Source organism: Streptomyces sp. NPDC002018 (genome assembly GCF_042890865.1).
Lineage (GTDB): Bacteria > Actinomycetota > Actinomycetes > Streptomycetales > Streptomycetaceae > Streptomyces.
In genome coordinates this window covers 57,672-114,651 of record NZ_JBIASO010000006.1, presented here as the reverse complement: position 1 = coordinate 114,651, position 56,980 = coordinate 57,672, and the positions used below count along the sequence as shown (strand labels likewise).

The following is a 56,980-nucleotide window of genomic DNA, read 5'->3' as shown; positions in this document are numbered from 1 at the left end:
GGCCCGGCACGGCTACCGCATTGAGGGACGAAAGGTAACGATCCAGTGACCGCCGAAGGTACGACGAAGGCCTCGCAGACCCGCCCCATTCGCAGGGCACTGGTCAGCGTCTACGACAAGACGGGCCTGGAGGAGCTGGCCCGCGGGCTGCACGAGGCGGGCGTCACCCTGGTCTCGACCGGCTCCACCGCCTCGAAGATCGCCGCGGCCGGGGTACCGGTCACCAAGGTCGAGGAGCTGACCGGCTTCCCCGAGTGTCTGGACGGCCGCGTCAAGACGCTGCACCCGCGCGTCCACGCCGGGATCCTCGCCGACCTCCGGCTCGATTCGCACCGCGCGCAGCTCGCCGAGCTGGACATCGAGCCGTTCGACCTGGTCGTCGTGAACCTCTACCCGTTCCGGGAGACCGTCGCGTCCGGCGCGGACGCCGACGCGTGCGTCGAGCAGATCGACATCGGCGGACCCTCGATGGTCCGCGCTGCCGCCAAGAACCACCCCTCGGTCGCGGTCGTCACCAGCCCCGAGCGGTACCCGGACGTCCTCGGGGCCGTACGGAACGGCGGTTTCGACCTGACGACCCGCAAGCGGCTGGCCGCGGAGGCGTTCCAGCACACCGCCGCCTACGACGTGGCCGTGGCCTCCTGGTTCGCGGAGGAGTACGCCGCTGCCGACGACTCGGGCTTCCCGGACTTCCTCGGCGCCACGTACAGCCGTACGAACGTGCTCCGCTACGGCGAGAACCCGCACCAGCCCGCCGCGCTCTACACCAGCGGCGAGGGCGGTCTGGCCGAGGCCGAGCAGCTCCACGGCAAGGAGATGTCGTACAACAACTACACGGACACGGACGCCGCGCGCCGGGCCGCGTACGACCACGCCGAGCCCTGTGTCGCGATCATCAAGCACGCCAATCCGTGCGGGATCGCGATCGGTGCCGATGTGGCCGAGGCGCACCGCAAGGCGCACGACTGCGACCCGCTGTCCGCGTTCGGCGGGGTGATCGCGGTCAACCGTCCGGTCTCCGTCGCGATGGCCGAGCAGGTCGCCGAGATCTTCACGGAGGTGATCGTCGCGCCGGACTACGAGGACGGCGCGGTCGAGGTGCTCGCCCGGAAGAAGAACATCCGGGTGCTGCGCTGCCCCGACGCCCCGGCCGCGGGCGCGGGCCGTTCCGTCCAGGTGGAGCGCAAGCCGATCGACGGCGGCGCGCTGCTCCAGGTCACCGACCGGCTCCAGGCCGACGGCGACGACCCGGCGCACTGGACCCTCGCGACCGGAGAGCCGCTGTCCGGGACCGAACTCGCGGAGCTGGCCTTCGCCTGGCGCGCGTGCCGCGCCGTCAAGTCCAACGCGATCCTGCTCGCCAAGGGCGGTGCGTCGGTGGGCGTGGGCATGGGCCAGGTCAACCGCGTCGACTCCGCGAAGCTCGCGGTGGAGCGCGCGGGCGAGGAGCGGGCGCGGGGCGCGTACGCGGCCTCGGACGCGTTCTTCCCGTTCCCCGACGGGCTGGAGATCCTGCTGGCCGCGGGCGTCAAGGCGGTGGTCCAGCCGGGCGGGTCCGTCCGTGACGAGCAGGTGGTCGAGGCGGCGCGGAAGGCCGGCGCGACGATGTACTTCACCGGGACGCGGCACTTCTTCCACTGACCGCTCCACCGGCCGGCCGGCGCTGACCGCTCCACCGGCCGGTCCGGTTTTCCGGACGCTCCACGGGTCGGCCCACGGGCCGGCCCTGGGGCCGGCCGGTCCTGGGGCCGACAATGCCGGAAGGCCGTCATGCCCGCTCGACGAGGGGGCATGACGGCCTTCGGACCACGTGCGGTGCGCGTAGGGAGACACACCGGCGGGGAGTCAGTAGCGGGGGCGCTGGAACCAGGCCGCGCCGTCCGACTTCGCGACGAATACGATGATCAGGATGCCGAGCGCCATCGTGACGATGCCCAGCGGCAGCGAGATCACACCGCCCAGCGTGGCGAACGCGCCGTAGACGATCGCGCAGACACGGGTGGCGTTGCCGCCGGTCTTCATCTTCAGCGCCAGCACGATCGAGAGCGCGGCGAAGATCAGCGTCAGAACGGCCACGAACGCCACGATGCCCTTGCCGAAGTCGGCGAAGGCCTCGGTGTCCGCGGTACTGGCGCCGGAATCGCTGACCGCTTCGTCGATGGTGCCCATCGCGGCGAAGGCGAGGATGCCGGAGAGGATCTGGAAGCCGGAGATGACCCAGAGCATCACACGGACCGCCTTGACACCGCCCGGCATCTCCATCTGGCCGCCGGGGCCGCCCGGGTAGCCGCCGTACGGCTGCTGGACCGGAGGGGCCTGGGGATAGCCGTAACCGGGCTGCTGGCCCTGCGGGTACCCGTAGCCGGGCTGGCCCTGCGGCTGGCCGTAACCCGGCTGCTGGCCCTGCGGCTGGCCGTAACCCGGCTGCTGGCCCGGCTGGCCCTGCTGGCCGTACGGATTGTTGGGGTCGCCGAAGCTCATAGCGGGTTTCCTCCGTTGGTGAAGCTGGGGACGTCACGGCCCGCGCTGGAGGAACTTCTCAAGACTGAGCGGTCTGCCCCCCGACGCTGGCCGCGCACTGCGCGGTAATCGTGGTATCAACGTCTTATTTTGTCCAGGGGGATTGCGCGGGCGTTGTGCAAGTGCAACCTCCTGTCCGGCGGCCGGGTACGTGCACGGCACACGTGTGACGCGGACCACCGGCGGGCCGCGAATTGGAACCGGAGAGGGGTCATCCGCGAGGATGGGGGCATGACCGCCCAGATTCTCGACGGCAAGGCCACCGCAGCCGCGATCAAGTCCGACCTGACCGCCCGCGTGGCGGTCCTCAAGGCGCGGGGTGTCACGCCCGGCCTGGGGACCCTGCTGGTCGGGGACGACCCGGGCAGCCGCTGGTACGTGAACGGCAAGCACCGCGACTGCGCGCAGGTCGGGATCGCCTCGATCCAGCGCGAACTGCCCGACACGGCCTCCCAGGAGGAGATCGAGTCGGTCGTCGCGGAGCTGAATGCCAACCCCGAGTGCACGGGCTACATCGTGCAGCTCCCGCTGCCCAAGGGCATCGACACCAACCGGGTCCTGGAGCTGATGGACCCGGCCAAGGACGCGGACGGACTGCATCCGATGAGCCTGGGGCGGCTGGTGCTGAACGAGACGGGGCCGCTGCCGTGCACCCCGTACGGCATCATCCAGCTTCTGCGGCACCACGGCGTCGCGATCGCGGGCGCGCATGTGGTGATCGTGGGCCGCGGCATCACCGTCGGCCGGTCGATCCCGCTGCTGCTGACCCGTAAGTCCGAGAACGCGACCGTGACGCAGTGCCACACCGGCACCCGCGATCTGTCGGCGCAGCTCAGGCAGGCGGACATCATCGTGGCGGCGGCGGGTGTGCCGCACATCGTCAAGCCGGAGGACGTCAAGCCGGGCGCGGCGGTCCTGGACGTGGGCGTGAGCCGCGACGAGAACGGGAAGATCGTCGGAGATGTCCACCCCGGTGTCGCGGAGGTGGCGGGCTGGATCTCGCCCAACCCGGGGGGTGTCGGCCCGATGACCCGGGCGCAGCTCCTGGTCAACGTGGTCGAGGCGGCCGAACGCGCCGCCGACGACGCGGGCTGAACCGAACGGTGACGCGGAAAGGGGCATCCATGGGTGCTGGTACGAGCACGGGCGACGCGGCCCTGCCGGGGCGTGACGCACGCGAGGCGCCGGAGCGCGCGGCGGCCGCTGCCGTGCCGGTTCCGGAGGTGTCCGAACCGGCGGCTCCGGTGCGGGCCGCCGCAGGGTCGGCGGAGGCGAAGCGCCCGTCCACCGCGACGCGTACGGCCGCCGGCGAACATACGGCTGCCGGGAAGGGTGCGTCCGGTGTGCAGCGCGCGTCCGGAGTGCAGCGCGCGTCCGGTGTGCGGCGCGGAGCCGCCGAGCCGGCCGCGCCGGCCGTACCGGAGGCGGACGGCGGGGAGACGGCGCCGGCCGCCGTACTGGACGTGCCGGACACGAAGGACGTGCCGGATGTGCGGGACGCGCCGGAGGTGTTGGACGTGCCGGATGTGCTGGACGCGCCGGAGGTCTCGGCTCCGGCGGAAGTGGCGGAAGTGGTGGACTCCGATTCGGCCCCTGTCACCGCCGAGGCGCCGGCCACGGCGGACGGCGACGAGGGGACCGACGCGGGCGCGCCCGAGGAGACGAGCCAGCGGTTCTCGGCGGTCACCCGGGACACCGCGCGGCCCGAGGGCGGTGGACGCGCCGCCTCGAGTGACGCGCCCGCCCCGGCCCGGCAGTGGCCCCTGCTCTCCGTACTCGGTACGACCGGTCTCGGGCTGCTGATCGTCGGCCTGCACCCGTTCGCCGAGGCGTTCCGTATCGGCACGATCCTGATCGGTCTGGCGCTCATCGGCGGTGCCGTGCTGCGCCGGGTGATGCCGTCCGTCGGCATGCTCGCCGTGCGCTCGCGCTTCACCGACATGGTCACGTACGGCCTGCTGGGCGTCGTGATCGTGATGCTTTCCCTGATGACGCAGCCCAAGCCATGGCTGGAGATCCCGTTCCTGGAGGACATCGTCCACTCGACCGTCCCCTAGGCCCTCTCCGGTCGTCCCCCTGGGCGACCGTTCCCCTGGGCGACCCTCGCCTGGATGACTGTTCCTGGACGACCGACCGATACGTAACGGTGGCCCGTACTCTCCCCCGAGGAGTACGGGCCACCGTCGTATCAGGGGCGGCCTCGGCTCCAGCCGCGCTGTGTTGTGAGACGTCAGGCCTCAGGCGTCAAGCCTCAGGCGTGAGACTGGGGCGTGAGCCATGGGGCGTGAAGGGCGGCGCGGGGTGGACCGCGCCGCCCGGTGTGCACCACAGACTGTTCCGCGTCATATCGGCCCGCCGCCAGACGGGCCCGCGGATCCGGGCGGTTGTGGGACGCGTACGGCGTCGACCTGCGGGGACGGTGGTTCCCGTGGGACGGCATGGGACGGGGCGGGGACGGCCGCCGCGGCGGGTGGCCTGTCCTGAAGCTGGTGGACGCCCGTCGCGCCTCGGAACCCTGTGTTCAGAGGTCGCCGTCCCGGGGAGAAACGGGCTGGAGTGTCGAAGCGACCCGATAGCGCATGAGGTGGACATGCCGCGTTGGAAAGAGCTTCCGTCGGAATTGCCCGAAAGGGAACAGCGACTGCTCGTTCAGCTACGGCGGTTGAAGGACCGCTCCGGCCTCGGGCTCGCCGCACTGGCGGCGAAGACCGGTTACAGCCGTTCCTCCTGGGAGCGGTATCTCAACGGCAAACAGCCGGTGCCGCGCGGGGCGGTGGAGGAACTGGCGCGGGTGTGCGGCGCGGACCCGACGCGGCTGCTCGTGCTGTACGAAGTGGCCATGGAACAGCCGGCCCGGGAAGCCGAGCGGGGCGAGCGGGCGGGGCGGACCTCGGGGCGGACGGCTCTGTCACCTTCGTCACTTCCGTCACTTCCGTCACCTCCGCCACCTGGCCCCGTCGATCCGCCCGATGACCGTCCCACGCCCGCCCGACGGCTCGTACCGCTGCGGTACGCGCTCGCCGCGGGGGCCGTCTCGGCGGTCGCCGCCTTCTGCGGGGGGCTGCTGGTGGCCCCGGCGGAGGAGCCGGAGGCCACGCCCGTACAGACCTATGGCCCCGGCCGTACGTACGACTGCGCCACGGGCCGTAAGGACGGCCTGGCCTACGCCGGGCACAGCCTCACCACCGACGCGCTGATCGACATCAACGGCAATGGGCGCGATGTCGTCGAGGCACAGTGCCTGCTGCGCCGCCACGGCTTCGACCCGGGGGAGATCGACGGGCTGTACGGGCCGGGCACCAAGGCGACCGTACGGACGTTCCAGGCCTCCCGGAAACTGGTCGACGACGGCATCGTCGGGCCCGACACCTGGGGAGAGTTACGGCGATGAGCGGGGCCGACGCGATGTCCGGGGCCATGGAGGGTGAGCGGCTGGCGGCCGAACTGAGCGCGCTGCGGGAGCGTACGGGGCTGAGTCTGGTGGGGCTCGCCGAACGCACGCCGTACAGCAAGTCGTCCTGGCAGCGGTATCTCAACGGAACGCAGCCCCTCCCGAGGCATGCGGTGGAGGCACTCTGCGCGCTGGCGGGCGAGCCCCCGGGGCGGCTGCTGGTGCTCTGGGAACTGGCGGACGCGGCATGGAGCGGCAGGGCGGGGACGAGAGGCACCACGGATGCGACAGACGCGACAGACACAACTGGTGTGACGGGCGCGGCTGGTGCCACTGGTACCACTGGCGCGACTGGTGCGGCGGCCTCGTCGGGCTCAACGGCGGTGCGTCCCCCGGACGGACCGTCCGGTGGACGCCGCCGCCGGGTTCTGGCGCTCGCCCTTGTCGCGGTGGTGACGGTCGCCGTCACGGCGGTGCTCCTCGGCGCCGGACTGTTGCGGGGCGGCGACGACGGGCGGCGGCAGAACGCCGCCGACGCGACCTGGATCCAGGTCTCGCCCCTTGTGCCCGGCTGTACGGGGTCGGCCTGCGACGGCAAGAACCCCGCGGCCCTGCACTGCGGCGGCCAGGGGATGGTCGCGACCGTCCACGCGTTCACGGCCAGGGGCGGCCAGCGGCTGGAGCTGCGGTACGGGGAGCACTGCCGTGCCGTCTGGGTGCGGGCGAGCCGGCTGCTCCTCGGGGACCGCGTCGTGCTGACCGTACCCGGCGCGGAGGCGGCCGAGTTGGTGGCGATCCAGCGCGATGTCGGCCGTTATGTCTCCACTCCGATGGCCGGGGCGGGCGATCCGGCCGACGCGCGGATCTGTCTGCGGCCCGGCGCGGGACGGAGCGGGAGCGAGGAGTGCTTCGGCGACCCGGAACAGCGCTGAGAGAGGCCGAGAGAGGCCGAGAGAGGCCAGGACAAGTGGACGGCGCCCGTCCCCTCCCCCGAGGCAGGACGGGCGCCGTCCGTCCGCGGTGCGTGCGCGCCGCGGTGTTCTTCGGTACGGATACCAGCGTCATGGACGCGCCAAAGGGGATCAAGGGTTGCCTGTCGCCTGATGCAAGGAGGTGACCATTCCGCCATGGTGTGATCAATCGGCAACGGATGCGAGACTTGAAGCGGGGTTCGGCACAGGGGGCGCGCAAGGGAGCGCGATACTTGCCCCCACTGCCTCCGTGCGCTGCCGACTCAGGAACTGCCATCCTGGCGCCACGCATCCCTGTGGGTGGTACGCGGCGAGGGGGGCCGGCGGCCGGGGGCGTCAGCGCGAGCACATTGGGCACGTCGCGGGGGGACAAGGGGAAGGCACATGCCTCGTTGGAAGGCGCTACCGGAGGAACTCGATCCGGAGGTCAAGGAGTTCGCCAGCCAGCTCCGCAGGCTGGTGGACCGCAGCGGTCTCAGCATCGCGGCGGTGGCTGACAGGACGGGCTACAGCAAGACGTCCTGGGAGCGCTATCTCAACGGGCGGCTGCTGGCGCCCAAGGGCGCGATCGTCGCGCTGGCCGATGTCACCGGCACGAATCCGATGCATCTCACCACGATGTGGGAGCTGGCGGAGCGTGCCTGGAGCCGCGCCGAGATGCGCCACGACATGACCATGGAAGCGATACGGATCTCGCAGGCGCGGGCGGCGTTGGCCGAGACCGGACAGAATCCGGTCGTCGGAGGACCCGGTACCCCGGGCGGGCCCGGAGGCCGGGGGAGTTCCGGCGGCCCCGGCCGTTCCGGACGGTCCGCCGGAACCGGGCGATCCGCCGGGGCCGGGCGATCCGCGGGATCCGATCCGTTCGACGGGTCCGGACGACCCGCTGGAGCGGGACAGTTCGCCGGAGGCGGGCGGTCCGGTGGGCCTGTCGGCTCCGGGGGGTACGACGGGCCCGGCGGCCGTGCCGGCGGAGCCACTCTCGACTTCGGCCGGGGCCGGGACGCCGACGCGGCCGGGCCCGGGGGACGTGCCGTACCGCCGCCGGGCGGCCCCGCCGCGCCGCCCCGGCAGCCGGGGCCGGGCTCCGGCCGGGGCGGGGGACGCGGACGGCGCAAGGCGACGATCCTCGTGGCCGGTCTCGTCGGCGCGCTGGTGGTGGTGGCCGCCGCGGTGCTGCTCACCGGCATCGGCGGTGACGACGGCGCCGGTGAGACCGTCGCGGCGTCCCCGTCGCCCTCGCCGTCCACCAGCAGGCCCGTCCTGCCGGCCGGTGTGAAGTGCGGTGGTGACGACTGCTCAGGGCAGGACCCGGAGACGATGGGCTGCGGCGGCGAGTTCGCCAAGACCGTGTCCAGCGCCACGGTGGGCACGGCCCTGATCGAGGTGCGCCACAGCCTGACGTGCGGGGCCGCCTGGGCCCGTATCACCCAGGCCGCCGCGGGTGACGAGGTACGGATCACCGCGGGCGGGAAGGACCAGAGCGGTGTGGTGGAGGCGACGGCCGACGCGTACACCCCGATGGTGGCCGTCCCGGACGGCGGGAGCGCGAAGGCGTGCGCGACCCTCGCGACGGGCGAGACGGGCTGCACCACGCCGCAGTGAGACCCCCGGGGAATGCCGTCCCGCGCCGCACGGGTGAACCCCGCCCCGCTGCCGCGCGTCGCTGAACCCCGCCCCGCTGCCGCGTCGGTGAAGCCCGCCCCGTGCCGCGTCGGTGAACGCGGCGCGCGCAGGCGCGTCACGGCCCGGCGTGGGCGCACGTTCCCGGCCGGCGCCGTGATGTCACCCGTACCGCACGCCGTACCGGTGGACTCGCGGCGCCGTGAGCCGTGCCACAAGGGGGCGGCGGCCCGGGGACGCGCGGGTCGGATAGCCTGATCGCCGGATATCTCTTCACGTCAAGATTCGCGCTGCGGAGATGTCCCGCACCAGGGGCAGGGACCCCCACCGCCAGCGTCTTACGGAGACCGCCATGACCCGCACTCCCGTGAATGTCACCGTCACCGGCGCGGCCGGCCAGATCGGCTACGCGCTGCTCTTCCGCATCGCCTCCGGCCATCTGCTCGGCGCGGATGTGCCGGTCAAGCTGCGTCTCCTCGAAATCCCCCAGGGGCTCAAGGCCGCCGAGGGCACCGCGATGGAGCTGGACGACTGCGCCTTCCCGCTGCTCGGCGGCATCGAGATCACGGACGACCCGAACGTCGCCTTCGACGGAGCGAACATCGCGCTGCTGGTCGGCGCCCGTCCCCGGACGAAGGGCATGGAGCGCGGCGACCTGCTCTCCGCCAACGGCGGCATCTTCAAGCCGCAGGGCAAGGCCATCAACGACCACGCCGCGGACGACATCAAGGTCCTTGTCGTCGGCAACCCGGCGAACACCAACGCGCTGATCGCGCAGGCCGCCGCCCCCGACGTACCGGCCGAGCGCTTCACCGCGATGACCCGCCTCGACCACAACCGCGCCATCTCGCAGCTCGCCGCGAAGACCGGCGCCGCCGTCTCCGACATCAAGCGTCTGACGATCTGGGGCAACCACTCCGCCACCCAGTACCCGGACATCTTCCACGCGGAGATCGCCGGCAAGAACGCCGCCGAGACCGTCAACGACGAGACGTGGCTGGCCGACACCTTCATCCCGACCGTCGCCAAGCGCGGCGCGGCCATCATCGAGGCCCGTGGCGCCTCCTCGGCCGCCTCCGCCGCCAACGCCGCCATCGACCACGTGCACACCTGGGTCAACGGCACCGCCGAGGGCGACTGGACCTCCATGGGCATCCCGTCGGACGGTTCCTACGGTGTGCCGGAGGGCCTGATCTCCTCCTTCCCGGTCACCGCCAAGGACGGCGCGTACGAGATCGTCCAGGGTCTGGACATCAACGCGTTCTCGCGCGCCCGGATCGACGCCTCGGTGCGCGAGCTCCAGGAGGAGCGCGACGCCGTGCGGGAGCTGGGCCTCATCTGACCGACGGGTCATCCGCCTCGGTACGTCGTGCACACCGGAACGCCCCCGACACCCGTCGGGGGCGTTCCGGTGTACAGAGGGTGAAAAGACATGTGCGCGGTGCCGCCCGGTTGCCCTACGATGCCCCTTCCACAGCCGCCAACTCGCCCTTCGTACAGGGGGAGTTGACCCGCACGGCATACGGGGGACCTTCGTTGACCGAGATCGCGATGCCCCGGTGGCCGGGCAGCACGGACGCCGAGACGCACGGCAGGCCCCCGGTGGAGCCCGCCGCGAGCGAGGCGTGCCGGCTGCTCTGCGCCGGGGTTCATCTGGACGGTGACTTCCGGGACGCGGTCCTCGATGAGCTGTACACCCACGAGGAGCGTTTCACCGCCCCCTCGACCGGCTTCGACGCGGCCCGGGTGCTCGCGCACGCCCTGCGCGCCCGCCGTATCGAACTGGCCTGGGGCGTGGGCATGCTGGTGCTCTGGACCGTGGCCGTTCCGCTCACCGGCGGACTTCTGCTGCTGCTCGTCCTTCCGTCCCTGCTGCTCGCGGTCGCCCCGTGGATCAGGGGGCGCGGGGCCGGCACCCCGTGGTACCGCAAGGCGGCGGCGCTCGTGGTGCGCTGGTACGGACGGCTCTCGCTGACCATGATCGTCGTGGGCCTGGTGGGCCTGGCGGCGGAGGGCCTCTCCGACGGGGACACACCGAGCGGGGTGGAGACGGTGCGCGACACCGGCGCCCTGGTCCCGGGAATCTCGGGCGTCTCGGGCGGCATCGGCACCTTCGCGGAGCCGGGCCGGGCCTGGGCGACCCTGATCCTGTTCGCGCTGCTCGCCGCCGGAGTGGGGCTGCGGCGGGCCCAGTTCGCCCGGGTGATGACGAACGAACTCTCCGAGCGCCGCTTTCCCGCGGTCTCCTCGGACCCGGCGGAACTGGCCACCGGCGGACGTCTCCAGCGGCTGAGCGCCCGTATCCGCGCCGAGCAGCACGCACCGCTGGTGATGTACCACTCGGCGAACCCCTTCCGGGGCGTCGGAGAGCCGTTCCGCCCCTGGACGCTCGCCGTCGAACTGCGCCCCCGCAAGGACCGGTCGGACGGTAACGACCGGCCGGACCGCGAGAACCCGCTCGGCGGCGAGAGTCCGCTCGACGGTGAGAGCCCGCGCGACGGCGAGAAGCGGCTCGGCGGTGAGAACCCGCTCGACGGGGACAAGCGGCTCGGCGGTGAGAACCGGAGCGACGGCGCCGACCACGGCGGGCACGACACCCGGGGCGGCGCCGGCGCCGCGTACGGCACGGGCGGCGGGCCGGTACCGATCGACAACGGCGAGGTCCTGCGCCGGATCGTGCCGCTGCTGGAGGCCCTGCGGGTGCCCTCCCCGCACGGATCCCCGGAGGCCGCGGCGGCCGTGCGCGACCGGCTGCGTGAACTGCGCGTCGACGAGTGCGTCTTCCTCCCGGTCGACGGCCTCACGCGGCGGGACGGGGCCCCGTACGACGCCGAGGGCTTCGCCCGGCACCGCGCCGACTCCCGTGAGGAGGGTGGCGAGGCCCGGCGCCACTTCCTCCGTATCAGGGTGGGTGGCTGGCACGAGGAACTGGTCGTCACCGTCTTCGTACGGGTGCACACCCAGGGCGGCATGCTGATGCTGGAGGTCGCGCCCCATGTGCTGCTGCCCGTACGCCGTCAGTTCCGTGAGGCGGACCGGCTGGCGCACCAGTATCTGAACAACTCCTGGCCCGGCAAGGCCGTCTGGGCCCTGGTGCACACCCCCGGCTCGATCGGGCAGACCCTGCTCACGCTGGGGCGGTACGCGGCCGTCGAGTGGCGGCGGCTGACCGGCGGATACGGCGGCGCGCTGCCCGCCGGACCCGCGGTCTCCATCCGTGAACTCGGCTCCGACAACGAGGTGTCGCTCTTCCAGGAGATGGATGTGAGCCGGTATCTCAAGAGCGTCGAGGACCGGGTGGCGGGCGGAGTGCGGCAGGCGCTGTACGAAGCGGGCTGGCAGACGGCCGAGTTCGAGCAGAAGATCGTCAACGTCGCCAGTGGCGGAGTCTTCATCGAGTCCGCGCAGGACAGCGCGATCGGCATCGGGGACCACAACACGATCGGCAACCGCAACGAGGCAGCGGGAGGCAGCAATGGCAGGAAGTGACGGGAGCCGTCAGGAGCGCCCGGCGGTCCACATCGGCTCGGTGAGCGGAAGCGCGATCGGCATCGGGGACCACAACACCATCACCCACCACGACACCGGCGGGGCGGGGCGGCCGGGCGACCCCGCCCAGGCGGAGCTGCTGGCGGCGGTGCGGGCGCTCCGCGCGGATCTGGCACGCTTCGTCGCCTCGGACAGCACCGTGGTGCTCGACGCCGAACTCGTCGCCGCCGAGGAGGAGATCACCACGGCCGGCGCGGCGGGTCCCGGCAGGCTGGCCGGACTCCGTGACGCGTTGGCGCTGGCCGGCGGTATCACCGGGACGCTCGCGTCCGGGGTCGCCGTCGGCGAGGCCGTCGCCGCGCTGCTGGGCGGCTGACGGATGGCAGGGGGAGCGGGGCAGGGGCAGGGGCAGCAGGCGCAGGGGCGGCGGCAGAGGCAGTGGCAGGAGCGGCCCGATGACGGGGGCGGGCCGATGACGGGGGACGGCCCACGACCGGGGGTGGAGCGATGACCGGGGACAGGCGGACGGCGGGGGACAGGCCGCGCTGGAATGCCGAAACCCAGCGGTGGGAGAGCGGGGAGGCGCCCTCGGCGTACACCCCGCCGCCCCCTCCGCTGCCGCTGTTCGCGCCGTACGAGGCGGGCGGTCGCGGTGCCGACGGTGTCCGCGCCGACGGGCGGGCCGGTGTCCGCCCGGAGGGCGCGGACGAGGGCACGGTCACGGGCGCGGGGCAGGGCGGCGATGGCGTGGCCGGCCCGTACGCCGGTCCCTGGGGGCGGAGTTCCCGCCGGACGCCCCTCGTGGTGATCACCGCGGCGGCCGTGCTGGGCGCGGGCGGTGTGGCCGCCTGGATCAGCTGGGACCGGGAGGGCGCGGCGGACGGGCCGGCCGCACGGCCGGGCGCCAGTGTCTCCGAGTCGTCCTTCCCCCCGGACACGGCGGTGCCGTCCGCCGACGCGGGCACGGACACACCGCCCATGGACGGTCTCGGCGGGACGGACGGGCCCGGCGGTACGGCGGGGGCGACGGAGACGGGCGGTCCTGCCGCGGCCGAGCTGCCGCCCGGATTCCGGGTGGCCGAGGACCCCAAGGGCTTCACCCTCGCCGTACCCGAAGGCTGGGAGCGGACCTCGCGCGACAACGGGGTCTTCTACACGACGTCCGACGAGAGCAGTCTGATCCAGGTCTTCACGATCGCGGAGGAGGACATGACGCCACTGGATCTGGTGCGCCGGTCGTCGGAGGACCTCGCGGCGAGGAACGAGGGCTATACGGAGGTCGGCGTCGGCACGGTCACGGGCGGGGACGAGAACCCGGCCGGTGACGCCGCCGAGCTGCTCTACTCGTACGACAGCGACCGGACCGGCGGGCGCCGCCAGTGCGTCGAGCGGGTCTTCACCGCGACCGACGGCGAGCAGTACGCGGTCCTGGTGGCCGCGCCGGCGGGACAGGTCGCGGACCTGCGGGATCTGCTGGAGACGGTCCTGGAGCCCTTCGAGCCCGGCTGGGACTGAGCCCAGGCCACCGGATCCGGACGCCGAGCCCCGCGTCAGCCGACCCCGGCGTCAGCCGAGCCCCGCGTCAGCCGGCCCCGGCGTCAGCCGAGCCCCGCGTCAGCCGGCCCCGGCGTCAGCCGAGCCCCGCGTCAGCCGGCCCCGGCGTCAGCCGACCCCGGCAGGGGCAGAGCCCTGATCCTTCGGGGCCCGCCGGTCGCCCGGAGCCGGCCACGGAGTACGTCCGGAATCCCGGGCGCATGCTTTCCGCTCGTCGGGGCAGGCGCCGGGATCACGGTTCTCGCAGGCGGAGAACTTTCCGGAAATGGAAGGCAACACCCGACGTGTCGGCACAGCAGACGATCCATGTGGGCGGGGAGTGGCGCAAAGCCGCCTCCGGCGCCACACGCGACATCCTCGACCCCGCCGACGCGACGCTTCTCGCCGTCGTGTCGGAGGGCGGGGCCGAGGACGCCGACGCCGCGATCGCCGCCGCGCGCGAGGCGTTCGACACGGGTCCCTGGCCCCGTACCCCGGTCGCCGAGCGGGCCGCGCTCCTGCGCACGACCGCCGAGCTGCTGATCCGCGACCGCGAGAAGATCGCGCTGCTGGAGTCCAGGGACTCGGGCAAGACCCTGGAGGAAGGGCGCGTCGACGTCGACTGTGTCGCCGACACCTTCCGCTACTTCGCCGATCTGGTGATGAACGAGAGCGGCGGACGGGTCGTTGACGCCGGCTCGGCCACCGTCCACAGCGTGGTCGTCCATGAGCCCGTCGGGGTCTGCGCGCTGATCACGCCCTGGAACTACCCGCTGCTCCAGGCGAGCTGGAAGATCGCCCCGGCGCTGGCCGCGGGCAACACCTTCGTCGTCAAGCCGAGCGAGATCACTCCGCTCACCACGGTCGAGCTCGTGGGTCTGCTGGCGGAGGCGGGCCTGCCGCCGGGCGTCGCGAACCTCGTCACCGGCGCGGGCGACCCCGTGGGCGCCCGGCTGTCCGAGCACCCCTCCGTGGACCTCGTCTCGTTCACCGGCGGCCTCAGCAGCGGTACGAAGGTGATGCGGGCCGCCGCGTCCGGGGTGAAGAAGGTCGCCCTCGAACTCGGCGGCAAGAACCCGAACGTCGTCTTCGCCGACGCCTGCGCCACCGACGAGGGCTTCGACACCGCGGTCGACCAGGCGCTCAACGCCGCCTTCATCCACAGCGGCCAGGTCTGTTCCGCCGGTGCGCGGCTGATCGTCGAGGAGTCCCTGCGCGAGCGCTTCGTCGGGGAACTCGCCCGCCGCGCGGAGCGGATACGCCTCGGCCGGGGCACCGAGCCGGGCGTGGAGTGCGGCCCGCTCGTCTCGGACCGGCAGCGGGCGAGGACCGAGGAGTACGTGGCCTCGGCGCTCGCGGAGGGCGCGGTGCTGCGCTGCGGCGGCAAGCGCCCCGAGCCCTCCGGCCTCCGGCCCGCCGGGGGCTACTTCTACGAGCCGACCGTCCTCGACCAGTGCCACCGCACGATGCGGGTGGTACGGGAGGAGGTGTTCGGGCCCGTGCTGACCGTGGAGACCTTCCGTACGGAGGACGAGGCCGTCGCCCTCGCCAACGACACCGAGTACGGCCTGGCGGGCGGCGTGTGGAGCGCGGACCCGGGGCGCGCGCGGCGCGTGGCGGGACGGCTGCGGCACGGCACCGTGTGGATCAACGACTTCCACCCCTATCTGCCGCAGGCGGAGTGGGGCGGGTTCGGCAAGTCCGGCGTCGGACGGGAACTGGGCCCGGCGGGGCTCGCCGAGTACCGCGAGGCCAAGCACATCTACCAGAACCTCGAACCGCGCCCGGTGCGCTGGTTCGCGGGCTGAGCGCCCGGGGACCGCCTCGCACAGGGACCGCCCCGCCCACGGCCGGGCCCCCGGGGAGCACCCCGCCCGGGACCACCGCGCCCGGGATCAGCGCGTCCGGGAAGGCGCGTGCGGGAGCGCCGCGGACGCGTGAGGACGGACCTGGCACCCGTCCGCCGTACGGACCTCGCACCCGCCCGCCGTACGGACCTGGCACCCGTCCGCCGTACGGACCTCGCGATGGACCGAGCGAGGCACCGAGCGAGGGACCTCGCGTCCGGAACCTCGTACCACCTCCAGCAGAGGAGCAGCAGACCCATGGGACCCATGGCCGCATACGACTATGTCGTGGTCGGGGGTGGCACCGCCGGTTCGGTGATCGCCTCCCGGCTCACCGAGAACCCGGACATCACCGTCGCCGTCATCGAGGGCGGCCCCTCCGACGTCGACCGCCCGGACGTGCTGACCCTGCGCCGCTGGATGGGGCTGCTCGGCGGTGAACTGGACTACGACTACCCGACGACCGAACAGCCCCGGGGCAATTCGCACATCCGCCACAGCAGGGCCCGGGTGCTCGGCGGCTGCTCCTCGCACAACACGCTCATCGCCTTCAAGCCGCTGCCCTCGGACTGGGACGAGTGGGCGGCGGCCGGGGCCGAGGGCTGGGACGCCGGCTCCATGGACCCGTACTTCGGCCGGCTGCGCAACAACATCGTGCCGGTGGACGAGCGGGACAGGAACGCCATCGCCCGTGACTTCGTGGACGCGGCGGGGGCGGCGCTGGGTGTGCCACGCGTGGAGGGCTTCAACCGGGAACCGTTCCACGAGGGCGTCGGCTTCTTCGATCTCGCGTACCACCCGGAGGACAACAGACGCTCCTCCGCGTCCGTCGCGTATCTGCACCCCTTCCTGGACCGGCCGAATCTCCATCTGCTGCTGGAGACCTGGGCGTTCCGGCTGGAGCTGACGGGCACGCGCGCGACGGGTGTACGGGTACGGGGCGCGGACGGCGAGGAGCGGCTGATCGGCGCGCGGCGTGAGGTCCTCGTCTGCGCCGGGGCGGTGGACACCCCCCGGCTGCTGCTGCACTCCGGTATCGGGCCCCGCGCGGACCTGGAGAAGCTGGGCATCCCGGTCGTCCACGACCTGCCCGGTGTCGGCGAGAACCTGCTCGACCATCCCGAGTCGGTGATCGTCTGGGAGACGGACGGGCCGATCCCGGAGAACTCGGCGATGGACTCCGACGCGGGCCTCTTCGTCCGGCGTGATCCCGAGTCCGAGGGGCCGGACCTGATGTTCCACTTCTACCAGATCCCGTTCACCGACCATCCGGAGCGGCTGGGGTACGAACGTCCCGCGCACGGCGTCTCGATGACCCCCAACATCCCCAAGCCGCGCAGCCGCGGCCGGCTCTTCCTGACCAGCGCGGACCCGTCCGTCAAACCGGCCCTGGACTTCCGCTACTTCACGGACGAGGACGACTACGACGGCCGGACCCTGGTCGACGGGATCAGGATCGCGCGCCGGATCGCCGCGTCGGAGCCGCTGGCGCACTGGCTCACGCGCGAGGTCTGTCCGGGGCCAGGGATCACCTCGGACGAGGAGCTGAGCGCGTACGCCCGTCAGTGCGCGCACACCGTCTACCACCCGGCGGGTACATGCCGGATGGGCGCCGCCGACGACGAACAGGCCGTGGTGGCACCGGATCTGAGGATCCGGGGGCTCGACGGCATTCGCGTCGCCGACGCGTCCGTCTTCCCGGCCATGCCCGCCGTGAACCCGATGATCGGGGTGCTGATGGTGGGCGAGAAGTGCGCCGACCTGATCACGGGCGCGGTCACGGGTGCGAGCGCGGGTGCGGGTGCGGGTGCGAGCGCGAGCGCGGGTGAGGGCGGCGCGGTCGCGGATCCGGACGTGGGTCTCGCGCCGGACGCCGCCACCATGACGGGGGTGACCCGATGACCGGCACTCCCGTCGGCGCTGTCCCTCCGAGCGGTGTTCTCCCGAGTGGCGTCCCCGGGGGCGGGGGTACGGGGCCGGGGGACGGACGGCCCCCCGTCTTCGCCGTACGCGAGCTGTGGAAGGTCTTCGGCCCCAAGGCGCACCGGATCCCCGCGGACCCGGAACTCGGCGCGCTGACCCCGGCCGAGCTGCGCGGACGCACCGGCTGCACCGCCGCCGTGCGCGATGTCTCCTTCGATGTCCGCCACGGCGAGGTTTTTGTCGTCATGGGCCTCTCGGGGTCCGGCAAGTCCACGCTCGTACGGTGTCTGACGCGGCTCATCGAGCCCACGGCGGGCGGGATCGCGATCGACGGCGAGGACGTCCTGTCGATGGACAAGGCGCGGCTGCGCGCACTGCGCCGCCACCGTGCCGCCATGGTCTTCCAGCACTTCGGTCTGCTGCCCCACCGTTCGGTCCTCGACAATGTCGCGTACGGCCTGGAGATCCAGGGCGTACGCCGGGCCGAGCGCCGCGAGAGGGCCGCCGAGATGGTCGGCAAGGTGGGGCTCGACGGGCTGGAGAACCGCCGTCCCGGCCAGCTCTCGGGCGGCCAGCAGCAGCGGGTCGGACTGGCCCGCGCACTCGCGGTCGACCCACAGGTGCTGCTCTTCGACGAGCCGTTCAGCGCGCTCGACCCGCTGATCCGCCGCGAGATGCAGGAGGAGGTCATCCGGCTGCACCGTGAGGAGCGGCGCACGATGGTCTTCATCACGCACGATCTGAACGAGGCGCTGCGGCTCGGCGACCGGATCGCGCTGATGCGCGACGGCCGGATCGTACAGCTCGGTACGCCGGAGGAGATCGTGGGCCGGCCCGCCGACGCGTACGTACGGGACTTCGTCCGTGACGTACCGCGCGAGCAGGTCATCACCGTGGGGGCCGCGATGCGGCGCGTGACGGCCGGGGACGCGGACTCCGGCCCCGCGCTGGCGCCGACGGCGACCGTCTCCGAGGCCATCGAGGCGGTGGCGCGCTCCGGTGACGCGGCGGCGCGCGTGGTCGACCGGGGCAGACTGCTCGGTGTCGTCGACCGGGAACGGCTGCTGGCGGTGGTGGCGGGGACCGGCATCGCGTCCGGCAGCGGCACCGCGCCCGGCACCGGCAGCGGCACCGCGCCCGGCGGCGGCACCGCGACCGCGACCGACGCCGGTGCCGGTGCCGGTGCCGGTATCGCGAAGGGGCCCGGCCCCGGCGCCGGGTCCCGGCGGGCGGGCCGCCGATGACCGCCGCCTCGCTCTCCACCTCGCCCACCCCGTCCGCACCGCCCCCGCCGCCCGCACGCACCACGTCCACCCCTCCCTCGGGTCCCCCGGGCGGTTCCCCCGCCTCGCTCGCACGGCGGCGAGGCCTCGGCAGGCTCCTGCTGTTCGCGGTGTTCGCCGCCGTGCTCGTACCGCTCGCCCTGACCCGCTGGCCCGGTACCGACTGGCCCGGCGCGCTGACCGTCGATCTGTCGGCCCCGCTCGCCGGCGCGGGCGACTGGATCATCGACAACCGTGACAGCCACCCGGTCTTCCTCTACTTCTTCGGGCACATCAGCAACGCCGTCGTCCTCTCCGTGCGCGCCGTCTATCTGGTGCTGCTCGGCGCCGGCTGGGCGGGAGTGGTCGCGGCGGCCGGGCTGATCGCCTGGCGGGTCGCGGGGGTACGGCTCGCTCTCACCGCGGCGGTGTCGTTCGCCGTCTGCGGACTGCTCGGCATGTGGGTGCCGACCATGCAGACCCTGGCGCTGATGGTCGTGGCGGTCACCGCCTCCGTGGTGCTCGGCGCGCTGCTCGGACTCGCCGCCGGGCTCTCGGACCGCCTGTTCCGTACGCTGCGCCCGCTGCTCGACACCATGCAGGTGCTGCCGGCCTTCGCGTATCTGCTGCCGGTGGTGCTGGTCTTCGGTATCGGCGTCCCGGCGGCGGTCCTGGCGACCGTCGTCTACGCGGCTCCGCCGATGGCCAGGCTCACCGCGCTCGGTCTGCGCGGCGCCGACGGCGGGGTGATGGAGGCCGTCTCCTCGCTCGGGGCGACCGCCCGCCAGCGACTGTTGACGGCGCGGCTGCCGCTCGCCCGCGCGGAACTGCTCCTCGGGCTCAACCAGACGATCATGATGGCGCTCTCGATGGCCGTGATCGCGTCCGTGATCGGCGCCGGAGGGCTGGGCGACCGGGTGTACCAGGCGCTGGCGTCGGTCGACGTGGGCGCCGCGCTGGCGGCGGGCCTGCCGATCGTCCTGCTCGCGGTGGTGCTGGACCGTACGACGGCCGCCGCGGGCGCGGAGTCCGCAGGCCCGGCCGGCGAAGCCAACGCCAACGGCAAGGACAGGAGCGAGGGAACGGCCACGGGCGGGCGGCCCGGTGCCGGACGGCGTCCGCGTACCGGCCCGCTCCGTACCGGCCCGCTCGGCTGGGCGGTCGTCGCCGTCGCCGCCGTGGTGGCCGCCGTCGCGGGACGGTTCGCCGGCCGGCTCTCCTGGCCCGGCACCTGGACCGTCGACCTCGCCGCCCCCGTCAACCGCGCCGTCGACTGGATGACCGGTCATCTCTACTCCGGTGTGCCGGTCGTCGGCGGCACCGCCGACTGGGCCGGCCGTTTCACCACCTGGGTCCTCGACCCGCTCAGGGGCGGGCTCCAGGCCCTGCCCTGGTGGGCCCTGCTGCTCACGGTGGCCGCGCTCGCCCTGCTCATCGGCACCTGGCGCACGGCGCTGACCGCCGTACTCGCCCTCGCCGCCATCGGTGTGCTCGGCGTGTGGGAGCCGTCGCTCGACACGCTCTCCCAGGTCCTCGCCGCCGTCGCGGTCACCCTTGTCATCGGCTTCGCGACGGGGATCGCCGCCGCGCGCAGCTCCAGGGTCGAGGCGCTGCTCCGTCCCGTACTGGACGTCTGCCAGACCCTTCCGCAGTTCGTCTATCTCATCCCGGTGGTCGCGCTCTTCGGGGTCGGGCGCGCTCCGGCGGTCGCCGCCGCCGTCGTGTACGCCCTGCCCGCCGTCGTACGCATCACCACCCAGGGGCTGCGCCAGGTCGACCCGGCCACGCTGGAGTCCGCCCGCTCGCTCGGTGCGACCGCCGGCCAGCAGATGCGTCAGGTCCAACTGCCGCTCGCGGGACCCGCGCTGCGTCTCGCGCTCAACCAGGGAGTCGTCCTGGTGCTCGCCGTCGTCATCATCGGCGGTCTGGTCGGCGGGGGAGCGCTGGGCTACGACATCGTCTTCGGCCTGGCCCAGGGCGACCTGGCGACCGGGCTGGTCGCGGGCGCGGCCATCGTCTGCCTCGGTCTGACACTCGACCGGGTGACCCAGCCCGTGGACCGCAGGAAGGGAGCCTGACATGCCCCGGATCCATCCGCGCGCCGCCGTCCGCGCGCGTGCCCGTCTCCGGGCTCGCGCACGTGTCACCGCCGGCACACGTATCACCGCCCCTGTCCGCGCGCATGCCCGTGCACATGCCCGTGCGCGTACGGCCATGGCCCTCGCCTCGGCGGTCGCCCTGCTGGCGGTCACCGGGTGCGGTGCCGCCGACATGACCCAGCAGGCTTCCCCGTACGCCAACGCCGAGGGCTCGAAGACCGTCACCCTCTCCGTCCAGTCCTGGGTCGGCGCCCAGGCCAATGTGGCCGTGGCGTCCTATCTGCTCGAACATGAACTGGGCTACCGCGTGGACACCGTCCAGGTCGACGAGGTCCCCGCCTGGGACGCCCTCAGCCAGGGCCGGGTCGACGCCATCCTGGAGGACTGGGGCCACCCGGACCAGGAACAGCGCTATGTCGAGGAGAAGGGGACCATCGAGCCCGGCGGCCGGCTGGGCGTCACCGGCCACATCGGCTGGTTCGTACCGACGTACTTCGCCGAGCGGCACCCGGACATCACCGACTGGCGCAACCTCGATCGCTACGCCGACCAGCTCCGCACCCCGGAGAGCGGCGGCAAGGGGCAGCTCCTCGACGGCTCGCCCTCCTATGTCACGAACGACAAGGCGCTGGTCGCCAATCTCGGTCTGGACTACCAGGTCGTCTTCGCGGGTTCGGAGGCGGCGCAGATCACGCAGATCAAGCAGTTCGCCAAGGAGAAGAAGCCCTTTCTCAGCTACTGGTACAAGCCGCAGTGGCTGTTCGAGCAGGTCCCGATGACCGAGGTGAAGCTCCCCGCCTACAAGGAGGGCTGCGACAGCGATCCCGAGAAGGTCGCGTGCGCCTATCCGCACACCCCGCTGCGGAAGTTCCTCAACGCGGACTTCGCGAGGAACGGCGGCGACGCGGCCGCGCTGCTGAAGAACCTCACCTGGACGACCGAGCAGCAGAACGAGGTCGCGCTGATGATCGCGGACCAGAAACTCTCCCCGGAGGAGGCGGCCGGGAAGTGGGTCCGGGCGAACGGTCCGACCTGGCGGAAGTGGCTGCCCTAGGACCTCCGGAGAACCCGGCTCCCCTCTCCGGGGGCTCGACTCCCTTGAGGGCGGGACGGGGCGGAGCAGGGCAGGCCGGGCGCGGCCCCGGCGCCGCCCCCGCGCGGTCAGTGGGCGAACTGGCCCGGTGTGTAGTGGCCGGGGACCATCCGGGTGGACACCCCGAACCGGTTCCAGGCGTTGATCACCGTGATCGCCGCGATGAGCTGGGCCAGCTCGGTGTCGTCGAAGTGCTCAGCGGCCTTCTCGTACACCTCGTCCGGTACGAAACCGTCGGTCAGCACGGTGATCGCCTCGGTCAGCTCGATCGCCGCGATCTCCTTGGGCGTGTAGAAGTGGCGCGACTCCTCCCAGGCGCCGAGCTGGATGACACGCTCCACCGACTCGCCGGCCGCCAGCGCGTCCTTGCTGTGCATGTCGAGGCAGAACGCGCAGTGGTTGAGCTGGGAGGCACGGATCTTGACCAGTTCGAGCAGCGTCGGGTCGACGCCGCGCCGGGCGGCGGCGTCCAGCCGGACCATGGCCTTGTAGACGTCGGGGACCAGCTTGGCCAGGTCCAGTCGCGGGGTGTGTTCGGGGGCGTACCGCTTCGTCTCGTTCTCCGTGTGCGTCTTCTCTGTGTGCGTCGTCATGTCTGCGACGCTACGCCCCGGGTGGCACAGGAGTATGGTCCATTTCCATGAGGGATTCGTGGGCCACTTCCCGGGCGGCTCCTCCGTCGGACGAGGACGGGCCTAGGGGTGTCCCCGGCGTCGATCTCCATCTTGAGCCGCACGGCTCCGGCCTGCGCGCCGGGCTCATGGACGCCCTGCGGGAAGCCGTCCGCACGGGCCGGCTCGCGCCCGGCACCCGGCTGCCGTCCTCCCGCTCGCTCGCCGTCGACCTGGGCGTCGCCCGTAACACCGTGGCCGACGCCTACGCCGAGCTGGTGGCGGAGGGGTGGCTCACCGCCCGGCAGGGCTCGGGGACCCGGGTGGCCCGGCGGGCCGAGCCCCGCAGGCCCGCGCCCGTACCGCCGAGGACCCGGCCGGCCCGTCGCGGGCCCGCCCACAGCCTGCTGCCCGGCTCCCCCGATCTCGCGGCCTTTCCCCGTGCGCGATGGCTCACGGCCGCCCGCCGGGCGCTGACGGCCGCGCCGCACGAGGCCTTCGCCTACACCGATCCCCTCGGCCGGATCGAACTGCGTACGGTCCTCGCCGACTATCTGGCGCGGAGCCGTGGCGTGTACGCGGCGCCGGAACGGATCGTCGTGTGCGCCGGCTTCATCCATGGGCTGATGCTGCTGGGGCGGCTGCTCAAGGCACGGCGGGTGCGGGCGGTGGCCGTCGAGTCCTACGGTCTCGATCTGCACCGGAACGTACTGACCGAGGCGGGGCTGCGGACGCCCGCGCTCGCGATGGACGCGCGCGGCGCCCGCACCGGGGAGCTGGGGGACCTGCCGGACGCGCGGGGCGTCGGCGCCGTACTGCTGACCGCGGCGCACCAGTTCCCCGCCGGGGTGGCGCTCCAGCCCGACCGGCGCGCGGCCGCCGTCGACTGGGCGCGCGCCACGGACGGCCTGATCCTGGAGGACGACTACGACGGCGAGTTCCGGTACGACAGACAACCCGTCGGGGCGCTCCAGGGGCTCGATCCCGAACGGGTGGTGTACCTCGGCACGGCGAGCAAGTCCCTGGCGCCCGGACTGCGGCTCGGCTGGCTGGTCCTGCCCGAGGAACTGGTCGGCGAGGTGAGCGCGGCGAAGGGCGGGGTGGACTGGGCGTCGAGCAGCCTCGATCAGCTCACGCTTGCGGAGTTCATCGCCTCGGGCGCGTACGACCGTCATGTCCGCTCGATGCGGCTGCGCTACCGGCGCCGCCGCGACCAGCTCGTGGCCGCGCTGGCGGACCGTGCCCCGGGGTGCAGGGTGACCGGGATCGCGGCCGGTCTCCACGCCGTCGTCGAACTGCCGCCGGGCACCGAGCGGTCGGTCGTCGAGGCCGCCGTCTGGCAGGGGCTGGCGGTGTACGGCATGGACCGCTTCCGGCATCCGTCCGTCCCGCCGGGCCCCGACGCCCTGGTGGTCGGTTACGCCACGCCGTCGGACAGCGCGTGGCCGGGCGCGCTGGACGCGCTGTGCCGGGTGCTGCCATGACCGTTGACAGCCCCCGGCCCCGGCCCCCCGGCCCCGGCCCCCCGGCCCCCGAGCCCCGGCCCCCGGCCCCCGGCCGCCGTGCGGTGGCGGTCGACAGCTTTCGGGGCCCGAATTAGGATGATCAGTACGGCATCGCGTGTCGGTCACCGTCCGGGTGAGGCATGGAGGTGCCCGTGAGTTTGCCTTACGGAGGCATTCCACAGTGTCGATCAAGCTGAATCACACCATCATCCACTCCCGGGACAACCGGGAGTCCGCCGAATTCCTGGCCCACATCCTGGACCTTCCGGTCGGGAGCGAGTGGGGCCCGTTCATCCCCGTCGAACTGAGCAACGGCGTGACCCTCGACTTCGCGGCCATACCGCCGGAGTCGATCGTCCCGCAGCACTACGCCTTCCTGGTCAGCGAGGAAGACTTCGACGGAATCTTCCGGCGCATCCAGGACAAGGGCGTCACGTTCTACGCCGATCCGCACCAGAAGCACCCGGGCGAGATCAACCACAACGACGGCGGGCGGGGCGTGTACTTCATCGACCCCGTCGGTCACGCCATGGAAGCCATCACCCGCCCCTACGGAGGCGGCGAAAGCTAGCCGAAAAGCCGGCAGCGGCTTTCCAGCGGCTTCCAGCAGCTTTCCAGCGGCTTCCAGCGGCCCCGGGGGCGGCGGTTCCACCGCCCCCGGGGCTCGCCGGGAAGGCACCACCCCTTCGATGAACACGAGTGGCCAATTACTGTGGAGGGGCGGTCGGAAACCGACCGCTCGGCACACAACCGGCTCACGCACCACGAGTTCAGGTCCACGGGGGAGGGCGGCGTATGTCCGCGCGGCAGCGAAGGCTGAGGTCGAGCACGGTCGTGCTCGGCGGTATGGGGCTTCTGGCGATCACGATCACATCCTGTGGCTCGGAGCCCGACAAACGGTGCGCCGACCGGAGCACCCGGGAGACGCTGCCCAGCTCCCGGTGCGAGAGCGGGGGCGGTTCGTACTACTACGGCGGGTCCAGCACGAAGGGCAAGGTCGAAGGAGGCAGCTTCGACAAGTCGGCCGTCGACCGCGGCGGCTTCGGCTGCTCCGGCTCCGGCGGTGGCTGAATGACCCGCGCGGCCCCGGTGATCCGCCGCTCCACCGCCCCGGTGATCTGCTGATGCAACGTCACACCATCGAACCACGCCCCGGCTGGCAGCAGACCGTCGAGGAACAGGGCGTGGTCTATCCGCTCACCCGCCACCCGGACGGAACCCTCCGTCCGTACTGGGACGAGAGCGCCTACTACACGTTCACCCTGCCCGAGGTGGAGGCCCTCGAAGAGGCCGTCGAGGAACTGCACGCCCTCTGTCTGGGCGCCGCCGCGCACATCGTGGAGCGGGGCCGGTTCGCCGAGCTGGGGATCACCGACCCCCGACTGGCCGAGCTGATAGCCGAGTCCTGGCGGCGCCGCGCCGAACTGCCCTCCATCTACGGCCGGTTCGATCTGCGCTACGACGGCACGGGCCCGGCCAAGATGCTGGAGTACAACGCCGACACCCCCACCTCACTGGTCGAGGCCGCGAGCGCGCAGTGGTTCTGGATGGAGGACCGGTTCCCCCACGGGGACCAGTGGAACTCCCTCCACGAACGCCTGGTCGCCGCCTGGAAACGGCAGGCCGGCCTGCTGCCGCCGGGCCCCGTCCACTTCGCCCACTCCGACGGGGACGAGCTGGGCGAGGATCTGATGACCGTGGCCTATCTGCGGGAGACCGCGGCACAGGCCGGTCTCGCCACGGAGGCGCTCTCGGTCGAGGAGATCGGCTGGGACCGGCTCGCCGGCCGTTTCGTCGACGACCGGCTGCGCTTCATCCGTAGCTGCTTCAAGCTCTATCCGTGGGAGTGGCTGACCACGGACCGGTTCGGGCCGTACGTACGGGACACCCTCGACAACGGCGGCGGCACCGGCACCACCTGCTGGATCGAGCCCGCCTGGAAGATGCTCCTGTCCAACAAGGCGCTGCTCGCGATCCTCTGGGAGCTCCACCCGGGTCATCCCCATCTGCTCCCCGCCTATCTCGACGGTCCCCGCGAACTCGCCTCGTCGCGCGGCTATGTCGCCAAGCCCCTGCTCGGCCGCGAGGGCGCCGGGGTCACCGTCCATGAGGCCGGCCGGACGCCGGTGACACGGGACGAGGCCTGCTGCTACCAGGAGCTGGCCCCGCTGCCGGACTTCGACGGCAACCGTGTGGTGCTCGGCGCGTGGGTCGTCGAGGACGAGGCGGCGGGGCTCGGTATCCGGGAGTCGTCGGGCCTCATCACGGACGAGTACGCCCGCTTCCTGCCCCATGTGATCCTCTAGACCGGACCCGGCCGGACCCGGCCGACCCGGGCCGCGTCACCGCCGTGCGGCCCGGCGCAGGTCGGGCCGGGCCGGACCGGGGGCGCGCCGGTCCAGGTCAGACCCGGGCCGGCCGGTCCAGGTCAGACCCGGGCCGGCCGGTCCAGGTCAGGCCCGGGGGTCAGGAGGCGGCCCCGGGCCGGTCGTCCGCCAGTACCGCCCGCAACTGGTCCAGGCCCCAGTCCAGGTCCTCCTTGCTGATCACCAGCGGCGGAGCGATCCGGATCGTGGATCCGTGGGTGTCCTTCACCAGCACCCCCCGCTCCATCAGCCGCTCCGAGATCTCCCGGCCCGTCCCGCGCGACGGCACGACATCCACCCCGGCCCACAGCCCGCGGCCCCGTACGGCCGCCACGGCCCCGCCGCCCACCAGCAGCCCCAGCTCATGGTGGAGATGGTCGCCCAGCTCCGCCGCCCGCTGCTGGAACTCACCGGTCCGCAGCATCTCGATGACCTCCAGCGCCACCGCGCAGGCGAGCGGATTGCCGCCGAACGTCGAACCGTGCTCACCCGGGTGGAACACCCCGAGCACCTCGGCCGAGGACACCACCGCCGACACCGGCACCACCCCGCCGCCCAGGGCCTTGCCGAGGACATACATGTCGGGGACCACGCCCTCGTGCTCGCACGCGAACGTCCTCCCCGTGCGGCCCAGGCCCGACTGGATCTCGTCCGCGACGAAGAGCACGTTCCGCGCCCGGGTCATCTCCCGCACCCCGGCCAGATAGCCCGCGGGCGGGACCAGCACCCCCGCCTCGCCCTGGATCGGCTCCAGCAGCACCGCCACGGTGTTCTCCGTCATCGCCGCGCCCAGCGCCGTGAGATCCCCGTACGGAACGATCTCGAACCCCGGTGTGTACGGTCCGTAGTCCGCGCGTGCCTCGCTGTCCGTGGAGAAGCTGACGATGGTGGTCGTACGCCCGTGGAAGTTGCCGGCCGCCACGATGATCTTCGCCATCCCGTCCGGCACGCCCTTGACGCGGTACCCCCACTTCCTTGCGGTCTTCACGGCGGTCTCCACCGCCTCCGCCCCCGTGTTCATCGGCAGCACCATCTCCATGCCGCACAGCTCGGCCAGCCGGGCGCAGAACTCGGCGAACCGGTCGTGGTGGAAGGCGCGGGACGTCAGGGTCACCCGCTCCAGTTGTGCCGTGGCGGCGTCGATGAGTCTTCTGTTGCCATGACCGAAGTTGAGAGCCGAGTACCCGGCGAGCATGTCGAGGTAGCGCCGCCCCTCGACATCCGTCATCCACGCGCCCTCGGCCGAGGCGACGACGACGGGCAGCGGGTGGTAATTGTGCGCACTGTGGGCCTCCGCCGAGGCGATGGCACTCTCCGTTGTCGACACGGTCTCTCCGATCGGTCAGGACAAGCTGTCCGGCGTGGGCGGGGCGACGCCCCACTTTCTATCGTCGCTCACCGGGTGGGGGAAGAAACCTTGCACCCGGCGTGCCCCGGCGGACAGTCCTCGCGGCGGGGGGCGCACGGTGGTACTCGTCCCGTCGGCCCCCCTGCGTACCGGCCGGGGCGCAAGGGTGAGCCCTCCACGGAGATCCGTTCCCCGGCTGTCGGTCGCACCTGAGAGAATGGTGGGCATGGCATCTGATCGTCCCCGCGCGCTCTCCGGGATCCAGCCCACCGCAGGCTCGTTCCATCTCGGGAACTACCTCGGTGCGGTGCGCCAGTACGTGGCGCTGCAAGAGACCCACGACGCCTTCTACATGGTCGTGGACCTGCACGCGATCACCGTTCCGCAGGACCCCGCGGAGCTGCGCGCCAATACGCGCCTCGCCGTGGCGCAGCTTCTCGCCGCCGGTCTCGACCCGCGGCGCTGCACGCTCTTCGTCCAGAGCCATGTGCCCGAACACGCCCAGCTCGCCTGGGTGATGAACTGCATCACCGGCTTCGGCGAGGCCTCCCGGATGACGCAGTTCAAGGACAAGTCGGCCAAGCACGGCGCGGACCGCGCCACGGTCGGCCTCTTCACCTATCCGATCCTCCAGGTCGCGGACATCCTGCTCTACCAGGCCAACTCCGTGCCGGTCGGTGAGGACCAGCGCCAGCACGTCGAGCTGACCCGCGATCTCGCCGAGCGTTTCAACACCCGCTTCGGTCCGACGTTCACGGTCCCCGCGCCGCACATCGTCAAGGAGGTCGCGAAGATCTACGACCTCCAGGACCCGACGATCAAGATGAGCAAGTCGGCGTCGACGCCCAAGGGCCTGGTCAATCTGCTCGACGAGCCGAAGACCACCGCGAAGAAGATCAGGAGCGCGGTCACCGACACGGGCACGGAGATCCTCTTCGACCCCGCGGCCAAGCCGGGCGTGAGCAATCTGCTCACCATCTACTCCACGCTCACGGACACACCCGTCGCGGAGCTGGAGCGGAAGTACGCGGGCCAGGGCTACGGCGCGCTGAAGACGGACCTGGCGGAGGTCGTGGTCGACTTCGTCACCCCCTTCAGGACCCGCACCCAGGAGTATCTGGACGACCCGGAGACGCTGGACTCGATCCTGGCGGAGGGCGCGGAGAAGGCCCGCGCCGTCGCCGCCGAGACCCTGGCCCAGACGTACGACAGAGTCGGCTTCCTGCCCGCCAAGCACTGAGGGCGGGCGCTGTCCCGCCCTCACCGCTCGCCAGGCGGCACCGCTCGCCCGGCCCCGACGGCCGTGTGCCGCCGGCCCGTGGCCGCGCCGCGGAAGCGCCCCGAGGGGCCGGCGGTGGCCCACGGACGGCGGTTCCGTCCGTCGGTCGGCGTACGCGGAGAGGCGAGCGCTGGCCAGCCGGCCGGTGCGACCGTCACACTGGCGGACGGTGGCACCGCTGCATCACCACCCGACACACGGACGACACACGGACTGAGGAGAACGACGTGGGGACCGTAACGCTCGGCGTTTCGATCGCGGTCCCGGAGCCGTACGGCAGCCTGATCCAGGAGCGGCGTGCGGGCTTCGGTGATCCCGCCGCGCACGGCATCCCCACGCATGTCACGCTGCTGCCGCCCACCGAGGTCGAGGCGTCCGCGCTGCCCTCGATCGAGGCGCATCTCGCCTCGGTCGCGTCGGCGGGCAGGCCCTTCCCGATGCGTCTCTCCGGTACGGGCACGTTCCGCCCGCTCTCCCCGGTCGTCTTCATCCAGGTGGTGGAGGGCGCGTCGGCCTGCACCTGGCTCCAGAAACGGGTCCGGGACAGCTCGGGACCGCTCGTCCGCGAACTCCAGTTCCCGTACCACCCCCATGTGACCGTGGCGCACGGTATCGCCGAGGAGGCGATGGACCGGGCGTACGAGGAGCTGTCGGAGTACGGCGCGGCCTGGAGCTGCACCTCCTTCGCCCTCTACGAGCAGGGCACCGACGGGGTGTGGCGCATGCTGCACGAGTACGCGTTCGGCGGGGACGGCGAGGACATGCCGGTGCCGTGCCGGACCACCCCCGCCGGCCAGGACACGGACACCCCCGCCGACCCGAGTGCTCCCGTCGACCGGAGCACCTTGAGGCTGTGAGGCCCGAAGCCCTGAGCCCGCCGCAGCCCTGAGCCCCGCGACATCCTGAGCCCCGCGACATCCTGAGCCTCCGACGCCCGGGGGAACCTGAGACGGGCTCAGACCGGGAGCCTGCGGAACAGCGGACGCGGGAGATGCCGCAGCGCCGACATCACCACCCGCAGCGCTCCCGGCACCCACACCGCCTCCGAGCGCCGCCGCAGCCCCAGCTCGATCGCCGCCGCCACCGCGTCGGGCGTGGTGGCCAGGGGCGTCCGCTCGTGTCCGGCCGTCTTCCCCGACCGTACGAAGCCGGGCCGCACGGTCATCACCTGCACCCCCGTGCCCTGCATGGCGTCCCCGAGCCCCTGGGTGAACACATCGAGGCCCGCCTTGCTCGACCCGTAGATGAAGTCCACGCGGCGGGCGCGCTCGCCGGCCACCGACGAGAGCACCACCAGTGAGCCGTGCCCCTGTGTCTGCAACGCGCCCGCGCACACCAGTCCGGCCGAGACCGCGCCGGTGTAATTGGTCTGCGCGACCCGGACCGCCGCGAGCGGGTCGGCCTCGTCGTGCGCCTGATCGCCGGGGATCCCGAACGCGAGCAGCACCATGTCGATGTCGCCCTCCGCGAAGACCTTCCCCAGCGTCTCCGGGTGGGAGCCGGGATCCAGGGCGTCGAAGGCGACGGTACGGACCTCCGCGCCGAGGCGACGCAGACGCTCGGCCGAGGTGTCCAGGGCGGGGGAGGGGCGGCCCGCGAGCCAGACCGTACGCGTACGGCGGGCGATCAGCCGGCGTGCGGTGGCGAGGCCGATCTCCGACGTACCGCCGAGGATGAGCAGGGACTGCGGGATGCCGAAGGCGTCCTTCACGGTGATCGCTCCTTGGAAGCGCGGAACAGATGAAGACGGTGGTGACCGTATCGCCCTGTACGGCATTCTTTGTCACCTTTCCTTGCGTTCTCGTATGAATGGGTGGCCGCGGATGTGTGCCGCTGGTTCACCGGTGACGGGGTAGGTCTTCCACCATGGACTGGCTGAAGAAGATCCCGGTCGTCGGGCCGTTGATCGGTCCGCTCGTGGACCGGCTGGCGCGGACCCATGTCTGGCGTTCGTACGAGACGATGGACCGGGTCCACTGGACGCGGCTGGCCGCCGCCATCACCTTCACCAGCTTCGTCGCGCTCTTCCCGCTGATCACCGTGGGCGCGGCGGTCGGTGCCGCGCTGCTCAGCGCGGACCAGCTCGAACGGGTCAAGCAGAGCGCCGAGAAGCAGGTGCCCGGTATCTCCGGCCAACTCGACATCGACTCGCTGGTGGCCAACGCCGGCACGGTCGGGGTGGTGGCCGGTGCGCTGCTGCTCTTCACCGGCATCGGCTGGATCGGCTCGATGCGCGACTGTCTGCGCGCCGTCTGGGAGCTGGACGACGCCGACGAGGGCAACCCGTTCGTGCTCAGGGCCAAGGACGCGGTGGTGCTCCTCGGCCTCGGCGCGGTCGGGCTCGCCTCGCTCGGTGCCTCCACCTTCGGCTCCACGGCCATCGGCTGGACGGCCGCGCGGCTGGGCATCCCCGAGGGCGGGGCGGGCGGGGTGGTGCTCCAGACCGCCGCCCTGCTGATGGCGGTCGTGGCCGACTTCCTGATCCTGCTGTACGTGCTGACGCTGCTGCCCCAGGTGCAGCCGCCGCGCCGCCGGCTCTTCGTCGCCGCGCTCATCGGCGCCGTCGGCTTCGAACTGCTCAAGCTGCTGATCGGCGGCTATATCAAGGACGTGGCGGCGAAGAGCACCTATGGCGCGTTCGGGGTGCCGGTCGCGCTGCTGCTGTGGATCAATTTCACGGCGAAGCTGCTGCTGTTCTGCGCCGCCTGGACGGCGACCCCGAGCAAGGACGCCCCGGCCGGTGCGTCGGCCGGCGACACCCCCGATAAAGACACCGACGACACCGACGGCACCGACGGCCCTGACGACACTGACGCCCCCGATGACCCCGGCGACCGGGAGGACCGGGACCGCTACGGCGGTGCTACTCGCGCGGACGTCGCCGGACGAGGTCGGGGAGCGGCCAGCGCCGGTTGACCAGATACGCCCCGCCGCCCAGCACGATCAGCGCGCCGCCGGTCAGCGCGAGAGCGGTCCCGACCCCGCCCGTGCTCCCGCTGTTCGCGGCGGCGAGCGGCTCGGCCTGACCGGTGACCTTCACCGAGTCGGCGCCCACCGGGGTGGGGGTCGGTGACGCGCCCGTCACCGCCGACTTCGGCGGCACCAGCACTCCGACCGGCTTCACCTTGCCCGCCGCCGCGAAGCCCCAGTCCAGCAGGCGTGTCGTCTCCTGGTAGACCGCCTGGCCCTCGTGGGAGGACGGGTTCATGACCGTGACCAGCAGCACGCGGCCGTTCCGCTCGGCGACCCCCGTGAAGGTCGCGCCCGCGTGGGTGGTGTTGCCGTTCTTCACGCCCGCGATGCCCTTGTAGGGGGCGATGCCGGGGGCGCCGGTGAGCAGCCGGTTGGTGTTCTGGATCTCGAAGAACTCGCGCCTCGGCTTCCCCTTCTTGTCCTTCTCCGGCTTCTCGCCCTTCTTCGGCTTGATCGGCTCTCCGGGGAACTTGGCCGTCGCGGTCGCGCAGTACTCGCGGAAGTCCTTCTTCTGGAGGCCGGAGCGGGCGATCAGGGTGAGGTCGTACGCGCTGGAGACCTGGCCCGGCTCGTCGTAGCCGTCGGGCGAGACGACATGTGTGTCGAGCGCCTGGAGCTCCTCGGCGTGCGCCTGCATGTCCCGCACGGTCGCCGCGACACCGTTGTTCATCGCCGCGAGCACATGGACGGCGTCGTTCCCCGAGCGCAGGAACACCCCGAGCCAGAGATCGTGGACGGTGTAGCTGAGGTTCTCCTTGACCCCGACCAGGCTGCTGCCCGCGCCCACGGGCTCCAGGTCCTTGGGCGCCACCTTGTACGACTTGTTCTTGGGGAGCTTGGGCAGCAGCGTGTCCGCGAAGAGCATCTTCAGCGTGGAGGCCGGCGGCAGCCGCCAGTGGGCGTTGTGCGCGGCCAGCACCTCGCCCGATTCCGCGTCCGCGACGATCCAGGACCGGCCGCTCAGCTTCTTGGGCAGGACGGGGGCGCCGGACCCGAGATTCACCTGGGTGCCCGCCTTGCCGAGCTTGGCCCCGCCGACCGTCGACATCTTGGCCGGCGGCCGGGGCTCTTTGTCGGGCCTCTTCGGCTTGCTGTCCGCCGACGCGGGCACGGCGGTCAGAATGGGCAGCAATGCGGCGGCGATGACCGTCAATGCGGTCTTTTTCAAAGCGGACACGATCGGAAACGTACATTGCGACGACATCAATTCCGACACCGGCGGGGTGAACCGCCGCTCCCTCCGCCGAACCGGCCCAACGTCCTGCGCCCGCGGCCGGACTTCGGCCCGAGCCCGCCGCCCGGCGCCGGCACTCCAGGGACCCCGTTGCCGCCCCCCGGGGAACGACGGTGATACTGAATCCATGAAGCTCAGCCGCCCCGTGTCCTGGTTCCTGCTCGTGTTCGGGGTGTGGAGCTGGTTCATCTGGATCACTTTCGTCAAGAACCTCTGGCAGGACGGGAGCGGACTCGCTTTCGACGACGCCGGTGAGCCGACGGGTTATTTCTGGGTGCACCTGCTGCTCGCCGTCGTGTCCTTCCTTCTGGGGACGGCCGTGGGCGCGATCGGGTTCCGTGGCGTACGCGCGCTGAGGCGCGAACGGCTCCAACGACTCCAATAACTCCAATAACTCCAATAACTCCAACAAACAAGGACAGGGATAGGGGGACCGTTCGTGGTCGTCGTGGTCATTCTGACGGTGCTCGCCTCCGTGGCGCTGGTCGTCGCGGCGCACTGGTACGTGTGGCGGCGTCTGGTGCGTGACACGACAGAGGGGAAGGGTACGGCCCGCAGGCTGGGTACCGTCGCCCTTGTCGTTCTGCCGTTACTGACCGTCGTGGGTGTGGGTGTGGGGCGGTCCGACACCCCCTTCCTGCTCCAGCAGGTGCTCGCCTGGCCGGCCTATATGTGGCTGGCGGTGCTGCTGTATCTGGTCCTGGCCCTGGTGGTGGGTGAGGCCGTGCGGCCCCTGCTCCGGCGGCTGACGGACCGGCGGGAGACCGCCCGCGAGCCCGCGCCGGACCTGGTCGCCGTGGGCACCGCGTCCGCGCCCGTGTCCACGGGCGTATCCACGGCCGGAGGCACCTCCACGGCCGAGGCGCCGGCGCGGGCGGGGGCGGCCCGTACGGCATCGTCGGCATCGGCTGCTTCCTCCGCGTCGTCAGCGTCCTCCGCGTCGTCAGCGTCGTCCGCGTCGGGGCCCGCGAGCGGGGCCATATCCGACGGTCCGCCGGACGCCCCGTCCTCCCGTCCCGACACGGTCTCCGTCCCCTCCCCCTCCCGCCGGCTCTTCGTCTCGCGTGTCGTCGGCGGCGCCGCCGCGACCGCCGCGCTCGCCACGGTCGGTTACGGCACCTACGGCGTGATGCGCGGCCCCCGGATCAAGCGCGTCACCGTACCGTTGGCCCGGCTTCCGCGCAGCGCCCACGGTTTCCGTATCGCCGTCGTCAGCGACATCCATCTCGGCCCGATCCTGGGCCGCGCCCACGCCCAGCGGATCGTCGACACCATCAACTCGGCCGGCCCCGACCTGATCGCCGTCGTGGGAGACCTGGTGGACGGCAGCGTCGAGGATCTGGGTCCCGCGGCGGAGCCGCTGGCCGGTCTGGAGGCCCGGCACGGGGCGTTCTTCGTCACCGGCAACCACGAGTACTTCTCGGGCGCCGACGCCTGGGTCGACCATGTGCGCGAGCTGGGGCTGCGGCCGCTGGAGAACGAGCGCGTGGAGATCCCCGGCTTCGATCTGGCCGGGGTCAACGATGTCGCGGGCGAGAGCGAGGGCGCGGGACCCGACTTCGCGAAGGCGCTCGGCGACCGCGACCGGACCAGGGCCTCCGTACTCCTCGCCCATCAGCCCGTCGTCATCGACGACGCCGTACGCCACGGTGTGGACCTCCAGCTCTCCGGACACACCCACGGCGGTCAGCTCTGGCCGGGCAGCTACCTCGCGGAGCTGGCCAACCCGACCGTGGCGGGTCTGGAACGGTACGGCGACACCCAGCTCTACGTGTCGCGCGGCGCCGGAGCCTGGGGCCCACCGGTCCGGGTCGGAGCCCCCTCCGACATCACCCTCGTACAGCTCGCATCCCGCCAGGCGTAAGAACGCCCCTCGGAGGAGCCGGCCCCGGCTTCCCGAGGGGTTCCGCCGGCTGGCGGCTCGACGCTGTGAAGACGCCGGCCGGCGGCTCCCGCATCCTCGAGGCCGCCCCGGCGGGCGGCCCGAGACCCGCCCCGGGGCGCCGGGGCGTCAGGTTGGTTTCGGGGGGGTCGGTTCCTGCGGGTTGGTTCTTGTCTTGCGTGAGGCCGCCGCTTCCGCCATGCCCGGCAGGAAGTCCGTGAACAGTTCGTGCACATCGCGTACGAGCGGGCGCAGGACGCGGAACCGGGAGAGGGCGACGCCTCGGGCGGTCAGCAGGGCGCCGCGTTCCGCCAGTTTGCGGCTGCGGGCGCTGTTCTCCGAGCGGTCGAAGACCCAGTAGAGGACCAGCCCCATCTGGGAGAGCCACATCAACTCGGGCAGTATGTCGGCCAGTTCGTCCGCGACCTTGGCCTTGGAACCGGCCAGTGCCTCGCGGTGGACGGCGATGGCGGCGTCCCGGGCGTGTTCCGACTCGGGGGAGAAGGGGCTCAGCGGGCTCTCGGGGTCCGCCGCGTTCTTGAAGAACTGCGCGGCGAACTCGTGGTACGGCGCGGCGATGTCGAGCCAGACCTTCAGCACCCCCGCCATCCGGGCCTCCAGATCGGTCTCGTGGTCCAGCACGGACCGGACCGCCACCCGGTGTTCGGCGGCGATCCGGTCGTAGAAGCCCTGGACGAGGTGTTCCTTGGACGAGAAGTAGTAGTACGCGTTCCCCACGGAGACCCCGGCCTCCTGGGCGATGGCCCGCATGGTCGTCCTGTCGTAACCGCGCTCCTGGAAGAGCCGCAGCGCGGTTTCGAGGATGAGCGTGCGGGTCTGCTCGCTCTTGGGAGCGGGGGCCCGGGAGGCTCCGGCGGCCCTGGACGCCGCCCCCGGAACCCTCGTGGCCTTCGCGGCCCTGGTGTCCTGCGCGTCTGTCACGGCGTTCTCGTCCTTCACAGTGCCCGAGCCTAATGTGACGGGGCGGGCACCTCGCACGCCCCGGCGCAGGGCGACGCCGTCAGTTCCCGGTACTTCGCGGCGGCGAGCACCGTGACCTTGGCGAAGGGAGCGCCGGCCGGGGTGGCCAGCCAGTGGGCCTTGGGCCGGTGCTCGGCCAGTGCCCAGAGACAGACGATCCAGGCGGCCGTCCCCCGGTAGATCTGGCCGCCGTCACCGATGACGGTGATCTCCTTCAGCGTGGACCCGTGGTCGAGGTCCGGGTACCGCCGCCGGGCCTCCCGCGAGGCGGCGGGCACCAGGTCCAGCGGTACGAGCTGGGGCTGCCGCAGCAGCCACTGCCGCAGATGGACACAGAGCGGGCACCGCGCGTCGTACAGCACGGTCAAGCTCCGCACGGGCGTACGGACTCCGGCCCTCGTCATGGCCGCTCACACCCCGGCGGCCGGGGTGGCCCACGGTCCGGGGCCCTTGCCAGCGGGTCCTGTCCAGCCCTGCGGCGGCACCGGCGGCCGCTGCTCGCGCTCCATGAGTCCGCGCCGGCGGATCTTGTTGAGTACGTACACATTGCCGAGGTGCATCACCCCGAGGACGAGCAGCACCACCCCGGTCTTCACCGAGAGCGCCTCGAAGAGCCCCCTGGCGTTCGCGACGGCGTCGGCGTTCTTGAGGTAGAGCGCGACGAAGCCCAGGTTGACCAGATAGAAGCCGACCACCAGCAGATGGTTGACGGCGTCCGCGAGCTTCTCGTTCCCCTGGAGCACATCGGCGAGGAACACCCGCCCGTTCTTGCTCAGCGTCCGGGCCACCCACATGGTCAGCGCCACGCTGATCAGCAGGTAGACCACATACGCGACAACAGTGAGGTCCATCCCCCACCCTCCCTTTGAACGTGTTCAAAAGCTGGTGTCATGGACTGTAGACCTCTTTTTGAACATGTTCAAGCGAGGTGGGCGCGGTGCGCGGACGGCCAACGCCGGGAGGCGGGAGGGGACTTCGGGCGCCCGTACGGCACGACAGCGCCCCCTGACGCGACATGGCGTCAGGGGGCGGGGGAAACGCGGGGAGGAGTCCGGTGCCGGAGCGGGTCAGGCGCCGGCCGGCCTCACAGGTGGCTCAGCGAACGGGCGTAGTTGAGCTGGCCCATGACGACGTGGAAGGCGCCCGGATGGGTCGCCGGGATCATCGTCGAATGGTGCGTGCCCCCGCTGGTCACGGAGACCTGGATGAAGCCGGTGGTGGTCTTCTCCTTCATCAGCAGGAAGAGCAGACCGACCAGACAGAAGAGGAAGAAGACGATCGCCAGGACGATCGCGTACGCCGGGATCTTCTCCTCCGTACGGGACAGGTCCGTCGCGTTCCAGACGGCGCCCCTGAGCGGCAGCGTGCCCGACGGCGTGACGATCGAGTCGTTCAGCACGGTGATGTCACCGATCGACACCAGCGGGGTGCCGCCGCCCCCGGTCGGTACGGGGTACGGAGCGCTCGGATAGCCGTAGCCGGGCGGGGGAGTGGACCCGGGGGCGGGGTGGCCGTAGCCGGGCACCGTGCCCGGACGGCCGTCGATCAGCGTCGGATTGGGGAAGTCGTACTCCGGGGTGCCCGGCGCTCCGGTGGCTCCCGGCCCGGGGCCCGGCGACTGCGGCGGCGGCCCCCATGTGTACTCCCCGTCCGCGTACGGATTCGGCTCGGTCATCTCTCCCCGCTTCCCGTGGTCCCGAATGCACCTCCGATCCTGGCACACCAAGGGCCCGCTCCTGTATGGCCTTCCTACAGAAACGGGCCCTCGAAAACGGTGCGTCCGCGACCGGCACGGTCAGGGGCGGCGCACGGTCAGAAGCGACGCGTGATCAGCGCGCGCTTGACCTCCTGGATCGCCTTGGTGACCTCGATACCGCGCGGGCAGGCGTCCGTGCAGTTGAACGTCGTGCGGCAACGCCACACACCGTCCTTGTCGTTGAGGATCTCCAGACGCTGCTCCGCGGCCTCGTCACGCGAGTCGAAGATGAAGCGGTGCGCGTTCACGATCGCGGCGGGACCGAAGTACTGGCCGTCGTTCCAGAAGACCGGGCAGGACGAGGTGCACGCCGCGCACAGGATGCACTTGGTGGTGTCGTCGAAACGCTCACGGTCCTCGGCGGACTGGAGCCGCTCGCGCGTGGGCTCGTTGCCGCTGGTGACCAGGAAGGGCATCACGTCGCGGTAGGCCTGGAAGAACGGCTCCATGTCCACGATCAGGTCCTTCTGGACCGTGAGCCCCTTGATGGGCTCGACCGTGATCGGCTTGTCCGGGTTGATGTCCTTGATCAGCGTCTTGCACGCCAGCCGGTTACGGCCGTTGATCCGCATCGCGTCCGAGCCGCAGATGCCGTGCGCGCAGGAGCGCCGGAAGGTCAGCGAGCCGTCCAGTTCCCACTTGATCTTGTGGAGACCGTCGAGCACCCGCTCCTTGGGGTCGATGTCGATCTGGAAGTCCTGCCACTGGGCCTCGTCGGAGACCTCGGGGTTGAAGCGGCGGATCCGGAACGTGACCGTGATGTACGGGGAGGCGGCGGACTCCGCCTCGACCTTGTCCAGTACGGGGGTTGCCATCAGTACTTACGCTCCATCGGCTGGTAGCGGGTCTGGACGACCGGCTTGTAGTCGAGACGGATGGACTCGTTGCCGTCGTCGCCGACCTCGCGGTACGCCATGGTGTGGCGCATGAAGTTCACGTCGTCACGGTTGGGGAAGTCCTCGCGGTAGTGACCGCCGCGGGACTCCTTGCGGGCGAGCGCGGACACGGCCATCACCTCGGCCAGATCGAGCAGGTTCCCCAGCTCGATGGCCTCCAGCAGATCCGTGTTGAAACGCCGGCCCTTGTCCTGGATGGACACGTTCAGATAGCGCTCGCGCAGCTCGCCGATCTTCTCGACGGCCGTCTTGATGGTCTGCTCCGTACGGAACACCATCACATTGGCGTCCATGCACTCCTGGAGCTCCAGCCGCAGCGCGGCGACCTTCTCCTTGCCGGTGGACGCGCGCAGCCGTTCGACCTGGGCCTCGACCTGGGCCGCCGGGTTCTCGGGCAGCTCGGCGTAGTCGCTCTTCGCGGCGTACGCGGCGGCGGCGATACCGGAGCGGCGGCCGAAGACATTGATGTCCAGCAGCGAGTTGGTGCCGAGCCGGTTGGCGCCGTGCACCGAGACGCACGCGACCTCGCCGGCCGCGTACAGACCGGGGACGACCGTCGTGTTGTCGGCGAGGACCTCGCCCTCGACATTGGTCGGGATGCCGCCCATGGCGTAGTGCGCGGTCGGCTGGATCGGGATCGGGTCCGTGTACGGCTCGATGCCCAGATACGTGCGGGCGAACTCGGTGATGTCGGGCAGCTTGGCGTCGAGCTGCTCCGGCGGCAGGTGGGTGAGGTCCAGATAGACGTGGTCGCCCTCGGGACCGCAGCCGCGGCCCTCGCGGATCTCCGTGTAGATGGACCGGGAGACGACATCGCGGGAGGCGAGGTCCTTCATGACGGGCGCGTACTTCTCCATGAAGCGCTCGCCGTCCTTGTTGCGCAGGATGCCGCCCTCACCGCGGGCGCCCTCCGTCAGCAGGATGCCCATGCGCCAGATGCCCGTCGGGTGGAACTGGAAGAACTCCATGTCCTCCAGCGGCAGCCCGCGCCGGTAGCAGGCGGCCTGGCCGTCACCGGTCAGGGTGTGCGCGTTGGAGGTCACCTTGAAGAACTTGCCGGTGCCGCCGGAAGCGTAGATGACCGCCTTCGCCTGGAAGACATGGATCTCGCCGGTGGCCAGCTCGTACGCGACCACCCCGGCGGACGTCTTGACGCCGTCGACCTCGGTGATGAGCTGGTCCAGGACGTAGAACTCGTTGAAGAACTCCACGCCCTCCTTGACGCAGTTCTGGTACAGCGTCTGGAGGATCATGTGGCCCGTGCGGTCAGCGGCGTAGCAGGACCGGCGGACCGGGGCCTCGCCGTGGTTGCGGGAGTGGCCGCCGAAGCGGCGCTGGTCGATGGTGCCGTCCGGGGTGCGGTTGAACGGCAGGCCCATCTTCTCCAGGTCGAGGACCGCGTCGATGGCCTCCTTCGCCAGGATCTCGGCGGCGTCCTGGTCGACCAGGTAGTCACCGCCCTTGACCGTGTCGAAGGTGTGCCACTCCCAGTTGTCCTCCTCCACGTTGGCGAGCGCGGCGGCCATACCGCCCTGCGCGGCGCCCGTGTGGGACCGGGTCGGGTAGAGCTTCGTCAGCACTGCGGTACGGCTGCGCTTGGTCGACTCGATGGCCGCGCGCATACCGGCGCCACCGGCGCCGACGATGACGGTGTCGTACTTATGGATCTTCATATGAGTCTCGTCAGCCCCGGCTTTAGCGGATGTTCGGGTCGAAGGTGAAGATCACCAGCGAGCCGAGAAGGATGGTGAACACCGTGGCGGTGTACAGCAGGCCCTTGAGCCACAGGCGCGTCGTGGCACGCTCCGCGTAGTCGTTGATGACCGTACGGAGGCCGTTGCCGCCGTGCAGCATGGCCAGCCACAGCATCAGCAGATCCCAGACCTGCCAGAACGGGGAGGCCCAGCGGCCCGCCACAAAGGCGAAGCCGATCTTGGACACCCCGCCGTCCAGCACGAGCTGGATGATCAGGTGGCCGATGACCAGGACGACCAGGACGACACCGGAGAGACGCATGAAGAGCCACGCGGCCATCTCGAAGTTGCCGCGGGTCGACTTCGGGGTCTTGCCGGTCCGCTTGCGCGGCGCCTCGATGAGGGGGGCCGGGAAGTCGGCGTCGTACAGGCTCTCGCCCTCGACGTCGCTGATCGCGGAGGTGGTGCCGGCGACTGCGTTGTTGGTAGACATGGGCGGACTCTCAGCTCCCGAAGACTTGGCGCACGGCGTGGCCGAGCACGGGGTAGAGGGCGCCCACCATCAGGACGAGCCAGATGCCCACGGCGGTCCAGAGCATCTGCTTCTGGTAGCGGGGGCCCTTGGACCAGAAGTCCACGGCGATGACGCGCAGGCCGTTGAGCGCGTGGAAGAGGATGGCGGCCACAAGGCCGTACTCGAGCAGCGCGACGACCGGGTTCTTGTAGGTCGCTACGACATCGTCGTAGGCCTCGGGAGAAACACGGACGAGAGCGGTGTCCAGCACGTGTACGAACAGGAAGAAGAAGATGAGGACGCCGGTGACTCGATGAGCCACCCAGGACCACATTCCTTCCCGGCCGCGGTACAGCGTTCCAGCCGGCACGGAAAAACCCTCCGGGAGCGGTGATCGGGGAGCCGGCCGCCATCTTCTACTCAATAAGCACAGTGGTGTCGGTCGCGCCCGGCCGGGTACGGTCCACCGGCCCCGGCCATGGTAGCGACGAGTTGTCGGTTCCTTCGCCCGGGGGCCCACAGGTGTGATCAAACAGGCAATCAAACAGCCACGGACGGGCTATCGGGGCGGCCGGACCGCCCGTGTCCCGGGGGACCGCTTCCTCAACGGCCCGTATGCCCCGTATGGCCGGAACAGCTCGTAAAGCCGTTTTGCCGCACAGGGGGCGGGTCATCGGCGTCGCCGCACGGCCGCGCCGGACCGACCAGCGACGCGATCCGGCTCCGGGCGAGCCGCCGTAGCTGGTCCGCGGCGACGGCCCGCTCGTGGTCGGGTTCGTGGAAGAGCCGGGCGTGGATGCCCGCGAGCACCTCGTCGAGATACTCCTCGGGCCGGTGACCGTCGAGACTGATCACGAAGGCATGGCCGAAGCTGCTCTCGTACGCGGCGTGGGCGGCGCGCAGGGCGGTACGGGCGGCGGGCGGGGCGCTGTGCGGCGGACCCGAGGACGACTCGTCGGCGAGCGCTTCGGTGAGATCGGCCTGCGAGAGGTCGTAGCTGGCCTCGTCGGCCGCCGCGAGCAGGGTGTCGAGATCCGGGTACGGGCGGTGGGCGGCCAGGCGCTGGGCCCAGCGGCGGCTGCCGCAGCAGGTGAGCAGCGCGGCTTCGGCGGCGGTTCGCGCGGCGGTGTTGAAACGGTGGAGGCCGTTCGGGTGGCCGGCGTGGGATGCGCTGGACAGCGTGGGCTCCTCGACGGATGTGAGGGCAGAGGCGGGGCGTGGGACCGGAGGTGAGGCGTGGAACCGGAGGTGAGGCCGTGGGACCGGAGACGGGGCGTCAGGGCGGAGGGCGGGCGGAGGATGGGGGCGTGAGACGTGGGACGTGGGACGTGCACGGCGTGAAGAGACGTGAGACGTGCACGGCGTGAAGCCGTGCGGGCGGACATGGCGCAAGAGGCATAAGGACAGACGTGAGAAGGCGTACTTCGGTTGACGGGGCCGGTGTGCCGGTTGAGCCGGACGGGTGGCAGGGTGGGGTTGACTGGTGGGCCGTGGGGCTGACCCCTGAGGCGGCTGGGCCGGGAGGGACGGATGCGCCGTAACGCTATCGACGCGCCGTGGGTTACGTCCGACGGACGCGCGTTTTTCACCCGGATGGGAGAGTTTCCCCGCGCGGGATGGACGCCGCCGTGGGACCTTCACCGTAAGTGCGCCGAACTTTCCCCGCTTCGGGGCCGCGCACAGGGCAGTCGATGGGAGGTTGCGGAGCGATGCGAATATCCCGGAGTTCTCGGATAGTCGGGGCGATGGTCGCGATGGCCACCGCCGCCACGATGGCGGCCTGCGGCTCCGGGAACGGGGGCGCGGGTGCGCGGGACGGGGCGGGGTCGTCGAGAGCCGCCTCGGACACCGACTCCTCGGACCGGTCCTCCGACCGCTCCTCACCGGCCGCCGCACCCTCGCCCACGTTCCCGCTCTCCTCGGCGCCGCGCGGCATTCCCTCCGTACGCGAGCACGAGGCCGCCCGCGGCCCCGGCTGGAAGCCGTCCGACACCAGCGGTGTCGTCCTCGCGCGCGGCAGCGAGGGCCTCGCCGACGAGGGCAAGCTGCTCTCCCAGGAGCTGAAGATCGCCTACCGGGGTACGGCCGCGGCCCGTGCCGGCGATGTCGAACTGGCCCTCACGGGCGGGAGCGGCGCGGCCGAGTCGTACACCCTCACCACGAGCGGCGGCCGGGTGCGGATCACCGGACCCGACCAGGCCGGTGTCTTCTACGGCACCCGCACGCTCAAGCAGTCGCTGCGCGCGGACGGGACGATGCCCGAGGGCGTCGTACGGGACAGTCCGAGCCGGCCGCAGCGCGGGCTGAACCTCGACATCGCGCGGAAGTACTACACCCCGCGCTGGATCGAGGACCGGCTGCGCGAGATGGCCGACCTCAAGCTCAATATGCTGGGGCTGCACTTCTCGGACGACCAGGGCTTCCGTATCGAGTCCACCACCCACCCCGAGATCGTCTCCAAGCAGCATCTCTCCCAGGCCGAGGTCCGGCGGATCCTGGATCTCGCCGACCAGTTGCACATCACGGTCGTCCCGGAGATCGACTCCCCGGGACACCTCGGCGCGGTGCTGGCCCCCCACCCCGAGCTCCAGCTCCGTAATGTGAACGGGGTGCCCACCAAGGGCGCGATCGACATCTCGCTGCCCGCGTCGGCGCGGATCGTGGACGATCTGCTGCGTGAGTTCGCCGGGCTCTTCAAGGGCCGGTTCTGGCATCTCGGCGGGGACGAGTACCAGGCGCTGGTGGTCGCCGACCCCGAGGCGTCGTATCCGAAGCTCGCGGAGCTGGCCGTGCGGAAGTACGGGAGCCGGGGCCGGATCCAGGATCTGACGACGGGCTGGACGAACGAACGCGCGGCGGTGATGCGTCCGTTCAAGAGGACGCTCAAGGTGTGGAACGACGGGGTGTTCCGGGGCGGGGTCGTCCAGGCCGACAAGGACCTGGAGATCGAGTACTGGACGGGCCGGGAGCTCGGGGCGCGGCAGCCGGTGGAGTATCTGGACGAGGGGCGCCCGGTGGTCAACCTCAACGACGAGTACCTCTACTACGTGCTCGGCCAGCCGAACAACTTCATGTACCCGACCGGGCAGCGGATCTACGAGCAGTGGACCCCGCTGGTGCTCCGGGGGACGGCACCGGTCGACACGAAGTACTCGAAGCAGATCCTCGGCGGACGGCTCGCGGTCTGGGGCGACTTCCCGAACGCGCAGACCGAGGAGCAGGTGGCGCGCGGAATCCGGCTGCCGCTGGCCGCGTTGACGCAGAAACTGTGGAACCCGGCGAAGCCGTCGCTGAACTGGAGCGGGTTCACCTCGCTCGCCGCGAAGGTGGGCGGCCCGGCCTGACGCCCCGGAGCGTTCCGTCCGGCCGCCCGGGGGTCCGCCCCCGGGCGGCCGGCTGACGCCCCATCAGCAGGACCTGGACGGTGGGTGGTTGGGGCGGTGGCGTTCCTGCGGGTCCCGATGGCCGACGGCCCCCGGCGGCGCCATGGGCCCGGCGGCCGGAATCATTCGTCCATGCGCTGTTCATCCGGGCACTCGACGCACTCGGAGTCCCGGATATACAGGACCTATGTGGCCCAACAGGCCGGTCTGAGGGAGCCGTACGCGGCCAGGGAGGGGGCCGTTGATGGTCTACGCGCGGTGACCGAGTGACGTATTCCAGCCGTCCGGCGCAGTACTGGGCAGTACCGCCTCCGCGACGGGAGACCTGAATGAGCCTGGTGAAGCTGATCGCACAAGCGGATGAGCGCGGCCTGGCCGCGAGTGGGCTCGCCTGCCTCGACCGATGTCTTCCCCTGCTCACGGAGGACGCCGATGTGCTGCGACCGCTGTGGGCGGGCGCGGTGAGCGGCGAGCGGGACTGGCCGGCGCGGCTGGCCGCGTCGCGGCAGGCCCTGGACGCCGCCACTGCCGCAGCCGCAGCCGCAGCCGCAGCCGCAGCCGCAGCCACTGCCCCAGCCACCGCCACTGCCGCAGCCACCGGCACCGTTACTGCCGCAGCTACCGGCGCCGGCGCCGTAGTCGGCGCGGAGCCGGACCCGGGTTCCGAGGGCGTGAGTTCCGTGGAGGTGAGTTCCGTGGACGCGGGGGCCGCGCTCGTACGGACCATGCTCGGCTCCGCCCCGTCCGAGTGGGCGGCGGGGCCGCTGCGCGCGTGGGCGGACGCCTGCTCCGTCGTCGCGCTGGAGATCCATCAGCGGTTCGACGCGGTGGGGGAGGGCGGGAGCGCCGGGGCCACCGAGCGGCTGGCGCGGGCCCGTGAGGACACGGCGGCCGTGTCGGACGCGGTGGACGGCGCGGAGGGTACGGACGGGGTCGGCCCGCTGGTCGCCGGTGAACTCCGCCGCCAGATCCGGATCCTGGAGATCCTGGCCGAAACGGACGGGGCCGCCGGAGTGCGCCAGGCCATGGATCTGTCGACCGAGGGACAGCGGGTGCTGCGCGCGGTGGTCTCGCGACGGGCGAGGGCCCAGGGCTGACACCGGGGTGCCGAGGGGCCCGTGGGGCGCGTGGAGCGCGTGGAGCGGCCCCGAGGGCCCCGGCCGTCGTACGGACGGGCCCGCGCCGGGTGCCTCAAAAGGACGACCGGGGCCGCCCCCTGGCCTGACTGGGGCACGAGGAGCCTCTGACGGGCCGCTCCGATCGGCGGGGAAGTCCGGGGCGCGGAAGAGGGCCGGACGTCCCCTCGTCAAAAATTGATGAGACTGGTGGTCTCCTCAATGGACCAGCGGTTTGGTAAAGTGCTGCGGGATGCCACCACAGGCAGCACCAGGGAGCGTCATGATGCGGACAGGTCGGCGGCTGGAGGTCGGTGCCCGGGTGCCCGGAGCGTCGGGGCCGGTGGGCGGGACCTGGGCCGGTCAGTTCCTGAGTCCGCGATACCCCGCCGCGACGTGGGACAGCCGAGGGCGGACCCCGTGACGAGTGATCCGAAGACCGAACGAGCCCCCTACCGCTCACCGCTGCGGGAACGGCAGGCGGCGTCCACCCGGCAGACCCTGCTCGACGCGGCCACCCGGCTGTTTCTGGAACAGGGCTACGCCGCCACCTCGATCGACGCGATCGCCCGTGCCGCGGGCGTTGGACGCTCCACGGTCTTCAACGCGTGCGGCAACAAAGCATGGCTGCTCAAGACGGCCTACGACCGCGCCGTCGTCGGTGACGACGGGCCCGAACCCCTCGCCGACCGCCCGGCCGGTCGCGAACTGGCGGGCATGACCGACGCCCGCGACATCCTCACCGCCTACGTGTCCCTCATCACCGAGGTCATGGAAAGGGTTTCGGGCATCCATGAGGTCGTCAGAGCCGCTGTCGAGACCGACACGGAGGCCCGTGATCTCTGGACGGCGATCCAGCGGCAACGGCTCGCCGGCGCACTCCGCCTCATCACCTATGTGAAGAACGCCGGCGGCCTCGACCACGAGCTGACCCGGGAGCGGGCGGCGGACATCATGTGGCTCTACAACGACCCCGGCCTGTACCACCGGCTCGTTCACGAAAGGGGCTGGACCCCGGACGCGTACAGCAAGTGGCTCACCCGCGCACTGCACCGGGAACTGCTCCAGGACGAATGAGGGATCGAAATCCCGAACCGTGGGACGGATATGGCCGTATCGCGCTTCTTCGCGACTCCAAGGATTGTCGCGCAGGCGTTCCGGCTTTGCTTGGCATTCCTGGCGGCACCTGCGAAGAAAACCGCATCATTGAAGCTCCTTTTGGGAGTGTGAAGTTTTCTCATCGGTTTCACATATGAATCTGATTGCACTCTGAGGGACGCCCGGCAGATTGATGCCGTGAGCGAAACAATGAATGACATCGCGTTGAGACCGCCAAGTACACCCGGCGTCGCATGGCGTGGCTGGGGAGATGTGTTCGGTGCCGCGGCGTTGGCCAGCAACGGGGTGGTCCTGTGGCTGTGGATATCCTGTAAAGGAATTCAGAAACTTGATGTCGACCCGTTGGCCACCCTGGTTCTTCCCGCAGGACTTCTGGCATCGAACCTGATGCTGCTTCAGGTGCTGATGCTGGCCAGAATCCCGATCATTGAACGGACCTGGGGCTTCGACCTGCTCGCGCGTCGACACCGACTCGCCGGCTTCGCGTCGTTCTGGCTGATGGTCGTCCATGTGGTTCTGACCGTTGTCGTGTATCTCAAGTCGGGGGGCTGGGAAAAGCTCTGGTGGGTCATTACCGACCTTCCGGGCATGCTGATGGCGGTCGTCGGTACGGCGCTGATCATCGTGGCCGTCGCCCTGTCGATCCGGAAAGCTCGCAGGCGGCTCCGGTACGAGTCGTGGCATCTGATCCATCTCTACACCTACCTGGGTATGGGGCTGGCTCTGCCGCATCAGATCTGGGTGGGTCCGGATTTCCGTGAAACCGCGTGGGCGCGTGCGTACTGGTGGACGCTGTACGCCGCCGCGGCGGTCGCGGTGCTGGTCTTCCGCGTTGCGCTCCCACTGTGGCGTTCGTGGCGCCACCGGTTGCGGGTGCTGGAAGTCATTCCGGAATCGCCGGGTGTGGTCTCGGTTCTCGTCGGGGGAAAGAACCTCGAACGACTGCCTCTCCGGGCCGGACAGTTCTTCTCCTGGCGTTTTCTCGACGGCCCCGGGTGGTCCCGCGCCCACCCGTACTCCGTATCGATCGCACCCCGGTCCGCATTCCTGCGTGTCACCATTCAGGACGTCGGCGACGGTAGCGCACGGGCGGCCACACTGAAAGCAGGCACCCGAGTTCTGGTCGAGGGTCCCTACGGCCGGCTGACCGCAGAGCGCCGAACCAAGGACAAGCTCGTATTCATTGCCGCCGGTGCGGGAATCACACCGATTCGGGCTCTGCTGGAGGAAATGCCGTACGGCAGAGGAGACGCCACTCTCATCTACCGGGTGTCCGATCCGGCCGACTCGCTGTTCCGCGACGAACTCACTGAGCTGGCTGAGCAGCGAGGTCTGAAGGTCCACTTGTTGTCCGGCCCGCGCCGCGACGACACCTCATGGCTCCCCCCGTCCGTATCTTCGGCCACATCGGATTCTGAGCTTCTCGCCCTTCTGGCGCCCGACATCGACCAGTCCGACGTCTACCTCTGCGGTCCGCCGCAGTGGATGGACCGTGTTCACGACTCGGCGATCGAGGCCGGCGTCCCGTCCGCCCGGCTGCACTCCGAAGAATTTACCTGGTAACGCCGGAGAGTTCGCCTGGTAACGCCGGATCATCAAAGGAGACAATCATGCACAGGGTAACTCTTTGGATATCCTCCACCGCCACCCTCGCGGTACTCGGAGTGCTCATCGCGTATCAGCTGCACATCGGCATCGAAAACCTGCCGCCCATCTCCATTCAGGGGAGCGGCGCTGCCGGCGGCAACAGGCCGGATATGTCCCAGGTGGCTGAAATCTGCAAAAATCTGAATCAGCGGCCTGGGTCGGCTCCCGGCTTCCCCGCCGGCTGAGCTGAGCTGAGCTGAGCTGAGCTGAGCCTGAGCGCCAGACAGCCAAAAACCGGGGCGGCTCCCGGACGCGAAGCGGGAGCCACCCGGACGCGTCGGTCACGGAGGGGCTTCCCCGGTGGGCAGCCTCACCGGAGCGTCCGGGCGGGGCGGTGACCCGAAGCGTCAGTGATACCACGGTCAGCGGCCGGCGTCATCCGCCGGTGCGAGCCGCCGCGTGGAGCCGCGGCGGTTGAGCCGGTCCAGCCGGGATACCACCGGCGTGGCGGACATGCCGTGCAGAACCACCGACAGCAGGACCGTGAACGTCACCACCGCCCACAGCTCACGCTCGAAGGGCCCGAAGTCGCCATGTCCGAAGGCGTAGGCCAGATAGAACAAGGACCCGATACCCCGGATCCCGAACACCGCGGTCACCACGCGTTCCCTGGGCCCCGGCCTGCCGCCCCGCTGGGCGGCCCAGCCGGTCAGGGGGCGGACGACGAACAGGAGGGCGAGGCCGACGAGAGCACCACGCCAGGTGAGATCGGAGAGACCTCCGGTGGCGACGTAACCCCCGAGGAGGAAGAGCACGGCGGCGGTCAGCAGCCTCTCGACCTGTTCCATGAAGCCGTGCAGGACCTGGTGGTAACCGTGCGACCGCTCGGCCGAACGGATCGCGCACCCGGCGACGAACACCGCGAGAAAGCCGTAACCGTGGAGGACTTCCGTGAGGCCGTACGAGACGAATGTCGCGCCCAGGGCGACGAAACCCTCACGGCGCTCCGACAGGCGCAGCGTCTCCCACCGGGCCCGGAAGAACATCCACCCCAGCAGGCGTCCCACCACCACTCCGACGACCAGTCCGACGGAGACCCGCAGGGCCACATCGTTCCAGAGCCAGTGCCCCACCCACTCTCCCGACCAGCCGGTGCCCGCGGCCGAGGACAGCGCCACGGCGGCCAGTACGAAAGGGAACGCCAGCCCGTCGTTCAGGCCGGCCTCGCTGGTGAGGGCGAAGCGCACCTCGTCCTCGTCGTTCTTCGCGTCCGTCGGCTCGCCGACCCGTACCTCGGAGGCCAGCACGGGGTCCGTCGGCGCAAGGACCGCGCCCAGGAGCAGTGCCACGGCAGGCGGCCAGTCCAGCAGTGCCCATGCGGCGAACGCCGTCGCCAGGACGGTCAGCGGCATCGTGAGGGCGAGCAACCGCCAGGTGGTCGACCAACGACGCCATCCGAAGGGCCGGTTGATGGCCAGCCCGGCACCCATGAGCGCGACGACCACACACACCTCCGTGAGGTGCTCCACCAGGACCCGGTCGCCCGTCGGATCGAGTTCGGGCAGCCTGGCGGGCAGCAGGTACACCAGGATCCCGAATGCCAGGAAGACCATCGGCAGGGAGAGCGGGCGCCGAGCTACCGCTCTCGGCAGCACCGCCGCCAGCAGGGCGCCGGCTCCCGCGCACGCGTACACCACGTCCGTCGTCGTCATCACGCTTTCCCGTCCCCGGTCGCCCGTTGTCGCCACCCGGTGTCCGCGGACGGGCAGCTCATGAGCCCTCCGGCGCTCCACACGCCACCACGGCCCCAGAACGGCTCGTGTACCCGCCATGCGGTGATCCACGGGCCGATTCGCGAGAGAGAGTGCGCACGTGACCACGGCGAGCCCAAGGTCCGCCGGGCCCAACCGTCTTGAGGCCGGGTCCCGCACGGTGTGGCCGGACCCGTCGACGGCGCGTCGGGCGCGGGTTCCCGCCGTCAGCCCGAGAAGGCCTCACCTGGGGCATGTACCGAGCACCTGCTCCGGACGCGTTGGCCACACGGTTGGCCGCGGAAGCACCCTGTGCCCTGCGTCGCGCTGGTCGGAGCGCCAGAGATCAAGAGGACGACCGGGGCCGCCACCCCCCACAGGAGAGGCCCCGGTCGCCGTCCGCCGGAGCCGCAGCACGGCCCCGTACTCATCTCAGCGCCGTGGATGCGTTTTCTGTCACACCGCATAACGTCAGCAAGTTGTTGCAGGTTGTACAAGTCATGGACGCGAGCGCGGGAAGGCCGTAGCGTTCAGGAACGCGTGGGGCGGCGCGGCAGTGACCAGCCGCGATTTCAGGACAGGTTGTGGGAGTGCTGGGGGACGACGCGGAGCTGACCGCCGCGGTGCTCGCGGCACAGGACGGGGACGAGGACGCCTTCCGTACTGTGTACCGCGCGGTGCACCCGCGGCTGCTGGGGTATCTGAGGACACTGGTCGGCGAACCGGACGCCGAGGACGTGGCCTCGGAGGCATGGCTCCAGATCGCCCGTGACCTCGCCCGTTTCACCGGGGACGCCGACCGTTTCCGCGGCTGGGCCGCCCGGATCGCCAGGAACCGCGCGCTCGATCACATCCGGATGCGCGGCAGGCGCCCGGCCATCGGCGCCGACGAGACCGAGCTGACCGGCCAGCCCGCCGAGTCCGACACGGCGGACGAGGCCATGGAGGCGCTCGCCACCGGCCGGACCATGGCGCTGATAGCGCGGCTGCCGCAGGACCAGGCCGAGGCCGTCGTCCTGCGGGTGGTGGTCGGGCTCGATGCCAAGAGCGCGGCGCGGACGCTGGGCAAGCGTCCCGGCGCGGTGCGCACGGCCGCGCACCGGGGGCTCAAGCGGCTGGCCGAACTGCTCGACGCCGACGAGGAATGTCCCGGTGATACCGATAACGCCGGTGGCACCGACGGCTCCAGGGAAAACGCTTACTCAGGGGACGGCCGCCCGGACGCCGGAGCGGCCGGAGCGCCGGCCACCGGTTCCGGCGGGCCCGGCGAGGGACAGGACGACGGTGCCCCCCGTCCCGCCCGCCGCGCCGCCGCAGGTCACGGCGGCGCGCTCGGCGTCGTACCGCAACAGCGCACCGCCCGACCGGAGGTCGCGGCGTCCGCGGGTGTGACGCATTCGCGCCTGCGGACGCAGAAGGACATGTGATGGCCGACGAGCGTGACGCGTGGCTCGACAAGGACGCGGCGGAGAGACTGCTGCGAGGGGAGCCCGTGGAGGCCTCGGAGGGGCATGTTCCGGCCAGAGCGGAACGGCTTGCCGAGGCCTTGCGGGATCTGGCCGCCGTCACGTACGCAAACGGAGCCGAACTCCCCGGCGAGGCCGCCGCGCTGGCCGCCTTCCGCCGTGTCGGGAGCGCCGACGGGCTGCCGGACGGGCTCGCGGTCGCGCTGGCGGACAGGGCCCCGGAGAGCGGCGACGAGCTCGCGGGCAGGGCGTTCCACCGGCTGTTGGGGGAGGGCGCGACGAGCATCATGGGCGCCGGGGTCGGCATGGGCGCCGGCGTGGGTGTCGGTGAGAATCTGCTCGGTACGGTACGGCTCGCTCCCGGGGCCGACGGCGCCGGTGCGCCAGGCTTCGCGAGCCCCGTACGGAGAGGACTCGCCGCGGCCGTGGTCGGCTGCGCGCTCGGCGGTATCGCCGTCGCCGTGGGCGCCGGGATGATGCCCCCGCTCTTCGCCGACGAGCACGACCCCGTACCCGCCAACCCCGCTTCCTCGGTGACCTCTCCGGGACCGCGTGTCCCGGGGCCTTCCGACGCGGATCAGGGCCCCGCCGGTCCCTCGGGGAGCCCGGGACCCGGCCGTGCCGAGCGGTTCACACCGCGTCCCTCGTCCGAGTCCGAGGAGGACGCGGACGACGCCGGTGACGCGCACGCGGGGGGTCCCGGGCGGGGCGGGGACGGCACGGGCGCCGGGAACGGCCGGTCGGCCACCGTGCAGGGGCACCGGGCCGGCTCGTTGTTCAGCAGGACGATCGACACCTGCCGCGACTATCGCCGCGGCACGATCGACAAGGAGCGCGCGGAGGCCCTGGAGTCGGCGACCGACGGCCCCGGCGGAGCCAGGCGTTTCTGCGACCGGCTGCTGGACGGCAGGGGCGGCGGCAAGGACCTGAACGGCGGCGGGGACAACGGCGGCCAGAGCGGCGGCTCGGTCCGGAACGGGAACGGCGGCGGGCACGAGCACGGCGGCGGACACGGGAACGGCGAAGGCCACGGTCATGACAGCGGCGAGGGGGACGGCGGCCTCGACGGCGGTCACGGCGACGACGGCGACGCCGGTGACAGCGGTGACAGCGGTGACAGCGGTGACGGCGGTGACGGCGGTGACGGCCTCGGTCCCGTCACCGGCGGTTCCGACACCGGCGGCGGCGAGAGCGGTGGCGGCGGGGTGGACGACGGATCGCCGGGCGGCCCCGTCCTCGCGACGCCGTCCCCGCAGACGTCCCCCGCCCCGACGGCGATCCTGACGCCCCCGCCGCCCACCGTGCCCCCGGAGCCCCGTTCGGGCACCGGTCCCGGCCCGGCCCCGGGCCCCGTGAGGTCCCTGCTCTCTCCCCTCTGACCTGCTTGTTTCCCTTTGCCGGCCGTCAGGTGTGACGTTTTTCCAGGCCGTGACGCAGTTAGGAGTGAGCCGACTGGTCATCGGCTGCGCATCGAGCCGGGGTTCCCCCCGTACCTTCGGCTCGGCGCACTCGGCGCGGGGGGGGGCCCGGGCCCCCGGGCCCCCCCCGCCCCCCCCCCCCCCCCCCCCCCCCCCCCCCCCCCCCCCCCCCCCCCCCCCCCCCCCCCCACCCACCGGGGGTGGGGGGGGGGGGGCGCGGGGGGGGGGGGGGGGGGGGGGGGGCCCCCCCGGGGGGGGGGCGGGGGGGGGGGGGGGGGGGGGGGCCCGCGCCCCCCCCCCCCCCCCCCCGCCACCCTCGCTCGCGCCACCTCCCCCCCCGCCAACTCCCCTCGCGCCACCCTCCCCCGCGTCTCTCCGTATGCGCGTGGCCCCGTGGACTCCGGCGGTCCTACCAGTAGATGACGACCTTGTCGCCCGTGCGGACCTCGTCGAAGAGCGCGGCGACCTTCGCCTCGTCCCGGACATTGACGCAGCCGTGCGAAGCGCCCTCGTAACCCCGGGCCGCGAAGTCCGCCGAGTAGTGCACCGCTTGGCCGCCGCTGAAGAACATCGCGTAGGGCATGGGCGTGTCGTACAGCGTCGAGACATGGTGCCGGGACTTCCAGCCCACCGAGAACGTGCCCTCGCGGGTCGGGGTGTACTGCGAGCCGAAGCGCACGTCCATCGAGGACTTCACCGTGCCGTCGATCATCCAGGAGAGCGTGCGGCTGTTCTTGCTGATGCACATCACCCGCCCCTTCAGACACCGGGGGTCGGGCTCGGCCACCGGCTTGGTGGTCGGCGGACGCAGCTCGTCGCGGGTCGGCTCGTCCGTCACGGCGAGCAGCCTTCCCCAGGTGACGGCGTCCGTCTCACCGGTGGGCTCCAGACCGCGGTCGGTCTGGAAGGAGGAGACGGCGGCGGCCGTGACCGAACCGTAGTAGCCGGTGGGAGCGCGGTCGAAGTGGCCCGTCTGCCCCAGCCTGGCCTGGAGTTCCCTTACCTGCTCGCTCTCGTCGCCGTTCGCCATCAGCGGCTTCGGCCTCGGTTCGGACGTGGGTTCCGGCGGGCTCGCGACCGGTGCGGGCGGGGGAGGCGCGGAGGTCGTCCGGTCGGCGGCCGGACGTGCCGGCGGTGCCTCCGACTCCGTACGCGACGGCGACGGTTCGGGCGACTCCGTCCCCGGGGTGAAGGGCGCCGCCACCGGACGGTCCCCCGGCTTGGCGTCCGCCGGCGGCCCGCTCCCCGCGGGCCGCACCGTACAGCCGACACTCACCGCCAGCACGGCGGCCGCGGCGGCCCCCGTGCGGCGGGCGGATCTCCTGAGCATGGTCGTCCCCCTGTCTCTCCCGTGTCCCATGGCGCGCGTTCCTTCAGTCTTCCCCCAGACAGCCTTCCGCCGGGAAGGGTTGCGCAAGCACGGCGGGAAACCTTCGCGGTGACCTCGTCCGCGTGGGACCGGCCGCCCGCCGTACGCGCGCGGCTACAGTCCGTCAGGAAACCGGCGGCGGACCGGCGCTGGGACCGGCGGCGGACCGGCCGTGGGACCGGCAGCGGGACCGACCGGCGGGCGGACGGGCAGCGGGACCGACCGGCGGGCGGACCGGTGGTGTGGGTCCGGCGGGAGGAGAACAGATGGCGCGCGAGACCGACGGGGTGCGAACCACCGAGAGCGGACTGCCCGTCGAGCCGGTCTACGGCCCCGACGCGCTGGAGGGCTGGGACCCCGCGGAGAGACTCGGCGAGCCCGGCTCGTACCCCTTCACCCGTGGGGTCCGTCCGACGATGTACCGGGGCCGGCCCTGGACGATGCGCCAGTACGCGGGTTTCGGCACGGCCGCCGAGTCCAATGCCCGCTACCGGCAGTTGATCGCGCACGGCACCACGGGGCTGTCCGTCGCCTTCGATCTGCCGACCCAGATGGGGTACGACAGCGACGCCCCCCTCGCGAGCGGCGAGGTCGGCAAGGTCGGGGTCGCGATCGACTCGCTCGACGACATGCGGGTGCTGTTCGACGGCATCCCGCTCGGCGAGGTCTCCACCTCGATGACGATCAACGCGCCCGCCGCGCTTCTGCTGCTCCTCCACCAACTGGTCGCCGAGGAGCAGGACGTGCCCGCCGCCGCGCTCACCGGCACCGTCCAGAACGATGTGCTGAAGGAGTACATCGCGCGCGGTACGTATATCTTCCCGCCCAAGCCCTCGCTGCGGCTGACCGCGGACATCTTCCAGTACTGCCGCGCCGAACTGCCCCGGTGGAACACCATCTCGATCTCCGGCTACCACATGGCGGAGGCAGGGGCGACGCCTGTGCAGGAGGTCGCGTTCACCCTCGCGGACGGCATCGAGTACGTACGGACGGCCGTCGCCGCGGGCATGGACGTCGACGACTTCGCCCCCCGGCTCTCCTTCTTCTTCGTCGCGCGGACGACGATCCTCGAAGAGATCGCCAAGTTCCGGGCCGCGCGCCGGATCTGGGCCAGGATCATGCGTGACGAGTTCGGGGCCCGCGACCCCCGGTCGTGGATGCTGCGCTTCCACACCCAGACGGCCGGGGTGCAGCTCACCGCCCAGCAGCCCGAGGTCAATCTCGTACGGGTGGCGGTCCAGGGGCTCGCGGCGGTCCTCGGCGGTACGCAGTCGCTGCACACCAACTCCTACGACGAGGCCATCGCCCTGCCCACGGAGAAGGCGGCCCGGCTCGCCCTCCGTACGCAGCAGGTCCTGGCCCACGAGACCGATGTCACCGCCACCGTCGACCCGTTCGCGGGGTCGTACGCCGTCGAGCGGATGACGGACGAACTGGAGGCGGCGGTGGTCGCGCTGATGACCCGTGTCGAGGATCTCGGGGGCGCGGTCGAGGCGATCGAACGGGGCTTCCAGAAGGGGGAGATCGAGCGCAGCGCGTACACCGTCGCCCGGCAGACCGACAGCGGTGAACGGGTGGTCGTCGGCGTCAACCGCTATCCGGTCGACGAGGCCGGGGAGGAACCGTACGAGCCGCTGCGGGTCGACCCGGCGATCGAGGCGCGGCAGGCGGAGCGGCTGGCCCGGCTGCGGGCGGAGCGCGACCGGGGCGCGGTGGACGCGGCGCTCACCGCGCTGAGGAGGGCGGCGGAGGGCACGGACAATGTGCTGCCCCCGATGAAGTCGGCGCTCCGGGAGCGGGCGACGGTGGGGGAGGTGTGTGACGCGCTCCGTGAGGTGTGGGGGACGTATGTGCCGACGAACGCCTTCTGAGGCGGGGCGGCCGGGGGCGTCCGCGGCGGCGGAACGATGCGGCGGAAGACGGCTGCGGAAGGCGACGGCGGAATGATGCGGGGGAGGGCGGCGGCGGATCGATGCGGGGGTGGACAGCGGGGGAGGACGGCGGCGGAGGGCGTCGGCCGGCCGCGTGCTGAACACCCATGCGTCCGTTCGTGCGCGTGTGCGACACTCCGGCCATGCTGGGTGTCACTGATCTGCCGACCTATCTGGTCGGCCTCGTTCTGATCGTTCTGTTGCCGGGGCCGAACTCGCTCTATGTGCTCTCGGTCGCGGCCCGTCGGGGGATACGCGCGGGCTACGCCGCCGCCGCCGGCGTGTGGTGCGGCGACACCGTTCTGATGGTGCTCTCCGCCGCTGGGGTCGCGTCGCTCCTCCAGGCCAACGACCTGCTCTTCGGGATCGTCAAATACGCGGGCGCCGGGTATCTGACCTGGCTCGCGGTGGGCATGATGCGCGCCGCGTGGTCGCTCTGGCGCACCCGGCACGCGCGCGAGGAGGCCCTCGCGTCCGACGGGCCGGCCGCCGCGCCGGCCACGGTCGAGCGGCCGTACCGCAGGGCCCTGGTGATCAGCCTGTTCAACCCCAAGGCGATCCTGTTCTTCATCTCCTTCTTCGTGCAGTTCGTCGACCCGGGATACGCGTATCCCGCGCTGTCGTTCGTACTGCTGGGGCTGCTCGCCAATCTGGCCAGCGCGCTCTATCTCTCCGCCCTCATCTTCGGTGGCACGCGGCTGGCCGCGGCCTTCCGCCGCCGCAGGAGGCTGTCGGCCGGGATGACCTCGGCGGCGGGCGCCCTGTTCCTCGGCTTCGCGGTGAAGCTCTCCCTGAGCAGCGCGTGACGGACAGCCCGAGCAGCGCCTGACAGAAACCGGCAGAGGGGCGGGGTGGAGTGCGACGCGCACTCCACCCCGCCCCTCGTTCGTTCTGTCCCAGGCGCTCTCGCCGGTCCGGCCGGTCTCCCTCAGCCGAGCGTGGCCCTCTTGATCGAGCGCGCGCTCCGGGCGACCCGGCGGACCGTCGCGTTGCGCGGCAGGAAGGCGAGCTGGGGCGGCACCCCGCCCGGCAGCGCGAGGGACGTGAGACG

Annotated in this window: 51 protein-coding genes (2 of these 51 only partly in view); 34 read left to right on the top strand and 17 right to left on the bottom strand. The window is 71.6% G+C overall.

Annotated features, from left to right (window positions below):
• A protein-coding gene (purN, locus tag ACFYYH_RS11795; RefSeq protein ID WP_388549141.1) for a phosphoribosylglycinamide formyltransferase crosses the window boundary here: on the top strand, positions 1-49 show its 3' end. 620 nt of this gene lie to the left of the window's left edge; the window shows 49 of its 669 coding nt (coding positions 621-669); its start codon lies off the left edge, out of view; the stop codon is at positions 47-49.
• A complete protein-coding gene (gene purH / locus ACFYYH_RS11790) occupies positions 46-1,641 on the top strand; it encodes a bifunctional phosphoribosylaminoimidazolecarboxamide formyltransferase/IMP cyclohydrolase (RefSeq protein WP_388549139.1) in 1,596 nt (531 codons plus the stop codon). Before purN ends, purH begins: the two co-directional genes overlap by 4 nt.
• Positions 1,642-1,845: 204 nt before the next feature.
• Here purH and ACFYYH_RS11785 read toward each other — a convergent pair whose 3' ends face one another.
• A complete protein-coding gene (locus tag ACFYYH_RS11785; protein ID WP_388549138.1) occupies positions 1,846-2,481 on the bottom strand; it encodes a hypothetical protein in 636 nt (211 codons plus the stop codon).
• 270 nt (positions 2,482-2,751) lie between these two features.
• Between ACFYYH_RS11785 and ACFYYH_RS11780 the strand changes: the two genes are divergently transcribed.
• The 14 genes from ACFYYH_RS11780 (at position 2,752) to ACFYYH_RS11715 (ending at position 21,712) form a co-directional block, all read left to right on the top strand.
• Positions 2,752-3,615, top strand: coding sequence for a bifunctional methylenetetrahydrofolate dehydrogenase/methenyltetrahydrofolate cyclohydrolase (locus ACFYYH_RS11780; protein WP_388549135.1), 864 nt, complete (start codon positions 2,752-2,754; stop codon positions 3,613-3,615).
• A 29-nt stretch (positions 3,616-3,644) separates the two neighbouring features.
• Positions 3,645-4,577: a DUF3017 domain-containing protein gene (locus tag ACFYYH_RS11775; RefSeq protein WP_388549132.1), complete on the top strand. Its 933-nt coding sequence runs from the start codon at positions 3,645-3,647 to the stop codon at positions 4,575-4,577.
• A gap of 563 nt (positions 4,578-5,140) precedes the next feature.
• Positions 5,141-5,911: a helix-turn-helix domain-containing protein gene (locus ACFYYH_RS11770; RefSeq protein ID WP_388549130.1), complete on the top strand. Its 771-nt coding sequence runs from the start codon at positions 5,141-5,143 to the stop codon at positions 5,909-5,911.
• Positions 5,908-6,843, top strand: a complete 936-nt coding sequence (locus ACFYYH_RS11765) for a helix-turn-helix domain-containing protein (protein WP_388549128.1) — start codon at positions 5,908-5,910, stop codon at positions 6,841-6,843. The genes ACFYYH_RS11770 and ACFYYH_RS11765 overlap by 4 nt, the downstream gene beginning before the upstream one ends.
• Positions 6,844-7,266: 423 nt before the next feature.
• A complete protein-coding gene (locus tag ACFYYH_RS11760; protein ID WP_388549125.1) occupies positions 7,267-8,487 on the top strand; it encodes a helix-turn-helix domain-containing protein in 1,221 nt (406 codons plus the stop codon).
• Positions 8,488-8,857: 370 nt separating this feature from the next.
• On the top strand, positions 8,858-9,847 hold the full coding sequence (locus ACFYYH_RS11755) for a malate dehydrogenase (RefSeq protein ID WP_388549122.1): 990 nt from the start codon (positions 8,858-8,860) through the stop codon (positions 9,845-9,847).
• Positions 9,848-10,041: 194 nt separating this feature from the next.
• Positions 10,042-11,994 (top strand): hypothetical protein, encoded by a 1,953-nt coding sequence (locus ACFYYH_RS11750; RefSeq protein ID WP_388549120.1) that lies wholly within the window; start codon positions 10,042-10,044, stop codon positions 11,992-11,994.
• Positions 11,981-12,370, top strand: coding sequence for a hypothetical protein (locus ACFYYH_RS11745; protein ID WP_388549118.1), 390 nt, complete (start codon positions 11,981-11,983; stop codon positions 12,368-12,370). Before ACFYYH_RS11750 ends, ACFYYH_RS11745 begins: the two co-directional genes overlap by 14 nt.
• A gap of 131 nt (positions 12,371-12,501) precedes the next feature.
• Positions 12,502-13,509 carry a hypothetical protein gene (locus ACFYYH_RS11740; RefSeq protein WP_388549115.1) on the top strand — a complete coding sequence of 336 codons (1,008 nt, stop codon included), beginning with the start codon at positions 12,502-12,504 and terminating at the stop codon, positions 13,507-13,509.
• A gap of 323 nt (positions 13,510-13,832) precedes the next feature.
• Entirely contained in the window at positions 13,833-15,335 is a 1,503-nt protein-coding gene (locus ACFYYH_RS11735) for an aldehyde dehydrogenase family protein (protein ID WP_388549113.1), read from the top strand.
• A 297-nt stretch (positions 15,336-15,632) separates the two neighbouring features.
• Entirely contained in the window at positions 15,633-17,276 is a 1,644-nt protein-coding gene (locus ACFYYH_RS11730; protein ID WP_388549110.1) for a GMC family oxidoreductase, read from the top strand.
• Positions 17,273-18,541: a glycine betaine/L-proline ABC transporter ATP-binding protein gene (locus ACFYYH_RS11725; RefSeq protein ID WP_388549108.1), complete on the top strand. Its 1,269-nt coding sequence runs from the start codon at positions 17,273-17,275 to the stop codon at positions 18,539-18,541. Before ACFYYH_RS11730 ends, ACFYYH_RS11725 begins: the two co-directional genes overlap by 4 nt.
• Positions 18,538-20,637, top strand: coding sequence for an ABC transporter permease (locus ACFYYH_RS11720; protein ID WP_388549106.1), 2,100 nt, complete (start codon positions 18,538-18,540; stop codon positions 20,635-20,637). Before ACFYYH_RS11725 ends, ACFYYH_RS11720 begins: the two co-directional genes overlap by 4 nt.
• Before the next feature lie 136 nt (positions 20,638-20,773).
• Positions 20,774-21,712 carry an ABC transporter substrate-binding protein gene (locus ACFYYH_RS11715; RefSeq protein ID WP_388549103.1) on the top strand — a complete coding sequence of 313 codons (939 nt, stop codon included), beginning with the start codon at positions 20,774-20,776 and terminating at the stop codon, positions 21,710-21,712.
• A gap of 107 nt (positions 21,713-21,819) precedes the next feature.
• On the opposite strand, the gene ACFYYH_RS11710 is transcribed toward ACFYYH_RS11715, so the two are convergent.
• Entirely contained in the window at positions 21,820-22,344 is a 525-nt protein-coding gene (locus ACFYYH_RS11710) for a carboxymuconolactone decarboxylase family protein (protein WP_388549100.1), read from the bottom strand.
• A 47-nt stretch (positions 22,345-22,391) separates the two neighbouring features.
• Here ACFYYH_RS11710 and ACFYYH_RS11705 point away from each other — a divergent pair, with 47 nt between their 5' ends.
• The 4 genes from ACFYYH_RS11705 to ACFYYH_RS11690 all read left to right on the top strand — a co-directional run bounded on the left by ACFYYH_RS11705 (position 22,392) and on the right by ACFYYH_RS11690 (position 26,173).
• Entirely contained in the window at positions 22,392-23,846 is a 1,455-nt protein-coding gene (locus ACFYYH_RS11705; RefSeq protein WP_388549097.1) for a PLP-dependent aminotransferase family protein, read from the top strand.
• A 202-nt stretch (positions 23,847-24,048) separates the two neighbouring features.
• Positions 24,049-24,438, top strand: coding sequence for a VOC family protein (locus ACFYYH_RS11700; RefSeq protein WP_388549095.1), 390 nt, complete (start codon positions 24,049-24,051; stop codon positions 24,436-24,438).
• A 224-nt stretch (positions 24,439-24,662) separates the two neighbouring features.
• Positions 24,663-24,938, top strand: coding sequence for a hypothetical protein (locus tag ACFYYH_RS11695; RefSeq protein ID WP_388549093.1), 276 nt, complete (start codon positions 24,663-24,665; stop codon positions 24,936-24,938).
• A gap of 53 nt (positions 24,939-24,991) precedes the next feature.
• The gene (locus ACFYYH_RS11690; RefSeq protein ID WP_388549090.1) at positions 24,992-26,173 is read left to right on the top strand and encodes a glutathionylspermidine synthase family protein; all 1,182 of its coding nucleotides are present in this window, start codon (positions 24,992-24,994) and stop codon (positions 26,171-26,173) included.
• Positions 26,174-26,333: 160 nt separating this feature from the next.
• Here ACFYYH_RS11690 and rocD read toward each other — a convergent pair whose 3' ends face one another.
• On the bottom strand, positions 26,334-27,560 hold the full coding sequence (gene rocD / locus ACFYYH_RS11685; RefSeq protein ID WP_388549088.1) for an ornithine--oxo-acid transaminase: 1,227 nt from the start codon (positions 27,558-27,560) through the stop codon (positions 26,334-26,336).
• 247 nt (positions 27,561-27,807) lie between these two features.
• Between rocD and trpS the strand changes: the two genes are divergently transcribed.
• Both trpS and ACFYYH_RS11675 read left to right on the top strand, forming a co-directional pair.
• Positions 27,808-28,821 (top strand): tryptophan--tRNA ligase, encoded by a 1,014-nt coding sequence (gene trpS / locus ACFYYH_RS11680; protein ID WP_388549086.1) that lies wholly within the window; start codon positions 27,808-27,810, stop codon positions 28,819-28,821.
• Positions 28,822-29,087: 266 nt separating this feature from the next.
• On the top strand, positions 29,088-29,717 hold the full coding sequence (locus tag ACFYYH_RS11675; protein ID WP_388549084.1) for a 2'-5' RNA ligase family protein: 630 nt from the start codon (positions 29,088-29,090) through the stop codon (positions 29,715-29,717).
• A 98-nt stretch (positions 29,718-29,815) separates the two neighbouring features.
• Here the strand turns inward: ACFYYH_RS11675 and ACFYYH_RS11670 are convergent, their stop codons facing one another.
• Positions 29,816-30,571 (bottom strand): decaprenylphospho-beta-D-erythro-pentofuranosid-2-ulose 2-reductase, encoded by a 756-nt coding sequence (locus tag ACFYYH_RS11670; RefSeq protein WP_388549081.1) that lies wholly within the window; start codon positions 30,569-30,571, stop codon positions 29,816-29,818.
• Positions 30,572-30,726: 155 nt separating this feature from the next.
• On the opposite strand from ACFYYH_RS11670, the gene ACFYYH_RS11665 reads away from it, so the two are divergent.
• The gene (locus ACFYYH_RS11665; protein WP_388549078.1) at positions 30,727-31,776 is read left to right on the top strand and encodes a YihY/virulence factor BrkB family protein; all 1,050 of its coding nucleotides are present in this window, start codon (positions 30,727-30,729) and stop codon (positions 31,774-31,776) included.
• Here the strand turns inward: ACFYYH_RS11665 and ACFYYH_RS11660 are convergent.
• Positions 31,724-33,037 (bottom strand): D-alanyl-D-alanine carboxypeptidase family protein, encoded by a 1,314-nt coding sequence (locus ACFYYH_RS11660; protein WP_388549076.1) that lies wholly within the window; start codon positions 33,035-33,037, stop codon positions 31,724-31,726. The genes ACFYYH_RS11665 and ACFYYH_RS11660 overlap by 53 nt on opposite strands.
• Positions 33,038-33,194: 157 nt before the next feature.
• On the opposite strand from ACFYYH_RS11660, the gene ACFYYH_RS11655 reads away from it, so the two are divergent.
• Together ACFYYH_RS11655 and ACFYYH_RS11650 are read left to right on the top strand one after the other, a co-directional pair.
• Positions 33,195-33,452: an SCO4848 family membrane protein gene (locus tag ACFYYH_RS11655; protein ID WP_388549074.1), complete on the top strand. Its 258-nt coding sequence runs from the start codon at positions 33,195-33,197 to the stop codon at positions 33,450-33,452.
• Positions 33,453-33,506: 54 nt separating this feature from the next.
• Positions 33,507-34,931 carry a metallophosphoesterase gene (locus tag ACFYYH_RS11650; protein WP_388549072.1) on the top strand — a complete coding sequence of 475 codons (1,425 nt, stop codon included), beginning with the start codon at positions 33,507-33,509 and terminating at the stop codon, positions 34,929-34,931.
• A gap of 147 nt (positions 34,932-35,078) precedes the next feature.
• On the opposite strand, the gene ACFYYH_RS11645 is transcribed toward ACFYYH_RS11650, so the two are convergent.
• The 9 genes from ACFYYH_RS11645 to ACFYYH_RS11605 all read right to left on the bottom strand — a co-directional run bounded on the left by ACFYYH_RS11645 (position 35,079) and on the right by ACFYYH_RS11605 (position 41,969).
• Positions 35,079-35,774 (bottom strand): TetR family transcriptional regulator, encoded by a 696-nt coding sequence (locus ACFYYH_RS11645; protein ID WP_388549678.1) that lies wholly within the window; start codon positions 35,772-35,774, stop codon positions 35,079-35,081.
• Positions 35,775-35,920: 146 nt separating this feature from the next.
• Positions 35,921-36,334, bottom strand: a complete 414-nt coding sequence (locus tag ACFYYH_RS11640) for a thiol-disulfide oxidoreductase DCC family protein (RefSeq protein ID WP_388549069.1) — start codon at positions 36,332-36,334, stop codon at positions 35,921-35,923.
• Between the two features lie 6 nt (positions 36,335-36,340).
• Complete coding sequence (locus ACFYYH_RS11635; protein ID WP_388549067.1) at positions 36,341-36,781, bottom strand: hypothetical protein; 441 nt, start codon at positions 36,779-36,781, stop codon at positions 36,341-36,343.
• A 233-nt stretch (positions 36,782-37,014) separates the two neighbouring features.
• The gene (locus ACFYYH_RS11630) at positions 37,015-37,605 is read right to left on the bottom strand and encodes a hypothetical protein (RefSeq protein WP_388549065.1); all 591 of its coding nucleotides are present in this window, start codon (positions 37,603-37,605) and stop codon (positions 37,015-37,017) included.
• Between the two features lie 137 nt (positions 37,606-37,742).
• Positions 37,743-38,501, bottom strand: a complete 759-nt coding sequence (locus ACFYYH_RS11625) for a succinate dehydrogenase iron-sulfur subunit (RefSeq protein ID WP_066944320.1) — start codon at positions 38,499-38,501, stop codon at positions 37,743-37,745.
• On the bottom strand, positions 38,501-40,255 hold the full coding sequence (sdhA, locus tag ACFYYH_RS11620) for a succinate dehydrogenase flavoprotein subunit (RefSeq protein WP_388549062.1): 1,755 nt from the start codon (positions 40,253-40,255) through the stop codon (positions 38,501-38,503). Before sdhA ends, ACFYYH_RS11625 begins: the two co-directional genes overlap by 1 nt.
• Before the next feature lie 22 nt (positions 40,256-40,277).
• Positions 40,278-40,769, bottom strand: a complete 492-nt coding sequence (locus ACFYYH_RS11615) for a succinate dehydrogenase hydrophobic membrane anchor subunit (protein WP_388549059.1) — start codon at positions 40,767-40,769, stop codon at positions 40,278-40,280.
• Positions 40,770-40,779: 10 nt separating this feature from the next.
• The gene (sdhC, locus tag ACFYYH_RS11610) at positions 40,780-41,160 is read right to left on the bottom strand and encodes a succinate dehydrogenase, cytochrome b556 subunit (protein ID WP_363079756.1); all 381 of its coding nucleotides are present in this window, start codon (positions 41,158-41,160) and stop codon (positions 40,780-40,782) included.
• A 233-nt stretch (positions 41,161-41,393) separates the two neighbouring features.
• Entirely contained in the window at positions 41,394-41,969 is a 576-nt protein-coding gene (locus ACFYYH_RS11605; protein ID WP_388549676.1) for a 2-oxo-4-hydroxy-4-carboxy-5-ureidoimidazoline decarboxylase, read from the bottom strand.
• Between the two features lie 566 nt (positions 41,970-42,535).
• On the opposite strand from ACFYYH_RS11605, the gene ACFYYH_RS11600 reads away from it, so the two are divergent.
• The 5 genes from ACFYYH_RS11600 (at position 42,536) to ACFYYH_RS11580 (ending at position 48,239) form a co-directional block, all read left to right on the top strand.
• Complete coding sequence (locus ACFYYH_RS11600; protein ID WP_388549056.1) at positions 42,536-44,134, top strand: glycoside hydrolase family 20 protein; 1,599 nt, start codon at positions 42,536-42,538, stop codon at positions 44,132-44,134.
• 368 nt (positions 44,135-44,502) lie between these two features.
• Complete coding sequence (locus ACFYYH_RS11595; protein ID WP_388549054.1) at positions 44,503-45,270, top strand: hypothetical protein; 768 nt, start codon at positions 44,503-44,505, stop codon at positions 45,268-45,270.
• Positions 45,271-45,708: 438 nt separating this feature from the next.
• The gene (locus ACFYYH_RS11590; protein WP_388549051.1) at positions 45,709-46,365 is read left to right on the top strand and encodes a TetR/AcrR family transcriptional regulator; all 657 of its coding nucleotides are present in this window, start codon (positions 45,709-45,711) and stop codon (positions 46,363-46,365) included.
• Between the two features lie 219 nt (positions 46,366-46,584).
• Positions 46,585-47,970, top strand: a complete 1,386-nt coding sequence (locus tag ACFYYH_RS11585; protein ID WP_388549048.1) for a ferric reductase-like transmembrane domain-containing protein — start codon at positions 46,585-46,587, stop codon at positions 47,968-47,970.
• 47 nt (positions 47,971-48,017) lie between these two features.
• On the top strand, positions 48,018-48,239 hold the full coding sequence (locus ACFYYH_RS11580; protein ID WP_388549046.1) for a hypothetical protein: 222 nt from the start codon (positions 48,018-48,020) through the stop codon (positions 48,237-48,239).
• 177 nt (positions 48,240-48,416) lie between these two features.
• On the opposite strand, the gene ACFYYH_RS11575 is transcribed toward ACFYYH_RS11580, so the two are convergent.
• Positions 48,417-49,706, bottom strand: coding sequence for a cation:proton antiporter (locus ACFYYH_RS11575; RefSeq protein WP_388549044.1), 1,290 nt, complete (start codon positions 49,704-49,706; stop codon positions 48,417-48,419).
• 629 nt (positions 49,707-50,335) lie between these two features.
• Here ACFYYH_RS11575 and ACFYYH_RS11570 point away from each other — a divergent pair.
• Positions 50,336-51,172, top strand: a complete 837-nt coding sequence (locus ACFYYH_RS11570; RefSeq protein ID WP_388549674.1) for an RNA polymerase sigma factor — start codon at positions 50,336-50,338, stop codon at positions 51,170-51,172.
• Positions 51,172-52,590 carry a hypothetical protein gene (locus ACFYYH_RS11565; RefSeq protein ID WP_388549042.1) on the top strand — a complete coding sequence of 473 codons (1,419 nt, stop codon included), beginning with the start codon at positions 51,172-51,174 and terminating at the stop codon, positions 52,588-52,590. Before ACFYYH_RS11570 ends, ACFYYH_RS11565 begins: the two co-directional genes overlap by 1 nt.
• Before the next feature lie 448 nt (positions 52,591-53,038).
• On the opposite strand, the gene ACFYYH_RS11560 is transcribed toward ACFYYH_RS11565, so the two are convergent.
• The gene (locus tag ACFYYH_RS11560) at positions 53,039-53,959 is read right to left on the bottom strand and encodes a L,D-transpeptidase family protein (RefSeq protein WP_388549040.1); all 921 of its coding nucleotides are present in this window, start codon (positions 53,957-53,959) and stop codon (positions 53,039-53,041) included.
• Between the two features lie 305 nt (positions 53,960-54,264).
• Here ACFYYH_RS11560 and ACFYYH_RS11555 point away from each other — a divergent pair, with 305 nt between their 5' ends.
• Together ACFYYH_RS11555 and leuE are read left to right on the top strand one after the other, a co-directional pair.
• Positions 54,265-55,869: a methylmalonyl-CoA mutase gene (locus ACFYYH_RS11555; protein ID WP_388549038.1), complete on the top strand. Its 1,605-nt coding sequence runs from the start codon at positions 54,265-54,267 to the stop codon at positions 55,867-55,869.
• A gap of 203 nt (positions 55,870-56,072) precedes the next feature.
• On the top strand, positions 56,073-56,735 hold the full coding sequence (gene leuE / locus ACFYYH_RS11550) for a leucine efflux protein LeuE (RefSeq protein ID WP_388549035.1): 663 nt from the start codon (positions 56,073-56,075) through the stop codon (positions 56,733-56,735).
• Positions 56,736-56,857: 122 nt separating this feature from the next.
• Here leuE and ACFYYH_RS11545 read toward each other — a convergent pair whose 3' ends face one another.
• Positions 56,858-56,980, bottom strand: partial view of a polysialyltransferase family glycosyltransferase gene (locus ACFYYH_RS11545; RefSeq protein WP_388549032.1) — the final stretch only. 1,248 nt of this gene lie beyond the right edge of the window; 123 of the gene's 1,371 nt are visible here — the last part of the coding sequence; the start codon falls outside the window, past its right edge — the gene reads right to left on this strand; its stop codon occupies positions 56,858-56,860.

Bases quoted from the DNA above. Each gene is read 5' to 3' on its own strand.
- ACFYYH_RS11785 (WP_388549138.1), bottom strand. From the start codon at position 2,481: ATGAGCTTCGGCGACCCCAACAATCCGTACGGCCAGCAGGGCCAGCCG.
- ACFYYH_RS11780 (WP_388549135.1), top strand. From the start codon at position 2,752: ATGACCGCCCAGATTCTCGACGGCAAGGCCACCGCAGCCGCGATCAAG.
- ACFYYH_RS11775 (WP_388549132.1), top strand. From the start codon at position 3,645: ATGGGTGCTGGTACGAGCACGGGCGACGCGGCCCTGCCGGGGCGTGAC.
- ACFYYH_RS11765 (WP_388549128.1), top strand. From the start codon at position 5,908: ATGAGCGGGGCCGACGCGATGTCCGGGGCCATGGAGGGTGAGCGGCTG.
- ACFYYH_RS11760 (WP_388549125.1), top strand. From the start codon at position 7,267: ATGCCTCGTTGGAAGGCGCTACCGGAGGAACTCGATCCGGAGGTCAAG.
- ACFYYH_RS11755 (WP_388549122.1), top strand. From the start codon at position 8,858: ATGACCCGCACTCCCGTGAATGTCACCGTCACCGGCGCGGCCGGCCAG.
- ACFYYH_RS11745 (WP_388549118.1), top strand. From the start codon at position 11,981: ATGGCAGGAAGTGACGGGAGCCGTCAGGAGCGCCCGGCGGTCCACATC.
- ACFYYH_RS11740 (WP_388549115.1), top strand. From the start codon at position 12,502: ATGACCGGGGACAGGCGGACGGCGGGGGACAGGCCGCGCTGGAATGCC.
- ACFYYH_RS11730 (WP_388549110.1), top strand. From the start codon at position 15,633: ATGGGACCCATGGCCGCATACGACTATGTCGTGGTCGGGGGTGGCACC.
- ACFYYH_RS11725 (WP_388549108.1), top strand. From the start codon at position 17,273: ATGACCGGCACTCCCGTCGGCGCTGTCCCTCCGAGCGGTGTTCTCCCG.
- ACFYYH_RS11720 (WP_388549106.1), top strand. From the start codon at position 18,538: ATGACCGCCGCCTCGCTCTCCACCTCGCCCACCCCGTCCGCACCGCCC.
- ACFYYH_RS11715 (WP_388549103.1), top strand. From the start codon at position 20,774: ATGGCCCTCGCCTCGGCGGTCGCCCTGCTGGCGGTCACCGGGTGCGGT.
- ACFYYH_RS11710 (WP_388549100.1), bottom strand. From the start codon at position 22,344: ATGACGACGCACACAGAGAAGACGCACACGGAGAACGAGACGAAGCGG.
- ACFYYH_RS11705 (WP_388549097.1), top strand. From the start codon at position 22,392: ATGAGGGATTCGTGGGCCACTTCCCGGGCGGCTCCTCCGTCGGACGAG.
- ACFYYH_RS11695 (WP_388549093.1), top strand. From the start codon at position 24,663: ATGTCCGCGCGGCAGCGAAGGCTGAGGTCGAGCACGGTCGTGCTCGGC.
- ACFYYH_RS11690 (WP_388549090.1), top strand. From the start codon at position 24,992: ATGCAACGTCACACCATCGAACCACGCCCCGGCTGGCAGCAGACCGTC.
- trpS (WP_388549086.1), top strand. From the start codon at position 27,808: ATGGCATCTGATCGTCCCCGCGCGCTCTCCGGGATCCAGCCCACCGCA.
- ACFYYH_RS11665 (WP_388549078.1), top strand. From the start codon at position 30,727: ATGGACTGGCTGAAGAAGATCCCGGTCGTCGGGCCGTTGATCGGTCCG.
- ACFYYH_RS11660 (WP_388549076.1), bottom strand. From the start codon at position 33,037: ATGTCGTCGCAATGTACGTTTCCGATCGTGTCCGCTTTGAAAAAGACC.
- ACFYYH_RS11655 (WP_388549074.1), top strand. From the start codon at position 33,195: ATGAAGCTCAGCCGCCCCGTGTCCTGGTTCCTGCTCGTGTTCGGGGTG.
- ACFYYH_RS11640 (WP_388549069.1), bottom strand. From the start codon at position 36,334: ATGACGAGGGCCGGAGTCCGTACGCCCGTGCGGAGCTTGACCGTGCTG.
- ACFYYH_RS11635 (WP_388549067.1), bottom strand. From the start codon at position 36,781: ATGGACCTCACTGTTGTCGCGTATGTGGTCTACCTGCTGATCAGCGTG.
- ACFYYH_RS11630 (WP_388549065.1), bottom strand. From the start codon at position 37,605: ATGACCGAGCCGAATCCGTACGCGGACGGGGAGTACACATGGGGGCCG.
- ACFYYH_RS11625 (WP_066944320.1), bottom strand. From the start codon at position 38,501: ATGGCAACCCCCGTACTGGACAAGGTCGAGGCGGAGTCCGCCGCCTCC.
- sdhA (WP_388549062.1), bottom strand. From the start codon at position 40,255: ATGAAGATCCATAAGTACGACACCGTCATCGTCGGCGCCGGTGGCGCC.
- ACFYYH_RS11615 (WP_388549059.1), bottom strand. From the start codon at position 40,769: ATGTCTACCAACAACGCAGTCGCCGGCACCACCTCCGCGATCAGCGAC.
- ACFYYH_RS11600 (WP_388549056.1), top strand. From the start codon at position 42,536: ATGGTCGCGATGGCCACCGCCGCCACGATGGCGGCCTGCGGCTCCGGG.
- ACFYYH_RS11595 (WP_388549054.1), top strand. From the start codon at position 44,503: ATGAGCCTGGTGAAGCTGATCGCACAAGCGGATGAGCGCGGCCTGGCC.
- ACFYYH_RS11580 (WP_388549046.1), top strand. From the start codon at position 48,018: ATGCACAGGGTAACTCTTTGGATATCCTCCACCGCCACCCTCGCGGTA.
- ACFYYH_RS11575 (WP_388549044.1), bottom strand. From the start codon at position 49,706: ATGACGACGACGGACGTGGTGTACGCGTGCGCGGGAGCCGGCGCCCTG.
- ACFYYH_RS11565 (WP_388549042.1), top strand. From the start codon at position 51,172: ATGGCCGACGAGCGTGACGCGTGGCTCGACAAGGACGCGGCGGAGAGA.
- ACFYYH_RS11560 (WP_388549040.1), bottom strand. From the start codon at position 53,959: ATGCTCAGGAGATCCGCCCGCCGCACGGGGGCCGCCGCGGCCGCCGTG.
- ACFYYH_RS11555 (WP_388549038.1), top strand. From the start codon at position 54,265: ATGGCGCGCGAGACCGACGGGGTGCGAACCACCGAGAGCGGACTGCCC.
- leuE (WP_388549035.1), top strand. From the start codon at position 56,073: ATGCTGGGTGTCACTGATCTGCCGACCTATCTGGTCGGCCTCGTTCTG.